The organism is Actinomycetes bacterium (genome assembly GCA_022396035.1).
In the GTDB taxonomy this organism is placed as follows: Bacteria; Actinomycetota; Humimicrobiia; order Humimicrobiales; family Humimicrobiaceae; genus Halolacustris.
The window spans coordinates 57,672-115,342 of the sequence record JAIOXO010000002.1 but is presented as its reverse complement, the minus strand read 5'-3'; the positions used below and the strand labels follow the sequence as shown (position 1 = coordinate 115,342).

General features: G+C 40.9%; 48 protein-coding genes, 3 rRNA genes and 1 other RNA gene (2 of these 52 cut by a window edge). 7 read left to right on the top strand and 45 right to left on the bottom strand.

Going from position 1 to position 57,671, the window contains the following annotated elements; translation table 11 throughout:
- From alaS to K9H14_01480, 29 genes are all read right to left on the bottom strand, one after another.
- Positions 1–1,115, bottom strand: the start of a protein-coding gene (alaS, locus tag K9H14_01620; protein ID MCG9478889.1) for an alanine--tRNA ligase. It extends 1,564 nt beyond the left edge of the window; the window shows 1,115 of its 2,679 coding nt (coding positions 1–1,115); the start codon lies at positions 1,113–1,115; the stop codon falls past the left edge of the window.
- Positions 1,116–1,141: 26 nt separating this feature from the next.
- A non-coding RNA gene (gene ssrS / locus K9H14_01615) (6S RNA) lies at positions 1,142–1,325 on the bottom strand.
- A gap of 61 nt (positions 1,326–1,386) precedes the next feature.
- A complete protein-coding gene (locus K9H14_01610) occupies positions 1,387–1,650 on the bottom strand; it encodes a BMC domain-containing protein (protein ID MCG9478888.1) in 264 nt (87 codons plus the stop codon).
- A 15-nt stretch (positions 1,651–1,665) separates the two neighbouring features.
- Positions 1,666–2,853: a dihydrodipicolinate synthase family protein gene (locus tag K9H14_01605; GenBank protein ID MCG9478887.1), complete on the bottom strand. Its 1,188-nt coding sequence runs from the start codon at positions 2,851–2,853 to the stop codon at positions 1,666–1,668.
- Positions 2,854–2,874: 21 nt separating this feature from the next.
- On the bottom strand, positions 2,875–3,843 hold the full coding sequence (locus tag K9H14_01600) for a C-terminal binding protein (GenBank protein MCG9478886.1): 969 nt from the start codon (positions 3,841–3,843) through the stop codon (positions 2,875–2,877).
- 143 nt (positions 3,844–3,986) lie between these two features.
- Positions 3,987–5,459, bottom strand: a complete 1,473-nt coding sequence (locus tag K9H14_01595; GenBank protein ID MCG9478885.1) for an aldehyde dehydrogenase family protein — start codon at positions 5,457–5,459, stop codon at positions 3,987–3,989.
- 19 nt (positions 5,460–5,478) lie between these two features.
- The gene (locus tag K9H14_01590; GenBank protein MCG9478884.1) at positions 5,479–6,822 is read right to left on the bottom strand and encodes an L-fucose/L-arabinose isomerase family protein; all 1,344 of its coding nucleotides are present in this window, start codon (positions 6,820–6,822) and stop codon (positions 5,479–5,481) included.
- Positions 6,823–6,884: 62 nt separating this feature from the next.
- Positions 6,885–7,604 (bottom strand): FadR family transcriptional regulator, encoded by a 720-nt coding sequence (locus K9H14_01585; protein ID MCG9478883.1) that lies wholly within the window; start codon positions 7,602–7,604, stop codon positions 6,885–6,887.
- A 154-nt stretch (positions 7,605–7,758) separates the two neighbouring features.
- Positions 7,759–9,090 (bottom strand): hypothetical protein, encoded by a 1,332-nt coding sequence (locus tag K9H14_01580; protein ID MCG9478882.1) that lies wholly within the window; start codon positions 9,088–9,090, stop codon positions 7,759–7,761.
- A 7-nt stretch (positions 9,091–9,097) separates the two neighbouring features.
- On the bottom strand, positions 9,098–10,063 hold the full coding sequence (locus K9H14_01575; GenBank protein ID MCG9478881.1) for a hydroxyacid dehydrogenase: 966 nt from the start codon (positions 10,061–10,063) through the stop codon (positions 9,098–9,100).
- A gap of 1 nt (position 10,064) precedes the next feature.
- The gene (locus K9H14_01570) at positions 10,065–10,952 is read right to left on the bottom strand and encodes a dihydrodipicolinate synthase family protein (GenBank protein MCG9478880.1); all 888 of its coding nucleotides are present in this window, start codon (positions 10,950–10,952) and stop codon (positions 10,065–10,067) included.
- Between the two features lie 10 nt (positions 10,953–10,962).
- Positions 10,963–12,774: an aspartate--tRNA ligase gene (gene aspS / locus K9H14_01565; protein MCG9478879.1), complete on the bottom strand. Its 1,812-nt coding sequence runs from the start codon at positions 12,772–12,774 to the stop codon at positions 10,963–10,965.
- Positions 12,775–12,776: 2 nt separating this feature from the next.
- Positions 12,777–14,048, bottom strand: coding sequence for a histidine--tRNA ligase (hisS, locus tag K9H14_01560; GenBank protein MCG9478878.1), 1,272 nt, complete (start codon positions 14,046–14,048; stop codon positions 12,777–12,779).
- Positions 14,049–14,057: 9 nt separating this feature from the next.
- Positions 14,058–14,690 (bottom strand): MBL fold metallo-hydrolase, encoded by a 633-nt coding sequence (locus K9H14_01555; protein ID MCG9478877.1) that lies wholly within the window; start codon positions 14,688–14,690, stop codon positions 14,058–14,060.
- Entirely contained in the window at positions 14,687–16,918 is a 2,232-nt protein-coding gene (locus K9H14_01550) for a bifunctional (p)ppGpp synthetase/guanosine-3',5'-bis(diphosphate) 3'-pyrophosphohydrolase (protein MCG9478876.1), read from the bottom strand. Before K9H14_01550 ends, K9H14_01555 begins: the two co-directional genes overlap by 4 nt.
- 54 nt (positions 16,919–16,972) lie before the next feature.
- Positions 16,973–18,691: a single-stranded-DNA-specific exonuclease RecJ gene (gene recJ, locus K9H14_01545; GenBank protein ID MCG9478875.1), complete on the bottom strand. Its 1,719-nt coding sequence runs from the start codon at positions 18,689–18,691 to the stop codon at positions 16,973–16,975.
- 14 nt (positions 18,692–18,705) lie between these two features.
- Positions 18,706–19,590, bottom strand: a complete 885-nt coding sequence (secF, locus tag K9H14_01540) for a protein translocase subunit SecF (protein ID MCG9478874.1) — start codon at positions 19,588–19,590, stop codon at positions 18,706–18,708.
- Entirely contained in the window at positions 19,587–20,843 is a 1,257-nt protein-coding gene (gene secD / locus K9H14_01535; protein MCG9478873.1) for a protein translocase subunit SecD, read from the bottom strand. Before secD ends, secF begins: the two co-directional genes overlap by 4 nt.
- Positions 20,844–20,852: 9 nt before the next feature.
- A complete protein-coding gene (yajC, locus tag K9H14_01530) occupies positions 20,853–21,167 on the bottom strand; it encodes a preprotein translocase subunit YajC (GenBank protein ID MCG9478872.1) in 315 nt (104 codons plus the stop codon).
- 180 nt (positions 21,168–21,347) lie between these two features.
- Positions 21,348–22,460 carry a tRNA guanosine(34) transglycosylase Tgt gene (gene tgt, locus K9H14_01525; protein ID MCG9478871.1) on the bottom strand — a complete coding sequence of 371 codons (1,113 nt, stop codon included), beginning with the start codon at positions 22,458–22,460 and terminating at the stop codon, positions 21,348–21,350.
- Between the two features lie 7 nt (positions 22,461–22,467).
- Positions 22,468–23,481, bottom strand: coding sequence for a tRNA preQ1(34) S-adenosylmethionine ribosyltransferase-isomerase QueA (queA, locus tag K9H14_01520; protein MCG9478870.1), 1,014 nt, complete (start codon positions 23,479–23,481; stop codon positions 22,468–22,470).
- Positions 23,482–23,485: 4 nt separating this feature from the next.
- Complete coding sequence (gene ruvB / locus K9H14_01515) at positions 23,486–24,484, bottom strand: Holliday junction branch migration DNA helicase RuvB (GenBank protein ID MCG9478869.1); 999 nt, start codon at positions 24,482–24,484, stop codon at positions 23,486–23,488.
- A 30-nt stretch (positions 24,485–24,514) separates the two neighbouring features.
- Positions 24,515–25,096 carry a Holliday junction branch migration protein RuvA gene (gene ruvA, locus K9H14_01510; protein MCG9478868.1) on the bottom strand — a complete coding sequence of 194 codons (582 nt, stop codon included), beginning with the start codon at positions 25,094–25,096 and terminating at the stop codon, positions 24,515–24,517.
- Positions 25,096–25,599 (bottom strand): crossover junction endodeoxyribonuclease RuvC, encoded by a 504-nt coding sequence (gene ruvC, locus K9H14_01505; protein MCG9478867.1) that lies wholly within the window; start codon positions 25,597–25,599, stop codon positions 25,096–25,098. The genes ruvA and ruvC overlap by 1 nt, the downstream gene beginning before the upstream one ends.
- A 15-nt stretch (positions 25,600–25,614) precedes the next feature.
- Entirely contained in the window at positions 25,615–26,373 is a 759-nt protein-coding gene (locus K9H14_01500; protein ID MCG9478866.1) for a YebC/PmpR family DNA-binding transcriptional regulator, read from the bottom strand.
- A 1-nt stretch (position 26,374) separates the two neighbouring features.
- Positions 26,375–26,971 (bottom strand): pyridoxal 5'-phosphate synthase glutaminase subunit PdxT, encoded by a 597-nt coding sequence (gene pdxT / locus K9H14_01495; GenBank protein ID MCG9478865.1) that lies wholly within the window; start codon positions 26,969–26,971, stop codon positions 26,375–26,377.
- Position 26,972: 1 nt separating this feature from the next.
- The gene (gene pdxS / locus K9H14_01490) at positions 26,973–27,854 is read right to left on the bottom strand and encodes a pyridoxal 5'-phosphate synthase lyase subunit PdxS (GenBank protein ID MCG9478864.1); all 882 of its coding nucleotides are present in this window, start codon (positions 27,852–27,854) and stop codon (positions 26,973–26,975) included.
- Between the two features lie 21 nt (positions 27,855–27,875).
- On the bottom strand, positions 27,876–28,808 hold the full coding sequence (locus K9H14_01485) for a M48 family metallopeptidase (GenBank protein ID MCG9478863.1): 933 nt from the start codon (positions 28,806–28,808) through the stop codon (positions 27,876–27,878).
- Positions 28,809–28,825: 17 nt separating this feature from the next.
- Complete coding sequence (locus tag K9H14_01480) at positions 28,826–29,395, bottom strand: LemA family protein (GenBank protein ID MCG9478862.1); 570 nt, start codon at positions 29,393–29,395, stop codon at positions 28,826–28,828.
- A 195-nt stretch (positions 29,396–29,590) separates the two neighbouring features.
- On the opposite strand from K9H14_01480, the gene fusA reads away from it, so the two are divergent.
- Together fusA and K9H14_01470 are read left to right on the top strand one after the other, a co-directional pair.
- Positions 29,591–31,675: an elongation factor G gene (fusA, locus tag K9H14_01475; protein ID MCG9478861.1), complete on the top strand. Its 2,085-nt coding sequence runs from the start codon at positions 29,591–29,593 to the stop codon at positions 31,673–31,675.
- Positions 31,665–32,897 carry a hypothetical protein gene (locus K9H14_01470; GenBank protein MCG9478860.1) on the top strand — a complete coding sequence of 411 codons (1,233 nt, stop codon included), beginning with the start codon at positions 31,665–31,667 and terminating at the stop codon, positions 32,895–32,897. Before fusA ends, K9H14_01470 begins: the two co-directional genes overlap by 11 nt.
- Before the next feature lie 137 nt (positions 32,898–33,034).
- Here the strand turns inward: K9H14_01470 and K9H14_01465 are convergent, their stop codons facing one another.
- On the bottom strand, positions 33,035–33,226 hold the full coding sequence (locus K9H14_01465; GenBank protein ID MCG9478859.1) for a hypothetical protein: 192 nt from the start codon (positions 33,224–33,226) through the stop codon (positions 33,035–33,037).
- A 134-nt stretch (positions 33,227–33,360) separates the two neighbouring features.
- Here K9H14_01465 and hypF point away from each other — a divergent pair, with 134 nt between their 5' ends.
- Genes hypF through hypE form a run of 4 tightly spaced genes read left to right on the top strand, consistent with a single transcriptional unit; the run spans position 33,361 to position 38,009 of the window.
- Positions 33,361–35,691: a carbamoyltransferase HypF gene (gene hypF, locus K9H14_01460; protein MCG9478858.1), complete on the top strand. Its 2,331-nt coding sequence runs from the start codon at positions 33,361–33,363 to the stop codon at positions 35,689–35,691.
- Positions 35,692–35,907: a HypC/HybG/HupF family hydrogenase formation chaperone gene (locus tag K9H14_01455; protein ID MCG9478857.1), complete on the top strand. Its 216-nt coding sequence runs from the start codon at positions 35,692–35,694 to the stop codon at positions 35,905–35,907. It begins immediately after the preceding gene.
- Positions 35,900–36,979, top strand: coding sequence for a hydrogenase formation protein HypD (hypD, locus tag K9H14_01450; GenBank protein MCG9478856.1), 1,080 nt, complete (start codon positions 35,900–35,902; stop codon positions 36,977–36,979). The genes K9H14_01455 and hypD overlap by 8 nt, the downstream gene beginning before the upstream one ends.
- A 1-nt stretch (position 36,980) precedes the next feature.
- Entirely contained in the window at positions 36,981–38,009 is a 1,029-nt protein-coding gene (hypE, locus tag K9H14_01445) for a hydrogenase expression/formation protein HypE (protein MCG9478855.1), read from the top strand.
- Positions 38,010–38,336: 327 nt separating this feature from the next.
- On the opposite strand, the gene K9H14_01440 is transcribed toward hypE, so the two are convergent.
- The 6 genes from K9H14_01440 to hypB form a co-directional block, all read right to left on the bottom strand.
- A complete protein-coding gene (locus tag K9H14_01440) occupies positions 38,337–38,807 on the bottom strand; it encodes a hydrogenase maturation protease (GenBank protein MCG9478854.1) in 471 nt (156 codons plus the stop codon).
- 16 nt (positions 38,808–38,823) lie between these two features.
- Complete coding sequence (locus tag K9H14_01435) at positions 38,824–40,125, bottom strand: Ni/Fe hydrogenase subunit alpha (protein MCG9478853.1); 1,302 nt, start codon at positions 40,123–40,125, stop codon at positions 38,824–38,826.
- Positions 40,126–40,140: 15 nt separating this feature from the next.
- A complete protein-coding gene (locus tag K9H14_01430; GenBank protein ID MCG9478852.1) occupies positions 40,141–40,884 on the bottom strand; it encodes an NADH:ubiquinone oxidoreductase in 744 nt (247 codons plus the stop codon).
- Positions 40,884–41,753, bottom strand: a complete 870-nt coding sequence (locus K9H14_01425) for an FAD/NAD(P)-binding protein (protein ID MCG9478851.1) — start codon at positions 41,751–41,753, stop codon at positions 40,884–40,886. Before K9H14_01425 ends, K9H14_01430 begins: the two co-directional genes overlap by 1 nt.
- Positions 41,754–42,785 (bottom strand): 4Fe-4S dicluster domain-containing protein, encoded by a 1,032-nt coding sequence (locus K9H14_01420; GenBank protein ID MCG9478850.1) that lies wholly within the window; start codon positions 42,783–42,785, stop codon positions 41,754–41,756. It abuts the gene before it with no gap.
- A gap of 129 nt (positions 42,786–42,914) precedes the next feature.
- On the bottom strand, positions 42,915–43,565 hold the full coding sequence (gene hypB, locus K9H14_01415) for a hydrogenase nickel incorporation protein HypB (protein ID MCG9478849.1): 651 nt from the start codon (positions 43,563–43,565) through the stop codon (positions 42,915–42,917).
- Between the two features lie 148 nt (positions 43,566–43,713).
- Between hypB and K9H14_01410 the strand changes: the two genes are divergently transcribed.
- Positions 43,714–44,964 carry a DUF1015 domain-containing protein gene (locus K9H14_01410; GenBank protein ID MCG9478848.1) on the top strand — a complete coding sequence of 417 codons (1,251 nt, stop codon included), beginning with the start codon at positions 43,714–43,716 and terminating at the stop codon, positions 44,962–44,964.
- Here the strand turns inward: K9H14_01410 and K9H14_01405 are convergent.
- The 9 genes from K9H14_01405 to K9H14_01365 all read right to left on the bottom strand — a co-directional run.
- Positions 44,961–46,835 carry a phosphoenolpyruvate carboxykinase (GTP) gene (locus K9H14_01405; GenBank protein MCG9478847.1) on the bottom strand — a complete coding sequence of 625 codons (1,875 nt, stop codon included), beginning with the start codon at positions 46,833–46,835 and terminating at the stop codon, positions 44,961–44,963. The two genes, K9H14_01410 and K9H14_01405, sit on opposite strands and share 4 nt — an antisense overlap.
- Before the next feature lie 289 nt (positions 46,836–47,124).
- A 5S ribosomal RNA gene (rrf, locus tag K9H14_01400) occupies positions 47,125–47,241 on the bottom strand.
- Positions 47,242–47,295: 54 nt separating this feature from the next.
- Positions 47,296–50,273, bottom strand: a 23S ribosomal RNA gene (locus K9H14_01395).
- A 97-nt stretch (positions 50,274–50,370) separates the two neighbouring features.
- A 16S ribosomal RNA gene (locus K9H14_01390) occupies positions 50,371–51,932 on the bottom strand.
- The 16S, 23S and 5S rRNA genes sit together here, the layout of an rRNA operon.
- Positions 51,933–52,286: 354 nt before the next feature.
- A complete protein-coding gene (gene recA / locus K9H14_01385) occupies positions 52,287–53,312 on the bottom strand; it encodes a recombinase RecA (protein MCG9478846.1) in 1,026 nt (341 codons plus the stop codon).
- Positions 53,313–53,380: 68 nt separating this feature from the next.
- A complete protein-coding gene (gene thpR / locus K9H14_01380) occupies positions 53,381–53,956 on the bottom strand; it encodes an RNA 2',3'-cyclic phosphodiesterase (protein ID MCG9478845.1) in 576 nt (191 codons plus the stop codon).
- Positions 53,949–55,193 carry a CinA family nicotinamide mononucleotide deamidase-related protein gene (locus tag K9H14_01375; GenBank protein ID MCG9478844.1) on the bottom strand — a complete coding sequence of 415 codons (1,245 nt, stop codon included), beginning with the start codon at positions 55,191–55,193 and terminating at the stop codon, positions 53,949–53,951. The genes thpR and K9H14_01375 overlap by 8 nt, the downstream gene beginning before the upstream one ends.
- 3 nt (positions 55,194–55,196) lie before the next feature.
- On the bottom strand, positions 55,197–57,392 hold the full coding sequence (locus tag K9H14_01370) for a DNA translocase FtsK (GenBank protein ID MCG9478843.1): 2,196 nt from the start codon (positions 57,390–57,392) through the stop codon (positions 55,197–55,199).
- A gap of 1 nt (position 57,393) precedes the next feature.
- Positions 57,394–57,671 carry the end of a ribonuclease J gene (locus tag K9H14_01365; protein ID MCG9478842.1) on the bottom strand. 1,381 nt of this gene lie beyond the right edge of the window, so the window shows 278 of its 1,659 coding nt (coding positions 1,382–1,659); its start codon lies off the right edge, out of view — the gene reads right to left on this strand; the stop codon is at positions 57,394–57,396.

The window sequence follows — 57,671 nt, the reverse complement described above, 5'->3', positions numbered from 1 at the left end:
AGCACTTTACTTCCCTGTTTTAAGGTTTTGGAAAACCTTTCCTCCTCGTCATTAACCATTTTGAAAGCAAACTCTTTTTTTTCTGTCAGCCGGGGATAGGATTTTCCGTATTCGCTTATAAGTATCTCTCCCAGCTGGTTTAAAAAATGTTTTTTTATACCCAGAAGTTTACCAAACCTTACTGCCCTTCTGATTATCCTTCGAAGGATATAACCCCGGCTCTCGTTGGCAGGAATTACTCCGTCAGATATTAAAAAATAAATGGCCCTTGAATGATCGGCTATAACCCTTATAGCCCTTTTGTATTCCACTTCAGACAGGTCGTGGTTACCTTTTTCTGCCAGCTCTTCTGTCCTGGTTATTATTTTTTTAAATAATTTTGTATCAAAAACTGAAGATTTGCCCTCCAGAACTGCTGCTATTCTTTCCAGGCCCATTCCGGTATCAATATTTTTCGAGGGTAATTCCACATAATCGGTACCATTAAAATTATATTGGGTAAATACCAGATTCCATATTTCCAGAAACCTTCCACAATCACATGAAGGATTGCATTGTTTGCTCTTACAGCCGTAATCGGGCCCATAATCATAATAAATTTCGGTACAGGGGCCACAGGGTCCGGTTTCACCGGCCGGTCCCCAAAAGTTTTCAGATTTTCCCAGTTCTACAATTCTTTCCCTGGGGATGCCTTCATCCACCCAGTATCTTAATGCTTCCTCATCCCTGGGAAGGGCTGCTCCGCCTTTGAAAACCGCTACCCATAAATTCTCAATATCCAATCCCAGATGATTGACTACAAAATCCAGGGCATAGTGGATAGCTTCTTTTTTAAAATAATCTCCAAAAGAAAAATTCCCCAGCATTTCAAAAAAAGTAAGATGTCTTTCGGTATAACCAACACTATCTATATCGCTGGTCCTGAAGCACTTTTGAACTGTGGCTATTCTAGTTTTTGGAGGTTTTTTAACCCCCAGATAATAAGGCTTGAAGGGCTGCATTCCAGCAGTGGTAAGCAACACACTGGGATCATCCTCTGGAACCAGGCTGGCCGAGCGTAATATTAAATGTTCTCTATCCTCAAAATACTTTAAAAACTTTTCCCTTATATCCATTAAAGTGTTACCTTGCTTAATAAAATGGATACCCCATTTGGCCGTAATCGTTGGAAGTTTTTTATGCCCTGCCTCAGCAGGTGGATGCCCTCCTAGCTGTTTTGTAAGTCCCGTTTGATACGGGCATTTACGCCGCAGATGAAGTTTGGGCTTCCAAAGTTAATTTGTTGGCACAAAAATTAACTCTAATTACGCACCAAACAGCGTATCCATTTTGATATTATCATAATTAAGGCCTTAATTCAATAAACGCCGATACTGCGAAAAACCGTTATATTATCTTTGAAGTTTCCTCATGCGGCCTGGGTATAACATGTACTGATATCAGTTCTCCAACCCTCTTGGCAGCAGCAGAACCTGCATCAACAGCAGCCTTTACCGCCCCTACATCGCCTTCAACTATAACTGTGACCAGGCCTCCGCCTACATAAGCCTTGGAAACCAAAGTAACATTTGCTGACTTTACCATAGCATCAGCAGCCTCTATAGACCCTACCAGGCCTCTGGTTTCAATTAAACCTAATGCTTTATTCATGTTCTATCCCTTCCCTTATTGTTGGCCCATAACTTTTTTGATGGTCTGCGCTATTATTTCCTGAAGCTGGGCCTCATCAATATTATTTTTATTCTCTATTGGAGTTGCCTGCTGTGAACTGCTGGCAGTCACAGTGTCGCAGGGCACAACCTTGCAGTCTATATCACCGTCACACATCCCGCAAACCACACAATCTCCATACTTTTTATCGCCAGCAGTATCTTCACTGGTCATAGCAGCCGGATATGAAAATTTTGCAGTAGCCAGGCTTCCTTCCCTGTATTTTAGGGAAACACCGGGGAAATATTTATCCAAAAGGCTTTGCATCTCCAGCTCCAGCCTGGTTTTGAGATCGGAGATTTTAGCCAGCTCATTCTGGGGATAATTCATCATGGGGGGACCGGTTTTAATGCCTCTTAAATCCAATGCTTCTTTAAAACCCTGTGGAAAATTGACTGATTTCATTTCCCTGATTAATGGTAAAATGGCAAACTGCAGATTATAGGCATTCTGAGTGTTTTTATTTATGAAACTATTATACATGCCTACCATGAATTCAGGCATTATTCCTGCAGTAGCAGTCATACAGCCCTTACCGCCCATCATGAGCGCAGGCAACAAGATTTCTTCAGCACCAACCAGAACTTTAAAATCTGGATTAACTTTCCTGGTCATTTCAATCAGATTCATTACATTAACCATGTTCCCTGAAGAATCCTTTATGCCTACCACATTGGGCATATTACATAGATTTTCAGCCATCTGGGGGGTTACCTCATTGGCAAAAAATGGAATATTGTATAGATATATTGGTATATCTACAGACTCTGCTACCTTTCTCAGATGACCTTCAACCACCTCTTTGGTATTCTGGAAAAAATAAGGGCCGTGCAGAACCACACCTGAGCAGCCTTTTTCCTTGGCATAATTTGCTATCTCAATAGATTTGTGATAACAGGTTGCACCAGAACCAGGTATTACATCTACCCTACCCCTGGCTTCGTCCACCACCACGTCTATTAAGAATTTCCTTTCACCCATATCCATATGAGTGTACTCACCACAGGAAGCAACGGGAAACAACCCATCGACTCCTTTGTCAATTAAGAAATTAACGAATCTTCTTACCTCCACTTCGTTTATCTTGCCCTTCTCATCAAAGGGGGTAAGCATTGCTACTATTACACCTTCAGGTATATCCATAAACTATTCTCCTTTCCTAAATTATCTGTTAACCACGTTTTGCGGGCTATTATCTTTTAAAACTTTAACAATATTTTGGGCAGTTTTATATTTTAAATCCTCAATAGAGGATTCGGAATAAAAAGCTGAATGAGGGGTGACTATAACATTATCCAGTTTAACAAGTTCATTGTCCATACCTGGCGGTTCCTGTTCCAAAACATCCAGCCCGGCTCCTGCTATATGGCCATGTATTAAGGCAAGATATAATGACTGGGTATTAATAATGCCTCCCCGGGAGGTATTGACAATATAAGATGTTGGTTTCATCAATTGGAATTCTCTCTGGTCAAACATATGAAAAGTTGAGTCATTCAAAGGGCAGTATATAGATATAAAATCTGAGTTATGCAATATTTCATAAAAACTTGCCATTTCCAACCCAAACTGGTCTTTAACTTCCTGGCTTACATAAGGGTCATAAACAAGTATTTTGCCAAACAGGGCATTTACTTTAGGATAAAGATTCTGGGGAATTTTGCCAAAACCAATTATTCCCAGCACCTGCCGTTTAAAATTAAAAACTGGCTTAGCAGTACCAACCGCATCCCATACCCCTGATTTTACAGCTTTGGTCAGGTCCACTACTTTCCTGCCCAATGCCATCATCATGGCTAAACTATGGTCAGCCACCTCGTCAAGACAGTAATCGGGAACATTGCAAACTTTGATACCCTTTTTGGTGGCAGCAGATAAATCAATAGTATCCACACCGATACCGTACCTGGAAATAACCTTGCATTTCTGCATGGCATCTATAACCTTTTCTGTAACCGGGGCATACTGTACAATCAATCCATCAGCATCTGCACATTCTGCAGCAAGCTTGCTTTCATCTTTGCTCTGCAGCTCTACTATGTCACAATCCATCTGCTTTAATACTTCTTTTTCAATGCTTACATCATCAAAATCATAATCGGTAAACACTACCTTAAAAAGTTTATTATTCATTTAGACCAGCCCTTACTAAAGCATACATAATTATACTGTCGGTTTATAAAAATTAGTTAATACTATTATAATTTCAACTTATTTGCAAACAATACCCGGCCGGGGAGGAGCTGCTTATAAGCCCCTCCCAGCCTATTACTAATTTAGAAATTGTAATAATTACCTTCATCACCCAAGAACAGTACATTATTCTTGCATTTCAGGTATTCCATAAGGCCAACTACCCCGCCTTCTCTACCAATTCCACTTAATTTGTTTCCGCCATAAGAAGCTTCAATCTTGGACATTACATTAGTGTTCATCCAAACGATTCCGGCATCAAAAGTACGGGTAGCTTTAATCAGTTTCCTTACGTTCTCGCTCCAGACAGTAGCACCAAGACCGTAAACCGTATCGTTAGCCAGTTCCAGTGCCTGGTCAAAATCCTTATACTTCATTACGGTTACTACCGGACCAAATATTTCTTCCTGCACGCATTCCATACTATTATCATCAACTTCAAGCACAGTAGGAGGATAAAAATACCCTTTATCAAATGGACCACCGGTAAGCCTCTCTCCGCCGCACAGAAGCTTTGCCCCATCTTTTACTGCTCTCTGCACATAACCATCAATGGTTTTAAATTGATTTTCATCAATCAAAGCGCCCATCTTGGTCTCAGGATCCATTATCTCTCCAATTTTCATTGAATTGCATCTCTTAACCAGCAGATCCACAAACTCATCATAAATGTCCTCATGAGCATAAAGTCTGGTAGAAGCACAGCATACTTCGCCCTGCATGAAGCAGAAACCAAGAATAAGTGAATTCACCGCATCGCTTAACTTACAGTCGGCTTCAGCAATAAAAGGACCTTTACCGCCAAGTTCCAGAATTACCTTCTTAAGGTTGGATTCAGCGGCGGCCTGCATGCATCTTCTGCCTACAGCAGTTGAACCGGTAAAAGATATCATATCAATATCCGGATGCACCAGCATAGCTTCACCGGTTACGCTGCCTGATCCTGAAACAATGTTTAGAACACCTTCCGGGAATCCGGCTTCCAGAAATATTTCACCCAGTATCTGGCAGGTAATAGGAGCCATTGAAGAAGCTTTAAGCACTACTGTATTGCCCGCTGATAATGCAGGACATATGGTCCTGGTAGCAATATGAATAGGAAAATTCCAGGGAATAATAGAACCTACCACCCCGTAAGGTTCCCAGGTCTCATAACAAAGGGTTTCCCCGCCTGCAATTGGCACCTCATCGCCCCTGATTTGCCTTGCTTTATTGGAAAAGTATTCCATAGCCATAAAAGCATAGGGCAAGTCAGTGTTTACCGCTTCACTTATGGGTTTGCCCACATCTTTGGCTTCCCATTCAGCCAGCTCCTGATGCCTTTTTTTCATTATTTCCAGGGCTTTCATCATTAGGTCAGCTCTCTGGTCTCCGCTCATGGCAGCCCATTTAGGGGCAGCTGCCTTGGCTGCTGCTACTGCTTTATTTACATCATTTTCAGAAGCTGCCGCCAGTTTGGCCAGCTCCTCTCCGGTTGCAGGACAACGGGAGACAAAGGTTTTGCCATTTTCAGCATCAACCCATTGATTATTGATAAACAGCTTAAATTCTTTCATCTTTCCTCCTTATTTTTAATTACTTTTGTACAATAAAAGGTATCTGCATCAATTTTGCAAATTCCTCTAATTCATCCAGTATATCTCCGTAAACCAGAGCATTATGATGCGGTATTCCGTTTCTAAGAAGCGATTCAACAAATTCCATATTACCGCCTCTCATTTTTATAAACAGATTACTTCCCTTGAGGTGTTTTTCGGTCTCCACCACTTCACCTATACCAGCATGCAGTGAAAACTCTCCCCTGATTGAATTTAATCTGCATACGGTGGCTACCCCACTCTTCAAACCGGCAGTCTGGGCCAGCCCACCAAAAACTTTCTCAATTTTTGGTTTGTCATTGGATAAATTATGGGGGGCATTGCCGCAATGCCAGAACAATAGAGCATCCGGATCTTCCATAATATTAACAAAATCTGCAAACCAGGGTGTAGAGCCAGCCAGTACATACTGCAGCATCAGGGTAAGAGAGCCATCTACGTCACATTCACAGGAAGCCATAACTCCTTCAGCATTGCATCTGCCATTTGCGGGACAAATTGGAGTCTGGTCGATATCCCTTAATTCCGGCCAGCAGTCTGGTGCATAGGATTTTAGATTTCTTTCCTTTGCCACTTTTTTAACTGCCAGGTAAACCTTGGATATGCCCCTTGATTCCTGTACATCCTTATCATCGATATTGAATATCTTTTTTTGAACTTCCATATCCTTATCAATTTCTTCATCGGTAATACTCTTGATAATATTGGAAAACTCATACATTGAAACTTTGGTAATAGTGGTACCAAATTTCTGTTTTATGGCTAATTCATCAAAATCTGAAATTTCAAAGCCATCAGGTCTCATACCTATAACACCAATAGCAGCTTCTTTCAGATAGGCTATTGCGGTTACGGCTTTTATAAATTTTTCAACATTTTTTTTAGGTTTTCCACTTTTTGCATTACCATAGGCAAAAGAAAAAGTCCTGCCAAAATTTTTGAATATAGTTCCTGCAGGCATAACCCCAACCATGGAACCGGTAAAATTATGCTTGCTTATAGCAAACTCCTCTATCCCCCATATTAAAAATGGGCAGTCCGTATTCCTTACCAGTTCTACGGTAATATCCCCAGTAGAGAAAGTGCCGTTGAATATTACTACACCGTCTACATTATCTGCCTTAAACTGTTTCCAGGCTTCAGTTGCCAGTGGTCGGGAGCTCATGGGTTTGGGATATTCAGAAATTTCAGCACCCATATCTTCCAGCATTTTCTTAGCATCTTCTGCATATCCTGCAGCAGTCTCCAGGTCCTCCCCTTCAAGAAAATCCAGGGCTAAATTTACAAACCCCAGCTTAACCTTCCTAAATTCTATTGCCATACTATCCTCCCGCTATTTTTTTTATAAATAATTCTTGAATTAATTAACCGATAATATTTTTTCTAATTTTTCAAACTTTCTGCCCTGTAAATATCCTCCCGTATTTGAATCAGGTGGCTTTTCAAGGCTCTTTCTGCTCCCTCCACATCTTTATTTTTAATCTTCTTATATATCTGTATATGCCATTTTAAACCACGGTCTTTGGACCCGGGTACCCGGGCTGTAGTTTTTATCCCTTCTACCAGTATTTCAAATATAAAATCAAATATATTAATCAGTACCTTGTTTCTGGTGCAGTTAAAAATGGTTTTATGAAATTCATAATCCTCAAAATAATAAAGGTCTATCCGGTTTTCCTTTATACATCTCTTGGTATTATTAATATGGTCTAAAAGTTTGCTGAGATCTTGCTGGGAAGCATTAACTACCGCATCCCTTACTGCCGCTGTCTCCAGTATTAGCCTTACATTTACCAGATCCAGAAGTTCTTGTTTTCCTACATTTAGATGTACCTTGGCAGGATTCATTATGGATTCTATGGAAAGTTCAGACACAAAGGCACCCTTACAGGGTTTTATTTCAATAATATTAGACAGGCTAAGGGCTTGCAGTGCTTCCCTGACACAGCTCCTGCCCACATTTAATTGCCGGGCAAGCTCTCTCTGGGAATGGATTTTATCATTGGGTTTTAGATTGCCTTTTTTGATTTGGCTAATTATTTGATCAATTACCGTTTGTACTACGCTCTTGTTGTTAGCTGATTTTAAATCAGATTTGTTCATTATATTATTTATAACAAGCCGAATTCAAGTTTAGTTGTTCCTACCAATTTACTTAGCTGGTCTTACCAGTTTATTTTAATCTATTCAATAACTGTTTGTCAAAAACTTTTTGACCTTATGACAATATCACTGAACTACTACAAAACTTTTTGACCTAATCTCTATCCTGTCCCAGCTTAATTAATCTGGTGGCACCCACCAGGGTTATATTAGTTATAGTGGGCAACAGCCGGTAAGGGAAAAACTTGTCTTTTTTGACCTGCAGCAAAAAGCTGCTCCCTTTGCCGGTATACTTGATAATACCGGAAGTCCTGGTAATATTTTCAAACTGGGTTATGGCTCTGCCCATGGGGCTGATTATTCCATTAACCAGCGCCCTTAGCATATCTTCACGATCGGTATTTAGAGTAAGGTTGCTAAAAGAGCCCCTTTTCTGTTTAAAACTCAACCTGTCTCCTGCCAGATAAGGCCGGAACACTGAACTGGTACTCTTTTGTTTTAAAATCTGTGGAAGATAATGATCATAATAGTGCCTGGCATCCATTTCTCTGCAGAAATTCTTCCTGAACCATTCCACTGAAACACCCCCGGCACCAATAATATTCATAGTGAGCCATTTTTTTCTCAACGGGTGGGTTCTGAGCAGAAGCTTTTTATCTACTGCCGGATTATCCAGACTCATCACCATAAGTTCCACTGTACCGGTTGAATTTAAAATATGGCCATCCCGGCAAACATCAGCACCCAGTGCTGCGCAGGCGGTATCTGCAGCGCCTATGGTAACCGGCACCCCTTCAGGGACCCCGGTTAGCTTACTTATATGTCTGGTGGTTTTACCTATAACCTGGTCAGAATAATAAACAGGGGGTAACTTATTGTCATCTAGGTCCAGGGCTTTAATTATATCCTGGCTCCATCCGGAGTAATGGACAGTATCATATAATCCGGTAAAAGAAGCATTACTGGGATCTATGGCAAACCGGCCTGTAAACATTTTGGCCAGAAAAGTATTGGTATGTCCCAGCATATAAGCTTCTTTGTAAAGCTGGGACATATTCTGTTTAAGCCACAGCATGGATGTCAACGATATACCCCCGGGAAAGGGCAGGTTGCCTGCTACCGATAAGAACTTTTTTTCTCCAATTAAGGACAGGGCAGCTCTGGCCTGTTTAACACTGCGCCGGTCCAGGTGTATTATAGCATTATGCAGGGGCTCCCCTTCCCTATCCATGGGAACCAGTCCCGGGCATAATACTGAAAAACATATCCCTTTTACCCTGGAAAGTTCTTCTGTTAATGGTTTTAAAGCATCTAAAACCTTGGACCTTAAAAGCCTGAAGTCCAGCTCTACTCTATCTTTGCCCGGAGTGATAAAATTATATTTCTGGCTATTTTGCCTTATTATATTATATTCACCATCAACTATTCCTACCTTGATACTGGAAGTTCCCGCATCAATTGCAAGATAGGTCTCAGGTTTTACCATAGGTACCTTATAGCCTTATATCCTTGATGTTAAATACCCATGTGGGCTTCCGGTTATTTAAGACATCAATTACTCCCTGGGCTGCATGTACGGCCATCCTGGCAGAACTTTCCTTGGTCAGGGCAGCAGAATGAGGGCTTAAAATTACTTTGTCACTGGCCAAAACAGGATTATCTTCTTCTGGAGGCTCATCTTCGAATACGTCCAGGGCTGCTCCCGCTATAGTTCCATCAGATAGTGCCCGGGCCAAGGCTGATTCATCGACCAGTCCCCCTCTGGATGTATTTATCAGAAAAGCGCTTTTTTTCATCTTCTCTATTAACTTTTTGCCCACTATATGATGATTTTCCCTGGTATAGGGTATATGCAGTGATACAAAGTCAGCTTTAGAAAATAGTTCATCCAAAGTATCTACCATGTCGTAGGAGAAATCGACATCTACATCACTGCCAAGAAAGGGATCATAGGTGATAATATCCATACCAAAAGCCTGAACACACATTCGGGCAGTAGTTCTTCCAATTTTACCAAACCCTACCAGGCCCAGAGTTTTTTCTGAAATATCCACCGGGGTGTAATTATACCTTATCTTCCAGTTACCGGCCCTGACTGCCGCGTCCATGGATTTAAGATCTTTGGCCAGGGTAAGCATGAAGCATACTGCATGCTCGGCTACAGTAGAGGTATTAGCTTCAGGAGCATTACATACCGGGATATTATTATCAGAAGCTGCCTTTATATCTACATTATCAACTCCGGCACCGGTCCGGCCAATTACCTTCAATTTTTGGGCGGTTTGTATAGTTTCTCTGCTCAGTTTGGTAGCAGTTCTTACAATTATAGCGTCGGCATCAGCTATATGTTCCCTTACTACTTCATCTTCCGGAGATGGTGATATCTCTATTTTTAAGCCATTTTCCTTAAGCAGATTTATGGCCTGCTCATGAATATTTTGCCCTAGCAGTACTTTCATCTTATATCAATCCCTTTTGTTCAAAGAATTTATTCATTTGCTGTTTTTGTTCCTCGGTTAATGGAATTAAAGGCCTTCTGGGGTCTCCACCATTATAACCGCAAATAGTTGCTGCGCTTTTAACCCCGGCCACAGCATTGGCCCCTGATACACGGCCATTAATCTGGAACAGCTCCATATGCAAATCCTTTGCCTGGTCCAGCTTACCATCTATAAACAGCTGGTATAGCTGGCAGCAAACCTGGGGTATAGCATTGGCCAGAGATATAATTCCACCTACGGCGCCAAAAATCAAACCGGTTAAAAAGAAGCTCATTGAGCCGGCCAGCACATAAAAATCATCAACATCCCTGGTGGCACTCAGGTAACCCATAAGCCCTGCCTTGGAGCTGTCCTTCATCCCCACTATATTTGGATGATCAGACAGTTTTCTCACTGCTTTAGGGGAAATGGTTACTCCACCGGTAAACCCGGGAGCATTATAAATTAAAACAGGTATGTCTACATTATCAGCAATCTCAGTATAGTAATTTATTAGCACCTGGTCATTTATGATCTTTTTAAAATAACTGGGGGTAAGTACGCTTACAAAATCTGCTCCAATTTCCTGGGCCTGTTTGCTGAGCTCTACTGTCTCCCTGGTTGATTCACAGCCGGTACCGGCCATTATAATTTTATCCCCTTTATTTTTTACAAATATTTCCAGAACTTTCAGCTGTTCATCCCTGGTAAGACTCTTGTACTCACCATTTGAACCCAGAGCCAGATGTCCGGTAATAGGGGTACTGTTTAATTTTTTTAAATTTTCTTCCAGTTGTTCATACTGTATCTTATCATCTTCAAATGGGGTAATGGTTGGCACAAATACTCCGCTTAGCTTTTCTTTCATTTCTGTCTCCTTATTCATTCTTGGTTATGTCTATATGAGCTTCTTTTAACTGCTGTGGGGTAACCTCTGACGGCGAATCAGTTAACATGCAAACCGCCGATTGGGTCTTGGGAAAAGCAATAACATCCCTTATGCTTTCCATTTTTGCTATAATCGTAACCAGCCGGTCCAATCCAAGGGCTATTCCTCCATGAGGGGGTATACCATATTCCATAGCTTTTATAAAGAAACCAAAATTTTTTTCTATCATCTGTTCATCAAAACCCAGAATCTCAAAAATCTTCTTCTGCAGCTCCAGGTCATTGATTCTTATGGAGCCTCCACCAATTTCCTGTCCGTTGAGTACAATATCATAAGCCTGTGATTTTACTGACAGGGGATCTTGGTCAAGCAACTTTCGACTACCGGGTTCAGGCTGGGTAAAAGGATGATGCATTGGTGTTATGCTATTATCCCTGTTATCCCGTTCAAACAAAGGAAAGTCATAAACCCATACAAATTCAAAACCCTCTTTAACCAGGCCAAGTTTTTTGGCCAAATGCTTTCTGATTACCCCCAGACTGTTACAGGACACCAGAAAGGTGTCAGCAACAATAATTAAGAGATTGCCCGGTTTCAGGTTAAGTTTTTCTATCAGCATGGAAATTTCTGCCGGTGATAAAAATTTGGTTACCGGAGATCTCAATTCTTCATTTTCTTCAACTCTGGCCCAGACCAGCCCTCCGGCTCCACTATCTTTGGCTATATCTATGAGTTGATCCAGGTCCTTTCTGGTAAAGGCCCGGCCATCTTCCACCACCATGCTCTTTATGCAACCGTCTTTTTCTAAAACCTTCTTAAATACATTAAAGGATGTATCTGCAAAAATTGCAGATATATCCTTTAGGGGAAGATCAAGCCTTAAATCAGGCTTATCGCTGCCGTAGGTTTCCATGCTTTGTTTCCAGGTTATTCTTCTAAAAGGTGTTTTTAGCTCTTGACCCAGCACATTTTTAAAAATTGCGGCCATCATATTCTCAATATTTTCCAATACGTCATCCATCTGCACAAAAGTCATCTCCAGGTCAATCTGGGTGAATTCCGGTTGCCGGTCAGCCCTCAAGTCTTCATCTCTGAAACACCTGGCAATCTGGTAAACCCGGTCAAATCCGGAAAACATTAAAATCTGTTTAAATAACTGGGGCGACTGGGGCAATGCATAGAATTTGCCGCTATTCAGCCTGGAAGGTACCAAAAAATCTCTGGCTCCCTCTGGTGTACTTTTTGCCAGTATGGGGGTTTCTATCTCCAAAAATCCCTGCTGATTTAAATAATTTCTAGTCTGTGAGGTGATGGCATGCCTCATCCTTAAATTTCTCTGCATTTTATCTGTGCGCAGATCCATATAACGGTATTTAAGCCTGGACATCTCATCTACTTTGCCTGTTTCGCTTAACAAAAAGGGCGGGGTCTCTGATTTTCCCAGTATCTGGATATTCTCTACAGCCACCTCAATTTCCCCGGTCTTGATATCAGGGTTAATGGTATCACTGCTTCTTCTGTCTATAATGCCCTCAGCTTTCAGCACATATTCGCTCCTTATTTTTTTTGCAGTCATATATGCTTCCTGACTATGTGCCGGGTCAAATACCAGCTGTATAACTCCTGAAAAATCCCTCAGATCAATAAAGATAAGCTTTCCGTGGTCCCTCCTGCTGTTAACCCATCCACAAATATTTACCTTGTTTCCTATAGCTTTGCTGTCCAGCTCTCCACACAGATTTGTCCGGTATGAAGTTTTAAAATGGTGGTAATCAACACCAATATTTTTTTCCCAAGCCATGATTAATTTCCTCTCAATAATTCTATTATCTTATCCCTGTCATGTTTCCAGTCATAGCTATACTGCTTGAATTTCTTTAAATCCTTTATGGTAACCAATTTGCCCTGGAACTCACTCTCTCCCACAATAAGTACATAATCGAAACCTTTTTTCTCGGCCCATTTTAGTTCTTTGGATATATTTTTAATATCAAAATTAGTATCACAGACAAAATAATTTCTCAAACAACTTAATATTTCCAGTATATAGCCTGAAAATTTATCATCCATTGATGCCACATATATTTTACTCTGACCGGACTGGTAACCGGGTTCAATACCCAGCTGCTGCATAAGCAGCATAGTTCTGTCTACACCAATTGCAAACCCTAGAGCTGGTAACTGAGGGCCGCCCATCTGCTCTATCAGGTTATCATATCTTCCCCCGCCGCCTAATGCATTCTGGGCGCTGTCCAGCTGCCTGGAAGTAAGCTCAAAGATGGTACGGGTATAATAATCAAAACCCCTTACCAGTCCCGGCTCTAACTTAAAATTAATTCCCAGCTGCTGCAGATAACCAGTAACCCGTTTTAGATGATCACTGCATTGATCACATAAATGATCAGATATTTTGGGGCTGTCTTCTAGCCGGGCAATACATCGGGAATTCTTACAGTCAAATATCCTTAAAGGATTTGTTTTAAATCTCTGCTTACAATCATTACACAAATTCTCCAGCCTGGGCTCCACAAAAGATCTAAAGATTTTCATATACTCCTGCCGGCAGCTGCTGCAGCCAATACTGTTTATAAGTAGATTTAAATCTTTAAACCCCAGCTGCTTAAATAAAGTATTTGCCAACCATATGACTTCCGCATCAATAAGGGGGTTATTGCTGCCTACAGCCTCTACCCCCAGCTGGCAAAACTCCCTCATTCTGCCTTTCTGGGGCCTTTCATACCTGAACATATTTCCCACATAAAATAGCTTTAGGGGCAGATTCTGGGCATACATCTTATTCTCTATTACTGCCCTTACTACGCTTGCCGTACCTTCCGGCCTCAGGGTTAAAGATCTCCCTTTTTTATCCTGGAAGGTATACATTTCCTTTTGCACTATATCAGTAGACTGCCCTATACTCCTGGAAAACACTTCCGAATGTTCAAAAGCAGGAGTTATTATCTGTTCATAATTGAAAAATAAAAACTGCTGTTTGGACTTATCTATTATATAATTACGGTAATCCAGATGCTTACCATATATATCTGTTGTCCCCCGGGGAGAATTTAAAACCAATTTAAATCACTATTCCTTACCTAAAAAATCATGGCTTAAGTAATAATTATTATCCAATTCCCAGCCCAAACTTGTTTTCTGGCCATGTCCTGGATATATTACCAGATTTCTATCCATTTTTCTTATTTTTTTTAGGGAATTTTTAAGCTCCCTGCTGTCTCCCCCAGGCAAATCTGTCCTGCCCGCTGCCTGTTTAAACAAAAGATCCCCGCAGAACAACCATCCATTACCGATAATAGATATACTGCCGGGGGTATGCCCGGGAGTATGCAGTATTTCCAGTCCCAACCCGGCAAAAAATTTTACCGCCTTGCTGTCAATAATTTTATAATCGTTTACCCTGTAGGCCTTTTGGGCTACCATCAATGATAGATTAAAATCACAATCTTTTAAGTATCTTTCTTCTTGCTGATGAATATAGAAGTCTATTTCATATTTTTCGAGCAGCTGATTTACAGCGCCTATATGGTCATAATGACCATGAGTGTTGATTATGGTTAAAGGATTAAGTCCTTTGCTGCTTAAATATTTCTCTATTTCTTCAAATCCTGATCCTGGATCAATTATGATAGCATTATTATCAACATCTACTATATAGCAGTTTACAGCAAAAGATCCCAGGGTGAGTTTATCTACTTTCAATTCTTCTTTTTTCTAGGTAATATTCTAAAAACATCATATACTGAATCAATAAGCTTTAGGTTTCTAATAATATCTTTCAGTATATATTTATTGCTTATTTCTATTAGAAATCTAAATCTTGCATGCCCTATCTTATCTACATTAAGGGTGCTGGCACTCACTATATTAATATCATACTCCCCTATCACATTGGTAATATCCCTTAAAAGCTTGGTCCGGTCCAATGCATCAATCTGGATTTCGGCATTAAACTTATGTGGCGCTGATTTATCCCATTCAACCTCTATAAACCTCTGCTCATCCATCTTGGAAAGATTATTTATATTAGTGCAATCTTTTCTATGTACGGTAATACCTTTTCCGCGAGTAATATATCCAATAAGCTTATCTCCCGGTACAGGATTGCAGCACTTGGCAATAGTTACCAGGACCCCATCCATACCCTTTACCTTTATGCCTGTTTCAGGTTTTTGCTTCCTCTCTTTTTGCGCAATATCGTCAGTGGTTATCTCTTTTTTGGGTTCAGACTGGTTTAATTTTTTAATAATCTTGGTGAACACCTGATGAGGTGAAACCTTATGTGAACCAATGGAGCTAAACAACTTTTCACTTTTATCAAAATTCATTTCCCTGGTTACTTCATCCATGGTTTCGGCAGGTATATTTTTAAAAGACAGTTTGTTTTTTCGCAGTATTTTAGCCAGTATTTCCCTGCCGGCATTATAGGTTTCCTGCCTTTGTTCCCGGTTAAACCAGTGCTTTATTTTATTTCGTGCGCTCGAGGTTTTAACTACATTCAGCCAGTCCCTGCTGGGACCCTTGGGTGACTTGGAAACAATAATCTCTACTATATCCCCATTATCAAGCAAAGTCTCTATGGGTACCATTTGTCCATTTATCTTGGCGCCAATACAGTTATGCCCTATATCGGTATGTATCTGATAGGCAAAATCTATGGGAGTTGAGCCTCGGGGCAGATTAATTACCTTGCCCTTGGGAGTAAATACAAAAACCTCTTCTTCAAACAGATCCAGTTTAAGCGACTCCATATAGTCTTCAGGATCTTTAAGCTCTTTTTGCCAGTCCAGTATTTGCCTTATCCAGGTAATTCTTTTATCAAATTCACTTAATTCAAGACTTCCTTCTTTATACTTATAATGGGCAGCTATGCCGTACTCTGCAAGTTTATGCATTTCATAGGTCCTGATCTGAATTTCTATTGGTTTGCCCTTATAGCCAATTACAGTAGTGTGCAATGATTGGTACATATTGAATTTTGGATTGGCAATATAATCCTTAAACCTTCCGGGAACCGGTTTCCACAAAGAATGAATAGTTCCCAGAACACCATAACAGGTCTTTAGGTCATCAACCAGTACCCGGATAGCCATGAGATCATAAATATCATCAAACTTCCGGTGCTGTTTAGTGATTTTATTATAAATGCTGTAATAATTTTTATTCCTTCCGCTGATTTCTGCACTTACCCCCAGTTGTTTTAATTTCAGGCTTACCTCTTCAATAGCTTTATCCATTAAGTCTTTTCTCTGGGATACCTTCTCTTTGGTCATATCCGATACAAGCTTGTATTGTTTGGGGTACAGCCATTTAAAGCTGAGGTCTTCCAGCTCTGATTTTATCTGAAATATACCCAATCTATGAGCAATAGGTGCATAAATCTCCATAGTTTCTATGGCTTTCAGCTTTATCTTTTCCTTGCTCATGCTGGAAATGGTCCTCATATTGTGTAAACGGTCTGCCAGTTTAATCAGTATTATTCTCACGTCCTCAGACATGGCAATAATCATCTTTCTTAAGTTTTCTACCTGTCTTTCTTCCTTGCTGTGGAAGACTATTTTGTCCAGCTTGGTTAAACCGTTAATTATGTTTGCAGTTTTTTTGCCAAATTCTTTTTCTATTTTCTGCAAACTTATATCCGTATCCTCAACCAGGTCATGCAGCAGCGCAGCAGTAATAGAAGTCTGATCCATCTCCATATCCGCCAATATAAAGCTTACTTCCAGGGGATGAATAATAAACGGCTCCCCTGATTTCCTAAGCTGGTCCCTGTGGTTACGCTTGGCTATCTGATAAGCTTTTTTTAAAAGCGTTTCATCCACCCTGGGATTATAGCCTTTAATTTTTTCTAACAGGCGTTTGAATATAGAATCAGTGTCTATTTCCTTTAAATTTTGCTTATCTATTGTTTTTTCTTTTAATTTTTTCATGTTTTTTAAATGTCTGCCTGTTTATGCTATATTATAGAACATTTTAACCATAACCTAAAATATATCCAATATAACCAGCTGCAGCGCCTTATTACCATTCCATTCATTTTCCTGAAGGCAATACAGCATATCTATTTTCTTTTTTTTGCTTAAAGTATCTTTGACCCGGTCTGAAATTCTGAAAAATATAGCCTCCTTTGGAGTACCTTCCTGGCTGACCTTTAATTTTACATGTTTGCCTTGTTTTAAATACCTTATATCCTCAATCATACACTCCTTGCTTCTAAACACAGGTTTGGGATTGCCCGGGCCATATGGTTCCAGCAATATCAACTGCGACATCAGCTGGCCGTTTATCTGACTCAAACTTATTTCCACATCATACTTCAAACTCTTCTGCAGTTGTTTTTCCGATATCAGGCTGGAAGCAAGTTTTACTAAATCCCGGCTGAAGGCAGGGTATTTGTCTTTATGCATGGTAATTCCGCAGGCCAGCTGATGGCCTCCGAATTTTTCAAAATAATGATTTAAAGAAGACAGGATCTCATACAGATTAAAGTGGTCTATACTCCTGCCCGAGCCTTTTAATTTATCCCCCTTTTCCTTAAAAAGTATAACCGGTACGTTAAACTGTTTTACCAGGGATGAAGCCACTATGCCCAGTACACCTTCATTCCAGTGACTGGATTTATCCACAAATATTTTCTGTTCCACAATCTTTTTTTCAATATCTTTTTGGCCCAGTATCTGTTCCAGTATTTCTTCCTGTACTTTTTTCCTTTTCCGGTTAAACCCTTCCAGACTCTGTACCTTGCTCTCTACCCCGGAGCAGTCATTCTTTAGTATATCCAAACTGTTTGTAGCCGTTTCCAGCCTGCCTGCAGAATTTAACCTGGGCGCTATCACAAAACCTATATCATAGGTATTTAAATTACTTTTCTTCCCCAGAGCCTCATTCAGTAACACCGCCAGACCCCTATTTACAGTCTTCTCCATGACCTGTAGGCCTCTCTTTACCATTATCCTGTTTTCATCTACAAGGGGCATGACATCAGCTACAGTAGATATAGCTACCAGATCAAGAAGCTGGGTAAGATAACCGGGCCCAAACCGGTTTCTAACCGGTGTATCTGCCCTCCTGAGCATATTAACTATGAATTTAAAGGTAACCCCGGCACCACTTAGCTGCCGGAAGGGGTACTTGCTTGGAGACAGTTTGGGATTGATAATCAAATACCGGTCTGATTGTATATGGTCTGATTCTTCTGTGGGCTCATGATGGTCACATACGATTACATCAAAAGAACTACTTCCTTTTTCTACAAAATCTATAACCTGCCGGCTGTTGGTCCCGCAATCAACACAGATTAGCAGGTTGTATTTTTTTTGCTTATCTAAACTTTTTACAAATTTCAGGCTTATATCATATCCCTCATCAAATCTGCTGGGAATATAGGTATCTACATCCAGCCCCAATTGTTTTAAAAAATTATAGATAAGACCAACACTAACCACGCCATCAGCATCGTAATCGCCAAATATCAGTATCTTTTCTTTATTATTTATGGCTTCAAGCATCCTCTTTGTAGCTTTATCTATGTGGGGAAGTTTTTCTGGATTATGTAAATTTTTAAGGGAGGGTTTTAAAAAAGATTGGATTTGTTTATGGCTTGAAATACCCCTGTTGGCCAGAATCTGATATATTACAGGGCTGTATTGACTAATCTTATTTTCAGGTTTCTTTTCGCTTTCTCTTTGTACCCAGTTAGGCAATCTTTAATCCACGCCTATTTCTTAAATTTAGGAAATCTATTATTCCAGGTAACCAGAAACTGGCTGGCAATAAAAATTGAGGAATAGGTCCCGGTTATTATTCCCACGGTTAAAGCCAGGGCAAAATCTTTTAGGGCAGTGCTTCCTATACTCAACAATATTACAACCGGAATAAGGGTGGTAAAAGAAGTATTTAGCGACCTGGAAAGGGTTTTATTGATTGACTCATTAACCATCTGACCATAGCCTATTTTATTAGCATCAATTTTATTTTCACGAATCCTGTCAAAAACCACTATGGTATCATTTAAGGAATAGCCGATAATAGTCAGCAAAGCAGCTATGGTAGATGTATTTATTTCCCGGTGCAGGATGGCATAGACACCAAGGGTGATAAGGACATCATGAAAAAGAGCAAGTATGGCCGCGGCCCCAAATCTGAACTCAAACCTTATCCATACATATATAAGTATGCCCAGAATACTTATACCCATGGCAATAAGGGCCATTCTGGTAATCAGCTTTCCAAATCCAGGCATTACATTCCTGTCCTGCAGGGGCGGCCTCTCTACCCCAATCTCTTCATCCAGAGCATCCAGTATCTCATTTTTGGTCTCTATGTCCCTGATAGTGGTTCTTATTATAAACTGGTCACTTTCCGTTCTCTGCAAAATGGCATTACTGTGACCTATATCGGTCATAACTTCCCTAATCTGCTCTACTTCTACTTCCTGGTTGAATTTAACTTCCATCAGAGAGCCTCCCAGGAAATCAATACCCAGATTAAAACCTCCTCTGGCCAGTAACCCGATAATACCGGCAACAATTATGGCCATAGATATAAAATACCATATTCTTCTTTTACCTACGAAATTTATGTTGGTATCCCTCAGAATCAAGACTCACCCCGTTTTTTCCACATTCCCAAAAATTTAGGCGATGCTACCGGCCTGAACCCTGCCAGCATATAAATTATGGATCTGCTGAATACCAGGCTGGTAAGCATACTTATAACCACACCGATGCTTAATGTAACCGCAAAACCCCTTACCGGCCCGGTTCCAAACCTGTACAGAGCCGCAGCAGTTATAAGGGTGGTAATATTGGCATCTACAATAGTTCTAAGGCCGTGCCTGAAGCCTTCGTTTATAGACATTCGGGCAGACTTCTCCTTTTTTAACTCTTCCTTGATTCGCTCAAATATAATTACATTGGCATCAACCGCCATACCTATAGTAAGGATTATTCCGGCTATGCCCGGCAGAGTTAAAGCCGCCCCGATACCGGCCAGTATACCCCAGAATATTATTATATAAACTGCCAGATTGATTACCGATATCAAACCCAGACCCCGGTAATAGACAATCATAAAGATTACAATTAGAATAAGTCCGATAAATCCGGCATACAGCCCCTTGGTTAGAGCATCCCTGCCCAGAGTAGGGCCTACTGTTTTGTTTTCTTCTATTTCCAGGTTAACTGGAAGTGCTCCGGTTTGAAGCACCAATGCTATATCATTGGCCTCTTCCAGGCTGGTTATCCCTTCAATAACCGCATCCGAGGTTATGGCCGTATTTATAACCGGTGCTGATTTTATCTCTCCATCCAATACTATGGCCAGCTGCTTTCCTATGTTTTCGGCAGTTATCTCTGAAAACTGCTCCTGGCCTTCACTGGTAAAGCTCATGGATACTACAATCTGTCCATTGGAATTATATCCGGCCTGGGAACTGGCCAGCTTGTCACCGGTCATAAGTACCGGGCCCAGCTGCACCTCTCCTGTTTCAGCTACTGATTCTACTATCCTGAATTCCAGCTGCGCAGTTTTCCCGATAACTTCTATAGCCCGATCAGGGTCGCTTACCCCTGGCAATTGTACCACAATATTCTCCGAATAATCCCTGGTGATTAAAGGCTCGGAAATACCCAGGGCATCTATTCTGTCTCTGATTATAAACATAGCCTGGTTCAGGGATTCTTCGGTAACTTCCTCCGAACCCTGCTGAACCGGCTTAAGTATTAACTGGGTTCCACCTTTCAGGTCCAGCCCCAGCTGAATAGAAGATTGAAAAGGATAAGCATAATAAAGGCTAGCGCCTAATATTATCGCCAATATTACTATTATGGTGATATGGACCTTTTTGTTGCGCATAATTTATATTTAGCTTACTTTCTTGGATACTGCACTTTTACTAACTTTTACATCCACGCCGCTGGATAAAGTGATTATAAAGCTATCTTCCCTTACATCCTTTATCTTGCCGTAAAAACCGCCTACGGTTAATATCTCGTCTCCTCTTTTTACACTGGAAAGAAGATCCTGCGCTTTCTTGCTTCTTTGCCTTTGAGGCCTGATAAGCAGAAAATAAAAAGCTACTACCAGTACAATAAGCCAAATCCAGGTTCCATATTGAGCCAGAAAACCGCCAGCACCTTCTGCCGGTTCAGCTTCACCTTCAGTACCAGTGGTTCCCATAGGAATACATCCCACAGATACAGCACCAATAACCACAGCAATTGCTGCTATTAATAATATAGAGATAATTCTTCTTGATAATTTCATATACACCCCTTAACCATTTGTATAATTTTTTAAGCAAACATTAATATTATTAACATTTTTGCCAAATTTGCAAATACATATGTGTTATTTTTACTATTTTTTATAATTATGACTGAAATCCTGGTAAAAAGAGCTAAATTTCCCTCCCCTTATAGCCTGTTTAGCCTCATTTACCATATCAAACAGAAAATATACATTATGAATGCTTAACAGGATACTGGCAAGTATTTCTCCACTTTTATGTAAATGCCGGATATAAGCTCTGGAATAATTCTTGCAGGTATAACAACCACATTGCTTATCTAAAGGGTTCATGTCCTGTCTGTAGCAGCTATTTTTTATATTTATCTTCCCCAGCCTGGTAAAGGCACTTCCATTTCTGCTTATTCTGGTAGGAAGTACGCAATCAAACATATCCACACCCAGGCTTATGGCTTCCAGAAGTCCCAGAGGATCCCCCAGCCCCATAAAATATAGAGGTTTGTCCTTTCTTACATATTCAACGGTATAGGCCAGCATATCCATGGTAAGGTTTCTGTCTTCACCTACGCTTAAACCTCCCACAGCTATCCCATCAAAACCCATATCTGATATTGCTTCAGCACTGAAACGCCTTAGATCTTTGATAAAACCTCCCTGTACTACCCCAAATATTGCAGAATGGCTGTCTACACTCCTTCTCTTCTTCAGAGATTTTTGGGCCCAGTCAAGGGTCCTTTCAGCAGCCTCCCTGGTATAACTATAGTCTTCGGTAAATGGAATGCATTCATCTAAAACCATCATGATATCTGAGCCCAGGTCCAATTGGATCTCCACAACTTTATCGGGAGTGAAAAAATGAAAGGACCCATCAATAATGGATTTAAACTCCACCCCTTCATCCTGTACTTTTCTGATATCTCCCAGACTGAACACCTGAAATCCTCCACTGTCAGTTAAGATATTCTGTTTCCAGTTCATAAAATTGTGCAACCCGCCTGCTTTTTTTATAATTTCTATCCCTGGCTGAAGATACAGATGGTAAACATTGCCCAGTATCAGCTTACAGCCCATCTCATAAAGCTGTTCCACGGTCATTGCCTTTACTGTAGCTTTAGTGCCAACCGGCATGAAAACCGGAGTATCTACACTACCCTTATCCAGTTTCAGCAGACCGGTTCGTGCCTGGGTGTGAATATCTTTTTTTATTGTTTTAAAAATTTCCATTATCTGCCTAGTTTATCAGCATACAGTCCCCAAAACTAAAGAACCTGTAATCTTTTCTTTTAGCTTCCCGGTATGACCGAAGAATATAGTCTGTCCCCGCAAAAGCACTGACCATTACCAGCAGGCTGGATTGGGGAAGATGGAAATTGGTTATCATGCCATCAATTGCCTTAAACTGGTAACCGGGGTAAATATAAAGGGAAGTCTGTCCTTTATCTGCGGTTATTCTCTGGTGTTTTTCCATCACTGTTTCCAGTACTCTGGTAGTGGTGGTTCCCACTGCTATAATTTTTCCTCCCTTGTTTCTGGCCCCATTAATAATTCCAGCCTGATCCTGGTTTAGATAATAGTGTTCACTATGTATCTGGTGGTCTTCTATGTTGGATTCCCTTATAGGCCTGAAGGTATCTATTCCAATATCCAACCCAACATAAGCAAAAATAATTCCCTTAGCTCTCAGTCTGTCCATAAGTGAACCGGTAAAGTGCAGGCCGGCAGTAGGAGCCGCTGCCGAGCCTTCAATCCTGGCATAAACCGTCTGGTAATCCTTCTCTTCAATATGGCTGTTTTTAATATAGGGAGGCAATGGAACCAGTCCGTACTTTTCAAACAGAACCGGAACATCAGTATCAAACTCAACTACTGCTTTACCCTTATCCTTCTTATCCTTAACTACAAACCAGTGCTCACCTATATATACCCTGGTGCCCTCCTCCAGCCTTTTTGAAGGCTTAAGCAATACCAGGTAACTGTTTTTTTTTATTTTTTCTAAAACAAAACACTCTATTTTGGCCCCCGTGTTCTCTTTGGTGCCCATAAGCCGGCATTTCTGCACCTTGCTTTCATTTAACACCAGACAATCATTTGGTTTTAGATAATGACCAAGATTAAAAAAATAATCATGCCTGATATCTTTTTTTGATCTGTCCAGAACCATAAGTTTGGCCTTGTCTCTCTGGGCCAATGGTTTCTGGGCAATAAAGCGGGGTGGAAGGTTATAGGAAAACTTACTTATATCCATGGCTCTAAAACAGGCTGGGGTTTTCTTTTTTATCTATGCCGAAATGCTTGTAAGCCAGTCTGGTGGCTACTCTGCCCTTAGCAGTTCTCTTTATAAAACCAAGCTGAAGCAGATATGGTTCATAAACATCTTCAACCGTATTTACTTCTTCCCCGATGGAAGCAGCAATGGTGCCCACCCCTACCGGTCCGCCGCTAAACTTAAAAATTATGGTATCCAGAATCTTTTTATCTATAAGATCCAGCCCTAATTTATCTATTTCTAATTTTATCAGTGCTTTTTTAGCCAGCTCCTTATCAATTTTCTCCTGTCCGTACACCAGAGCATAATCCCGTACCCTTTTAAGTAAGCGGTTGGCAATCCTGGGAGTTCCCCTGCTTCTGCCGGCTATGGCTTCTGCACCCGAATCGCTTATTTGAAGCCCCAGTATTTTTGCAGATCTTTTGATTATGTTTACCAGGCTTTCATGTTCATAGTAGTCCAGCCTCAGGTTTACGCCAAACCTGTCTCTTAAAGGCGAAGCTACCAACCCAATCCGGGTAGTAGCGCCAATTATGGTAAAGGGGGCAATATCTATCCTGATTGACCGGGCTGAAGGTCCTTTTCCTATAATTATATCCAGTTTGTAATCTTCCATAGCCGGATACAAAATTTCTTCGACTGAACGGTTTAAACGATGAATCTCATCAATAAACAGCACATCAAAGTTTTCCAGATTAGTTAAAATAGCAGCCAGGTCTCCGGGCCTGTCTATTGCCGGGCCAGATGTAACCCTGAAATTAACATTCAGTTCATTTGCAATAATTTCTGCCAGACAGGTCTTGCCCAGTCCCGGAGGTCCGGACAATATTACATGATCCAGCGGCCTCTGCCTTTTCTTTGCAGAACTAATAAACACCATAAGGTTTTCAACAATCTTTTTTTGCCCTATAAAATCAGAAGTTAATCTGGGCCTTAGACTCTTATCCAGCTCCACATCTTCACTGGCATGTTTAGGATTTATGTCGCTTTCCTGTTTATCCTGGTCGATAATTTAAACCTCCTTTAAGGCTAATCTCAAGATGTCTTCCGTTTTCTGGTTTCCAATTTTATCCAAATTAATTTTTTTAAGAGCTTTTTCTATCTCCCCTGTATTGTAACCAAGGGATTTTAAGGCCTGCCTTACTTCCTCTACCCGGTTATCTCCAGCAACTTTGACCGTCAGGCCCTCATCTGCCCCGAATTTTTCACTCAGCTCCAGCAATATTCTCTCAGCAAGTTTTTTCCCTATGCCTGGTACCCTTTTTAACAAATCTACATCTTTGCTGGTTATTATATTCCTGATTTCCTGGGACCCGTATATGGAAAAAGCGCTTAATGCTATTTTTATTGATACCCCGCTTACCTCCAATAATTTCAAGAATACCTTTTTTTCATCCATTGAGCTGAAACCCACCAGATTAATAGCATCTTCTCTTACGTGGGTATATATATCCAGGGTTACCTCTTCTCCGGCCGGAGGTAGTTTTTCGAAGGTCCTGGCAGAAATTAAAACCTCAAACCCTATATCCCCTGCCTTCAGTATGATGCTTGAAGGGTCCTTATCTATAATTGTTCCATAAAGTTTTGATATCATCAGTTTTCTATTTTTGTTTTTTGTTTAAATTTATAGCTGTTGGCATGGCATATGCATAATGCCATAGCGTCCCAGGCATCATCCTTTTTGGGGAAAAAATCATCACTTTTGCCCAATATATTTTTTAACATAAATTTAATCTGTTTTTTAGTAGCCCGGCCATAACCAACAATGGCCTGCTTAACTTCCAATGGAGTATATTCAAAAATTTCCAAGTCATTAACACTGGCGGCCAGCAGGGAAACTCCCCTGGCCTGGCCTACTTTGATAGCGGATTTTGCATTTACGCTGAAGAAAATTTCTTCGATAGCCAGACAATGCGGCTGGTATTGTTTAATTACATCCACTATGGAAACAAATATTTTTTTTAACCTTTTATCTACTGTCTGGTTTCTTTTAGTAATAATATAGTCGCAATACAGTGGTTCCAGGTCATTGCTTTTGGCCTGCAACACACTTATTCCAGTAATTTCAAATCCCGGATCTATCCCTAAAATTATCAGTTTGCCTGCAGCCATTTATTGTGATTCTATTTCATTTAAAATATCATCTGGTATATCCAGATTAGAGGTAACATTCTGAACATCATCATGGTCATCAAGAGTATTAATTAACCTTAGAGCCTTAACCGCATCTTCTTTGCTCAATTCCACAGTATTTTTGGGAATCATATCCAGTTCGCTGGATTTTATATTAACACCGTTATCCTCCAGATAACTCTTTACTTTCATGAATTCCTGGGGATCAGCCTTTATAACCAAGCTATCGTCCTCTTCATCAATATCTTCGGCCCCTGCGTCTATAACATTTAGCATAAACTCTTCCTCATCCTTAATCGCAGACTTTTCTATCATGATAAGACCCATTCTTTCAAATTGCCAGCTAACACTACCACTTTCCCCCAGATTACCATTGTTTTTGCCGAAAATATTGCGTATGTCAGCCGCTGTCCGGTTCTTGTTCTCGGTCATTACTTCCACCAGCACAGCTATCCCTGCCGGGCCATAGCCTTCATAAACCACTGACTCGTAATTTACCCCCTCTATCTCACCTGTGCCCCGTTTTATTGCTCTTTCAATATTATCCTGGGGCATATTATATTCCTTGGCTTTAGCCAGTGCATTTGCTAAGGCAATATTATCCTTGGGGTCTCCGCTTGCTCCTTCTCTGGCTGCCACGGTAATCATACGGCTCAGTTTGCCGAACATATTGCCTCTTTTGGCGTCTTCTTTTGCTTTTTTATGTTTTATAGAATGCCATTTAGAATGACCTGACATGCTATGCCTCCCCTTTGCTATTTTTTACCATATCTACAAAATATTCATGAACTCTATTATCTGAACCCAGCTCTGGATGAAAAGAGCTTACCAGTACATTGTTTTTTCTGGCCAAAATTATATCATCACCATTTTTTGCCAGAACCTTAACCGAAGGACCCGCTTCCAAAATTCTAGGCGCCCTTATAAATATCGCCTTAAATTTCTTGCCGGCCGAAGGCTGGTTGAAATCAATATCCACATACTGCTCAAAGCTTTCAATCTGCCTTCCGTAAGCATTTCGTTTAACCACTATATCTATATAATTAAGGCCAAAAACTTCATCTACAACTTTTCTGGCAACCATTATCATTCCGGCACAGGTACCAAAAATGGGTTTCCCCTCCTGATAAAACCCGTCCAGTTTTTTCTTAAAATCATACCTGTAAAGCAGCTTATGTATAGTAGTGCTTTCCCCTCCGGGTATAATCAGGCCATCGGCCTTATCTAATTGCTCCGGCCATCTTATTTCAAAAGCTATTGCCCCGCTTTTATTTATTGCTTTAATATGCTCCCGGAAAGCTCCCTGCAGAGCCAGTACCCCCACAGCAGGCTTCATTTTACCATCCCCGGACTGACAGCATATCGTCTTTCTGGATAGATGCAGCAGCAATACCGTGCATAGCGCTTCCCAGGCCTCTGGACACCCTGGCCAGTACCTGGGGGTCATTGTAATGAGTAGTAGCTTCCACTATAGCCTGGGCCATCTTCATGGGATTTTCGGATTTAAATATTCCGGAACCTACAAACAGGCCGTCCATGCCCAGCTGCATGATCATAGCCGCATCCGCAGGAGTGGATATACCTCCTGCCGAGAAGTTTACTACCGGTAATTTACGGTTCTCGTGTACATACACTACCAGATCATAGGGCGCACCCATTTCTTTGGCCACGGTCATAAGTTCGTCCCTGGGCAATCCAGCTATCCTGTTGATTTCTCCAAATATTGCCCTCAGATGTTTTACTGCATGCAATACATCACCGGTCCCGGCTTCTCCCTTTGTCCTTATCATGGCTGCACCTTCCGCTATCCTTCTTAAAGCCTCTCCCAGATTATTTGCTCCGCAAACGAAAGGAACCTTGAAATTCCATTTATCTATGTGGTTACGGTCATCGGCGGGAGTAAGCACTTCACTTTCATCAATATAATCAATACCTATGGACTGAAGTATCTGTGCTTCCCCAAAATGTCCTATCCTTGCCTTAGCCATAACCGGTATGGATACTGCATCCATTATTTGCAGTATTATTTCAGGATCGGTCATTCTGGCCACACCGCCAGCAGCCCTGATATCTGCAGGTATTTTTTCTAAAGCCATAACCGATACTGCGCCTGCTTCTTCAGCAATCTTTGCCTGCTCTACAGTGGTGACATCCATGATGACTCCACCCTTGAGCATTTCAGCCAGTCCTGCTTTTACTCTTATTGTTCCCTTTTCCATATTTGAAAACACCTCCTATGTTTAGACCCCCACTCCCAAGGACATCTGCTCCAGCCTTTTTATCCTTTCTTCTACCGGGGGGTGAGTGTTAAATAAATTTTTAAAAAATCCAGCGGTCTTTTTTCCAACCGGGTTGGATATAAACAGATGGGCGGTTGCATTATTAGCTGTTTTTACCTTACTCTGCACACTTATTTTCCTTAAAGCACTGGCCAGCCCGGCCGGGTATCTGGTCAGCATAGCCCCGCTGGAATCGGCAAGGTATTCCCTGTTTCTGCTTACAGCCAGCCTTATAATAGTAGCAATTAACGGGGAAAGCAATATTAATATTACCCCCACTGCCACCAGCACCAGGGATAATACCCCTCCAGAACTTCTGCTGCTCCTCCTTCTTCCGCCAAAGAAAAAACTCCGGAGCAAAATATTGCTTATAATTGTAATCATCCCTACCAGCACTACTATTATAGTTCCCAGGAGTATATCATAATTTTTTATATGTGACAGCTCATGGGCGGCAACCCCCTTCAGCTCCTGGTCATCTAAATTTTCAATCAATCCGCGTGTAAATACAATCACGCTTTTCTCAGGATTTCTGCCGGTAGCAAAAGCATTCAAAGCAGAATCATCTATAACATAAATTTTGGGCCTGGGCATTCCGGCAGCAATAGACAAACCTTCAACTATATAATAAACCCTGGGATTTTCTTCTCTGGTTATGGGCTTTGCCCTAGTAAGGCCCAAAACAATTTTATCACTATTATAATAACTTGCAAAACTTATTATAACTGCAATAATTAGCGCAAACACCATAATAATTACCGAGTAGGTACTGCTAACCTGATAACGGTAATCAATATATATCCCTATAAAATAGCCTATGGCTGCAACAAAAGCCAGAAAGAAAGCAATTATGAAATAGGTTTTAACCCTGTTCTTACTTATTTCTTCATACAATTATGCCCACCCCTGAATCAGAACTCAACCTTTACCGGTCCTCTTGCGGATTCTTCTTCTATTTCAAAGTAATCCCTGTTTTTGAAATTAAAAATTCTTGCAAATATATTTCCCGGAAAAGTCTCTATCCTGGTATTAAATTTCATTACCGTGTCATTGTAAAATTGCCTGGCATAAGCAATATTGCTTTCTATGCCGTTAAGTTGCTCCATCAACCTGGAGAAATGCTGATCTGCTTTCAGGTCTGGATATCTTTCAGATAATGCAAACAATGATTTCAGGGTTCCGGTAATCTGATTTTCGGCATTTGACTGTTCCTTTACTGTACCGGCATTTATGGCTGTATTTCTGGCTTCTATCACTTTTTGCAGGGTTTCCTTCTCATGAGCAGCATAACCCTTTACCGTCTCTACCAGATTTGGTATTAAATCATACCTCTTTCTTAACTGTACATCAATTTGATGCCAGGCATTTTCTACCCTGTTTCTGATAGAAATAATGGAGTTATAGTAGCCCACTCCAACTCCTATCACTACCAAAGCTATAATTACCAATATAACAATCAGGATTATTATTCCCGGTAACATTTGTTCCTCCTATTTAGTTATTTTTTAAAAATTATAACATATTCAACCTATCATAAGTATAGAATGGAAGCCGGTATTAAAAGTTTTTAGGCCCGATTGTAATGTCTAAACTTTTTTACACAATAGTGTTTTTGTGGTATATTTTTTGCTATGATTTAAGCTATCTTACTGCAATGTTTATTTTGGAGGAATTTAATGAGCAATATAAGTGTGGACAAGAAGAAAGTAATAGGCCTGGTATCGGGAAATAACACTGGTAAAACCTCTCTGGCAGAATGTTTTTTATATAATTCCGGCGCAATAAACCGCCTGGGTAAAATAGAGAACAAGAACACTGTATCCGACTATGATCCTCTGGAAACCAATAAGGGGTTTAGCATACACTCCAGCATACTGAATTATGATTGGAACAACTTTCACATAAATGTATTAGATACCCCGGGTTATATTGATTTTATCGGCCAGGCTTTTGTCGCACTTAAAGTAATAGATGCAGCCCTGCTTTTAGTTGACCCCAAGTCAAGCGCCCAGGCTGCCACCGAAAGAATTATAAGAACCATTAAGCAGCAAGAAATACCTTCATTTTGCATAATAAACAAACTGGATCAGGAAAATGTGGATTTTCTAAAAACAGTAGAAGATATGAAAAAAAATTATGACATCAATCTGGTACCCATTACCATACCTTCCGGCGTAGGAGAAAATTTTTCAGGAATAATAGATCTTTTAAAAAATAAGGCTTTTGAGTATAAATCAGGCGATTTTAAAGGCCAGCCCGCAGATATTGATCAATCTTTAAAAAAGGATACTGAAGAGCATCACAGTGAACTGATTGAATCCATTATTGAAACCGATGACGAGCTTCTCAACAAGTATCTTGAGGGAGAAAAAATTGATGATAAAATAATTGCCCAGAATTTTAAAAAAGCGGTTGTGGAAGGAAAAGTAATACCGGTATTTGCAGTTTCTTCGGGAAAGAATTTTGGAGTGGACCTGGTTATGAACTATATTAACGAACTGTTACCTTCCCCCCTGGAGAGAAAGCCGGTAACCGCCAAAAAGATTGATGACCAATCTGAAATTGAGATTAAGGCCTCACCGGATGGGCCGGTATGCGGTTATGTATTTAAAACCATGGCAGACCCCTATATAGGTAAATTATCTGTTTTCAGGGTGTTTTCAGGCTCTATTGATGTAAACAACAGCTACTTTGTATCGGGGGCTAAGAAATCCTTTAAGTTTGGGAACCTTTTTTATCTGCAGGGAAAAGAGCAAACTGAAATTGAAAAGGCAGGCTGTGGAGATATCGCAGCTGTTTCCAAGGTTATGGAAATATCTAATGATGATACTATATCCACAGAGGAAAACCAGCTGCAGCTTACCCCGGTAGAATATCCCAAACCCACCCTTCCCAAGACAGTAGTTCCCCTGACCAAGGGGGATGAAGAAAAGATTAATAACGGCATAGGCAGATTAATAGAAGAAGACCCCACCCTCAGACAGGCGCTGGATACCGAAGTTCATCAGAATATAATCTGGGGTATGGGCGACATTCATCTGAATGTGGTAAAAGAAAGCCTTCAGAAAAAATTTGAGATAGGGGTAGAAATGCACACCCCGGAAGTGGCATACAAGGAAACCATAAAAAAAGGGGCAAAATCAGAATATAAATATAAGAAACAGTCTGGTGGAAGAGGACAATACGGCCATGTATTTATTGAAATAAAACCTTTGCCCCATGGCGAAGGATTTAAATTTGAAGATACCATATTCGGGGGAGCCATTCCCAAAGGCTATATTCCCGGAGTAGAAAAAGGCATAAGAGAAGCACTGCAAAACGGAATACTGGCCGGTTATCCGGTAGTAGATGTAAATGTAAACCTTTACGATGGTTCATACCACAGCGTAGACTCTTCGGAGATGGCATTTAAAATAGCTGCATCCATGGCTTTTAAAAAAGGAATGGAACAGGCATCACCCTGCATACTTGAACCTATAATGGAGCTTGAAATTACGGTACCCGAAGAATATATGGGAGATATTATTGGAGATATTAATTCCAGAAGGGGAAAAATTATTAACATGACTCCTAGTGAAAACCATACCCAGCTTATCAGGGCCTATGTTCCCCAGGCAGAAACCTTTAATTATGCAGTGGATCTTACATCAATATCACAGGGCAGGGGATTCTTTGGCCAGAAGTTTTCCCGATACGAAGAGCTTCCTTCACATATAGCAGAAAAATTAATAGAGGAACACAAACAAAAGGATGAAAAATAAATATAAAAAACTGGTACCATTTTTGGACCGATTTCCTTTCATAATATTTGTTCTGGTGGCCGGAATAGCCATAATTATCTTCCTGGTAGTAAATAGCAGCCTGAATTTAAGCCTGTTTAATGCCCAGCTTCCAGTAGAAGAAGAGGAACAAAGCTATGATGTATATATAACCTCTCCCAATGATGGAGATGTCTATGACTTTATTAATCAGAATGAAACTGTGCCTATAGAAATCAAGGCAAGACAGATTGAGAGCCAGAACTTCGAGGTTAATGTTTTGGTTAATGACCAGATAATTAAAACTTTTGCTTCTCCTCCTTACGAATTTAACTGGAACCCCCAGCAGGGTGGTGAATATCAATTGCTGATACAGGTGATAGATAAACAGGACCAGACAGTAGCGGTATCCAGCCAGATATCTTTCCTGGTAAACTATGAGCAAGCCCCCGATGAAGAGAAGATTATTAGTGAGGATATAGAGGAGAAAAAAACCAGGATACTTGCCAATAGCCAGTACCGTAAACAGAATGATGCCAGCGGAAAACCAATTTTTTCATATAAAGCCTATACCCCTCCTCTAATAGACGCAAGCATTGAAGAATGGGAATTATATGAAAAATTTTCCAATTTTGTACCAACTATAAAAAAAGAAAATTATACCAGCCATACCGACGTAAATGGAACTTTTTACAGCTGCTGGGATGAAGAAAACTTTTATTTTGCCATACAGATAATTGATGATGTTTTCAGCCAGAGTTATACTGGAGACCAATTAAATAATGGGGATAGCGTGGTTATTGTAATTGACACTAATCTGGTCGGGGATCTTCAGACTCAATTCTTAAACAATGATGACTACCAGATTGAGTTTTCTCCCGGCAACTTTGGCCAGATTCCTGCCGAAGCCTTTATGCGGTGGCCCACCAATGCTGCTCCACAGAGTACTGAAATTTCTTCTGCAAGATTGTCAAGTGGATACCTCATTGAAGCCAGTATTCCCTGGTATAATTTTACCAATTATACCCCTGCTGATGAGGATATATTGGGATTTACGGTTTCCATACTGGATACTGATAATCTGGAATCAACCGAACTGGTTATATCCTCCTCCAACCAATTTGATTTCAACAATGTGTTTACCCTGGGTAATCTGGTATTAATAGATGCCGGGGACCTTTTAGAAGAAGAACAGCAGGAAGATTCAGAACAGGTACAGCAATAACTTCTAAATCTTGTGCCAGTTTAAAATTGAATACTATTTAGATTAACTACCTCCAACAGAAGGATGCACCAATTAGATTGATTTCAACAATTGTGGTAAATATCAATAAAAAGGGCAATAAAATTCAGGCATTTCTATTAGGATTTTCTTTCCAGTCTCTCTATCCTGTTCTCCAGTTCTTCAATCTTGGACTTTCTTTCAAGTTTTTCAATAATAGACTGCCTTATAAACACAGAAGTAGCCATTGATTGATGCTTTGCTTCCGCTTTTGCTCTTTCTATTAGATCCTTTTCTATCTTGAATGAATGCATTACTTTTTTTTCTGTCATATTGATCACCAATTCTTATATTTATTTGCTTATAATTATATCATATAGATATTATCAATATAAAATACTCTAAAATTTGGGGTTAAAACTAATAGTTGCTAAAATAAATAAAATTTATTATCTTATAACCTTGCATGAATATTGAAACCAGAAAAACAATAAAAACCTACCGGATAGAAGTTACCGGAATAGTTCAGGGGGTTGGGTTCAGGCCCTTTATCTTTAATCTAGCTTCCAGACATAGGGTGCCGGGCAGCGTATCCAACACCTCTGAAGCAGTAATTATAGAAATAAATACCACTTCAGAAAAAAATGTAGTTAAATTTATAGAAGATATCAAAAAATACAAGCCCAGCCCAGCACTTATTGAAAATGTTGAATACAGTGAAATAAATTTTAAGGAATTTAAAAATTTTCAGATAAATAAAAGTAAAGGCAACCATTATAAATTTCAGCTGGTATCCCCAGATCTGGCTACCTGCAAAGACTGCGTCAGGGATATTAACAATCCCGGTGATAAGAGGAGATATGGTTACCCTTTTACTAATTGCACCAACTGCGGGCCAAGGTTCACCATTATTGAATCCCTGCCCTATGACCGGCCCCAGACCACCATGAAAAAATTTGATATGTGTCCCCAGTGTGAGCAGGAATACCTAGACCAGTTGGACCGAAGGTTTCATGCCCAACCTGTAGCCTGTTCTTTATGCGGTCCCAAGCTATGGTTAACTGATAACCATAACCGTACCATAGAATACAAAGATCCTATCCAAAAAGCGGTTCAGAAGTTAAAACAGGGCTGTATTGTGGCCATAAAAAGTTTGGGAGGGTTCCAGCTGGCAGTTGATGCTACCGATGCCTGCGCGGTAAAAAAACTCAGGTCCCGAAAAAACAGGCCCCATAAACCTCTAGCCGTAATGGTGGGTAATATCAAACAGGTTAAAGAAAACTTTAAACTTAGCCCCCGGGAAGAGGCCATAATCGATTCCCCCCGGGCACCTATTGTACTGCTGGAGAAGAAACATAAAAGCTGGCTGGCCCCGGAGGTTTCTTTCTATAACCGTCAGGAGGGGGTTATGCTGCCCTATACTCCCATCCACCACCTGCTGTTTAATACTATTGATTTCCCCCTTATTATGACCAGCGGAAACAATTCCGAGGAACCTATTGCCAGGGACAACCGGGAAGCTTTAGACCGGCTGTCTTCAATCTCTGATTTTTTCCTGCTGCATAACCGTGACATATACTCCCGTTATGATGATTCAGTGGTAAAAGTTATGGATAATAAGGAAATGGTACTGAGAAGGGCCAGAGGGTATTCCCCCTATCCGGTTAAAATCTCCCTGGATATAGGAAACAAAGCCATCCTGGCCCTGGGAGCCCAGGAAAAAAATACATTTTGTATTCTTTCCCAAAATTATGCTCTGGTCTCGCAGCATCTGGGCGAGCTTGATGATGTGGACAGTTTTAATTTTTTCAAGGAAACCCTGAAAGTTTACCAGCGGTTATTTAATATCCATCAATTTGATATGGTTGTCCATGATAAACACCCGGCATATACTTCTACCCGATATGCCCGGCAGTTTAAAAATATCCCCATCCTCGCCTTTCAGCACCATAAAGCCCACATAGCCAGCGTTATAGCTGAAAATCACCTTGAAGGGGACGTGCTTGGTTTTGCCTGGGATGGTACCGGGTATGGCGATGAAGGAAAAATTTGGGGCAGCGAGATCTTTATTTATCACCATCACAATTTTAAGCGCTGGGGACATCTTTCCGAAAAATTGATCCCGGGTGCAAAAGCAGCCATAAAAAATCCATATCGCATGGCCATAAGTTATCTTTATGAAATTTATAACCAGAAATCAGGAGCTTCTTCCTTTAGTGATTTCGTATTTAACTGCTGTCCCCATTTTAAAAACATGATTAAACAACACGAAATTGAAATCATGGCCAAACAGTTAAAAAAACAATTTAACAGCCCTGTAACCACCAGTATGGGTCGATTATTTGATGCGGTAAGCTCCATACTTAATTTAACCCATACCATAAGCTATGAGGGACAGGCGGCTATTCGTCTGGAATCAATAGCCGATGAGAGCATTGATAAAGAATATGATCTTCCCCTGTGCCATAATCAGCTGGATGATATAAGCCTGATAGAGCAGATACTTGAGGACATACAAAAGAAAATACCTGCATCAGTAATATCTGCTAAATTCCATAATTGCCTGGTAGGGGCAATTATAGATATTTGCAAAATGGCACAGGATAGATACAATATATGCCAGGTTGCATTAAGCGGAGGTGTTTTTCAGAATTCTTTTTTACTGAGTAAAACACTTGCCGGTTTAAAAGAAAATGGTTTTAAAGCCTATACCAACTTCAAGGTTCCCGTAAATGACGGAGGAATTTCACTGGGCCAGGCTTACCTTGCAGCCCTTAAATTAAAAAAGGAGAATTAAATGTGTTTAGCTATACCGGCAAAAGTCATAAAAATAGAGAATAACTCAGCAGAAGTAGAAACTCTGGGAGTTACCAAAACTGTAGATATAACTTTGATTCCAGAAGTAAGGCAGGACGATTATGTATTGGTACATGCAGGGTTTGCCATCCAGATAGTAGAAAAAGAAGACGCTCTGGCAGTACAGGGATACTGGAAGGAATTTGCTGATGATTGACACCCTTCAGCAGGCCAAATCATTTATCCAAAAATACAATACCCACCAGCCGGTCAATATAATGGAGGTTTGCGGTACCCATACCATGGCTATATCCAGACATGGCCTGAGACAGCTTTTGCCCCCAAACATTAACCTTATCAGCGGCCCCGGTTGTCCGGTTTGCGTTACTTCGGCTTATGATATCGACTGGATACTGGAGATTATAAAAAATCATGAACTCAAACTATTCAGTTTTGGGGATATGATCCGGGTCCCGGGAACAGAATCCAGCCTACTGGAACAAAAGTCCCAGGGTAAAGACATAACCATATGCTACTCCCCTACTGATGCCTTAAACTATGCGGTAAAAAATCCCCATAAAAAAGTCTTATTCGTGGCTATAGGTTTTGAAACCACAACCCCCCTGTCATCAGTAGTGATTAAAAGGGCTGCAGAATACGACCTCAATAATTTTTTCATATTTTCTACCCATAAACTGGTGCCCCCTGCTCTGAAATTATTGGTAGAAGATAAGCAGTTAAATATTAACGGGTTCCTCTGCCCTGGCCATGTATCAGCAATAATTGGTTCAGAACCCTACAATTTTATTCCTGAAAATTACGGCATTCCATGTGTGATCAGCGGTTTTGAGCCGGCAGACATCATGATTTCCATTGCTATGATATTGAGGCAGCTTAAGTTTAACCAGCCCGAAACACAGATACAGTATAAATCAGTAGTTAAACCAGAGGGAAACTTAGTAGCTGTTAAAAATATCTATGATGTATTTTTAAAAGCTGATTCCAGGTGGAGGGGCCTGGGACCGATTGCTGGCAGCGGACTGGAATTAAAACCAGATTATAACCGTTTTGATGCCAAATTAAATTTTCCCGTGAAAGATATAATGCCTAAACAGAACCCGGCCTGTGATTGCGGCAATGTTTTAAAAGGCTTAAAAAAACCACCTGAATGCAAACTATTTGCAAAACTCTGCACCCCCCAGAACCCGGTAGGGCCATGTATGGTTTCCAGCGAAGGATCCTGTGCAGCTTATTACCGTTACGAGAGATTCAATTTAGAAAGGACTTAAAATCAACAACCGTAAAAAATTCGAAGACCAGATAATACAATTATCCCACGGAGATGGCGGCTTAAAAACCAGCCAGCTGATTAATAATCTGATCCTTGATTATCTCGGCAACAGTACTCTCAACAAAATGGAAGACAGTGCCATAATTGAAACTGGAGGCTCAAGGCTTGCTTTTACCACTGACAGTTTCGTGGTTAACCCCATATTTTTCCCCGGGGGCGATATTGGCAAATTAAGTATATGCGGCACAGTGAATGACCTGGCTACTACCGGTTGCACTGCTTTAGGCTTAAGTTTTTCCCTTATTATGGAAGAAGGTTTTCCCACCAAACATCTTAAGAAAATCCTTGCTTCCATTAAAGCCACTTCCCTGGAAGCGGGAGTAAACATAATAACCGGAGATACCAAGGTGGTAGAAAAAGGAAGCGTGGATAAAATTTTTATCAACACTTCAGGCCTAGGCATAATCAAGCATGGCCTGAGCCTATCAACTGAAAAGATAAAAGCTGGAGATAAAATAATTATAAACGGTCCCATAGGAGACCATGGGATATCCATACTGAGCCAGAGAGAAGAGTTTAATTTCAAATCTAATATTATCAGCGACTGTGCACCCTTAAATTCAATGGTTGATGAAATAATATCCAGATCCAGAAGAATACATGCTTTAAGGGATGCTACCCGCGGCGGTTTGGCCACAGTACTTTTGGAAATGGCAGACACCTCCAACCACAGTATGAATGTATATAGTAAAAATATTAAGGTTACCAATGAGGTAAAGGGAATCTGTGATTTTCTGGGGCTGGACCCTCTCTACATTGCCAATGAAGGTAAAATGGTTATGTTTGTAGATGCCAGAGACGCTGATATTGTTCTAAAAACTATCAGACAAAACAAATACGGCCAGCAGGCAAGCATTATTGGAGAAGTAGGACCAAAAGGTAGCTGCTCGGTAATACTTAATACAGAAATAGGCACCAGAAGGATGCTGGATATGCAGTACGGGGAACAACTACCCCGGATATGTTAATCAATCCTGGTAATTATCCTTTCCTTGCTGCACTACTTAACAGTTAAAAATCCCGCCCATGAAAATAAACATAAGATTACCCCTGATATCAGGACTGGCTGCCATCCGATGCTGTAGTCCATATCAGTGAATGTGGTACCCAGAAATAAAGCCCGGATACCATCAGGTAAGTTAAAAATAGGCAATCCTGTTTTCCTTGATTCCCAGCACCGGCAGGACTATGGTTAAAATATTAAAAGTATAGGAAAACACATTCCCTTTTGAACCTGAAAACTTATACCATCCAAGATTACCTTAGGCCCAAAATTCTTGCTTCAGTTTAAGACTTCAATCAGGAATTTCTTCCAGCACCATACTTTTAATCTCCGGTATTTTCTTCTCTACTTCTTCAGACAGCTCTTCCCCGAAGCTAATATTTTTAGGCTTAATTCCTATTATAATTATCTCCGCCGGGATGTTAAGTTTTTCAATTAATGACAGGGCTTCAGCCAAGCCAAAGTCATGTAATGAATAGCTTTTTACTTTCTTAATAAAATGACCGATATCCGCCAGCCTAAACTTCAATACTTCCCCTGTGTCCTGGCCTGCATCTACCGCATCAATTATGATTAGCTTTTCACTCTCTTTAGCATAGGAAATCAAATCAGCAGCAGAGGTGCCTCCATCTATAACCTCTACTCCTGCAGGCAGAGGTCCCAATTTATCCAGTACTTTAATCCCTATTGCATCATCTGACATAAAAATATTCCCAAAACCAATCACTTTTATGCTGGTTTTGGGAATATTAGGTTTAAACATAGCTATTTAATTATACTTATTTATTTACCAACTTTACATTTAAGAAATGTGTTGAACATGAAATACATGGATCATATGCCCTTATGAGCATCTCACAGGCCAGCTTAATTTCATCTTCACTTTTATCTATTACCGCTGGTACTAAAGCCTCCAGGTCTTTTTCAACATTGGCATAGTTCATATTGGTAGGAATTATAAGGTTTGCTTTGGCAACCTTTCCATCGTCTCCATAGGTGTAATCATGAATCAGCAGTCCTCTGGGTGCCTCTACCACTCCTACTCCCCTGCCAGCCTTGGGCTGAATATCTACCATTGCTTCATCTTCAGTCATTCCCTGTTCCATCAGCTCGTCTATAAGCTTAATACTATCATCAACACTATGTACTATTTCTACAAACTGGGCAATATTGTTCATAAAGGTATTGTAATTAGGAGCTTTCAGGCCCAGTTCCTGGGCATATTCCTTTGCTCTGTCTGACAGCTGATCATAGTTGTTGTTAAACCTGGACAAAGCACCTACCATATAAGAATCTCTGGAAGCCCAGCAGTGTTTTCCGGTAGAATGCTGGACAACTTTTTCATTTATCTTACTCAGGTATTCCTGGTCATCTATGGTCCAGCCATCACTTGATTTTATGTCTCCATCATACAATGCATAATCAACCGGATCGGAAATAGAGATATATTCTGTTTCTCTTTCAAAATCTGGTAAGCTCAGGGTCTTTAAAACCTTTAAGGTTGTCTCCAGATCAGGATATGCTGATTTAAGCATTTCCTTCATCTTCAACATTTCCTCTTCAGTGGGCAATTTTGTAAAGCCGCCAACTACTGTTCTTATAGGATGAACTGCTCTTCCCCCTATAATCCTTACCATATCATTGGCCATTTTTTTAACCCTGAGGGCAATGTTTACCACTTCCGGATGGGTATCCACCAAAGATATGGCACTGCCTACCCCAAAGAAATCAGGTGCTGCCAGAAAATATACATGCAATACATTACTCTGAACACATTCATGGTGAAATATTAATTTTCTTAGCTTGGTTATCTTTTCTGTGGGAACAATACCAAAAGCAGCTTCAGTGGCCTTTATGGAAGCATAGGTGTGGGCTACCGAACAGATACCGCAAATCCTTGAAGTAATATGTGAGGGCTCATCCCATTTCCTGCCAACCAGCATAGCCTCAAAAAACCTTGGTGATTCAGGAATCCTGAACTGCAGCTGCTCAATCCTCTTATCTTTTACGTTAAGCACAAGGTCACCATGACCTTCTACCCTTGAAATGTTTTCTTCTTCTATACTAAAAGTATTAGCCATAATTTTTAACCTCCATTATTTTTGCTCAATCTTTTTACATGCATTATATAGATTAAAGCCTTCCATTATATCCTCAACAGTTAATCCGTATTCAGCCATAATATCTTTTTGAGCGTTTACATTAGGATCATCAATGGGACCTCTGCAACCGTCACATCCTGAACTGTTACTGGGGCATCTTGAGTCACAACCAGCCCTGGTAACCGGACCCATGCAAGTAAGCCCTAAATCATACAGGCAGGTGTTGCCATTTCGCTTACATTCTACACATACCGGATAATTTGGTATCTCCGGCTTTCTTCCCACCAGCAAAGACCTTACTACATCAACAATTTCAAACCTGTTTGGCGGGCACCCCCTAACCATATAGTCTACCTTAACATAAGCATCTATAGGTTTGGTTTCTATAGAATCAATCCAATCTTTTCTGTCGCCATACACCAGCTCTTTTGCCTTTTCCAGGCCATAAAGATTCTTCAAGCAGTTCAGGCCGCCGGTGCAGGCACAGGCGCCAACTGCCACAACTATCTTGGCGATACCGCCTATCTTTTCTATTCTCTCTACGCCATGCTTGGTGGTAATAGAGCCTTCAACCAGCGCAATGTCATAATTATCACTGTATTCAGTTATGGCTTCCCTGAAGTGCACAATGTCTACCGCACTTACCAAATCCAGTAACTGGTCTTCCAAATTCAATATTTCCAATTGGCATCCACCGCAACCAGTAAATCCAAAAACTCCTACTTTCGGCTTACTCATTATATAGCCTCCTTTAAATTCCTAATTTCCCATAAACTAAAAACTGGACCATCAACACATGCCAGCTTGTCACCTATATGGCAATGATTACATTTTCCCACTCCACATTCCATTCTTCTTTCTAAGGAAAGGAAAATATTTTCAGGCTTAAAGCATTTCTTGTCCAGTTCCTTTATAACGAATTTATACATTACCGGAGGTCCGCAAACCACTACATAAGAATCATCTACCGGGCAATCTATTCCAGGAATCAAATTGGTGCAAACTCCAACTTCTCCCGCCCAGGCTTCATCGGGATTATCTACAGTCAAACACAGCTCCATGTCATCCCTGTTTTTCCATTCTTCCATTTCTTCCTTATACAGAAGGTATTCGGGACTTACTGAACCATATACAATTACCAGTCTTTTGTAATCTGACCTGTTTTCCATTATGTACTTTATAAGGGATCTAACCGGCGCCATTCCCAATCCGCCTGCTATAATTATTACATTATGCCCCTTCATATCTTCATAGGGGAAATAACCCTTACCAAACGGCCCCCTTATTCCTACCTTATCTCCCTCTTTCATTCTGTGCAGGGCGCCGGATACATTTCCCGTATTCCTGACACACAACTCAAAATAATCTTTATCGCTGGGTGTAGAAGGTATTGAGAACGGGGCTTCCCCCAATCCAAAAACAGTCAATTCCACAAACTGCCCCGGCTGGAAATTAAAAGCTTCCCTGGCCTTGGGGTCATCTATATAGATATCAAACTGTTTTTCAGTAGGAGAAAGTTCCTTTATGTTTTTGACTGTAGCTATAAAAGGTTCATATAACTTTTGATGATGATCTAGTTTATCCATTTCTTTGGTTGGAGTAGTCATTTATACATTCACCTCTTTCTTAACTGAATTGATATCTTCAGCAATATTTATTTTTGCCAAACATGCTTCGATACATCTTCCGCAACCAACGCAGGAATACTGTCCAAATTTATCATAGAATGTTTTCAGCTTGCATCGGTATCTCTGTTTCAGACGATTTTCTTTATCCGGCCTAAAATTATGGCCACCTGCAACCAGACCGTATTCCGGTATCATACAGGAATCCCATTCCCTGGTCTTAGAACCATTTTTTAAATTAAGTTCCAGGTCATCCTTAACATTGAAGCAGAAACAGGTAGGACATACCAGATTACATGAGCCGCAGCTAAAGCAATCCTTGGCAGTTTTTTTCCAGAATTCTTCATTGTCATAAATAATTTCAAAGTTATCATAGAAACTCTTTATATCCACCTTATTGCTAAATTTTGCCCGATAAGCATCAATATAATCGTCATAGTCTTTAAAATCTTTTTGTCCTGCATCTTTAGCATCGGTGTATGCTTCCAGCAGCTGGCTTCCCTTTGGTGTAGCTACTCTGGCAAAATACCTGTCTCCCAGATCGGTTAAATAAATATCAAAACCTTCAGTTGCGTATTCTGCATCCATGCTTAAAGCAAAATTGGTTTCAGTAGGCTCGGTATCCATTCCTATTACAGTTAGTTTGTTCCTTTTTTCCCAGTAGTTTTCATCTACAAACTCGGTGGAAAAAAGCTTATCCAAAAAATTAAGGCCGTTAATGTCCCAGGCATTTATTCCCAGCAAAACAGCCTCTTCACTCTCTATAACCGGTTTTACCTTAATCTGGTTCCCCATCTCGTATTCAACCAACTTTTCTGTAGGAGGGAAAAGAATCTTTTTGGCAGGTGGTATGGTAGTTCGGGTATAATTGGTGTCCAGTTCAGCAATGTCCTTGATATGAACGAAATCATGCACGGCCTTGTCTCTTTTTTTGGGTCCGATTAATTTATAATCTTCAATTAATCCTTTTACCAGCCGGCTATAATCATCCTTGGTTAAGACCTTATATAGCATACAGTCTCCTTTCATTTGAGTTTAATTTCTTGTAAAAGGTTTGTAACATAGAAAAAATACCATCTATAACTGCTAATGTCAACCAAAGCATGTAAAAGGTTTGTAACAACAATTTCTTATTTAGTAGCACTAGGTATGGTTGATATTTTCTTTAAGCCATTTTATCCAATTATCCAGGTTTTCCCCGGTTTTACATGAAAAACCAATCACTTCAGCTTGAGGGTTTAATTGCTCAACTTTTTCCATAAAGAAATCCAGATTAAAATCACTGGTTTTTAGCATATCCATTTTATTAAGAAGTATCAAGCCACTTTTAATAAACACAGGAGGATATTTGACCGGCTTGTCATCACCTTCGTTTACTGAAGCAAGTACAGCCATGAGATTTTCTCCAAGATCAAAATTAACCGGGCAGATAAGGTTGCCGACATTTTCTATAAACACAATATCTAAATCTTCAAGATCCAGTTTTTCCATGGCTTGTTTCACCATGGAAGCATTAAGGTGGCAGCTGCCTCCGGTGTTAATCTGAACCACTGAATCAGTATACTGCTTTATTTTATCTGCATCATGGGTGGAAGATATGTCTCCTTCTATAACCCCAACCTTATATTCATCTTTTAACCTTTTTAAAGTTTCTATTATAAGGGAGGTCTTACCCGCTCCCGGTGAAGATAAGATATTTATTACAAATACACCGTTTTTCTCAAATAATTTTCGGTTTTGCTGCGCGTGTTCTTTATTGTAGGCCAGCACATTTTCCACTACTTTAACTTTCATAATATCTCCATAAAAAAATTTTTTAAAATACTCGATTTACAATGCTACCCTAATTTTTAACTATGTCAACCTGCAATTTATTATTGACATATCTACAATACAATTTTATATTTATTCACGTTTATATAGTAGATAGAAGGGGCATTTAGTGGTTGAAATACTTCCATTTAAAGGATTAGTTTATAATCAGTCCAAAGTAGATGATTTATCCAGGGTTATATCTCCACCCTATGATGTTATAACCCCGGACCTGGATAAAAAACTTAGAAAACTTTCACCATATAACATTATAAATCTTATAGTGCCTAGCGGTTCCGGTACTGTAGACAAATACCGGCAGGCAAATCTGATCATGCAGGAATGGATCAAGGAAAATATTTTAAAATTTGACCCCAATAGCTGTTTCTACCTAATTGAAGAAAGTTTTATGCTGGATGGCGTTCCTAAAAGCATTACCGGATTCATTGGTTTAACCAAAATTGAAGACTACAAAACACAAAAAGTATTGAGGCATGAAAATACACTGCCCAAACCCAAACAAGACCGGCTTAAACTTCTGGAAAATACCAGGACTAATTTTGGTTTGGTCTACACCGTTTATCGGGATTCTTCCCATTTAATAAGGGATATATCAAATAGTTTCGCCCCGGATATCAGCATTAATCCAGAATATGATAACAGCCTTGGTTTTAAAATGTGGAGGATCTGCCAGCCAGATATTATAGAAAATATAACCGGTCTGATGGCCCCCAAGTCTATCCTTATTGCCGATGGCCATCACCGTTATGAAACCTCCAGGATTTATTACAGACAATCAATTCAGAAGGGTCTTCCTGCTTGGGGACAGCAATATATACTAACCCTGTTTGTAAACAGCAACCAGAAAGATATAACCGTATATCCCACTTACCGTCTGGTTAAGATGGTTAAGGCTACAGACAGCGGCCATCTGGCACGGAGGGCAAAGCCCTTTTTTAATGTAAGTTTTGCTTCCTTAAAAGAATTGGATATTAAGAAGTTTATGTCCACCCACCGGAAGGAAAAAAATCCCGCCTTTATTATTTATCTGGGAAAAGATAAGGTTATGACTGCCACTTATAAAAAAAAGCTGCAGAAAAACGACCTGTGGCAGGATCTGGATGTTAACATACTCCATAACATATTTCTAAAAGAAGTGATTGAACCGGGCAATATAGAGAACATATCTTTTACCCATTCACTGGATCAACTGAAACATGAAATTGACCGTAATGTTTACCATATGGGTATCCTGTTAAATGCTCCTACTGTGGATGAAGTTGAAACCTTGTCCAGACAGGGCTTTTTAATGCCCCAGAAATCTACCTACTTCTATCCAAAACCCTGCACTGGACTGGTTATGTATAAATTTAAAAATTAAGCCAGCTGATCGGGCTTGATATAATCTCCGTACTTCTTTTGCATTTCTATCAGCTTAGCTCTTTGCTTTTTAAGCATTTCGAACATTATTGAAGGTATTTCTCCTTCAATATCTTCATATATTTTGGTTATCCTGTCAATTTTTGAAAGGTTCTCTACCACCCTTAGACTAAACTGCTTCTCATAGTCCTTTTTTGAGTATTCTGAATCCAGCACCTTCTCAAACAATCCTCTCAGATCTTCATAATATGGAATATAACCGGTGCCTATATCAATGGCGTCCACTTCACCGTGTACCCTTAATTCCATCCATTTCAGCCATACCCTTTTGTCCAGAATGGAACTTATATATTCACCATCCTTACCTTTCAGGAAGTAGTTTACCCCGAATATCTTGGGAGGATTATCCAGACCATCTCCAAAATTTATATTCATATCCAAATACTTGCCTATGGGAATGGACAAAAAGTCCATATTAGACATAGGGTTGAAAGTCCTGACTCCGGTTTTGCCCAGAGTTGCAGCTGTAGTCTCTGATTCCAGGGATGCACCAATAGTAACTATCCCATGTTTCCAGTTATAGGCTTCCAGCACCGGTACATTGGTATCCGAGTCCCTTCCCCCGTAAACTATGCCTCCTATGCTCACGCCATCAGGGTTATTGTAGTTGGGGTCAAGGTTTTCCAAACTCCTTAAATTGGTTGTAAACCGGGCATTTTTATGGGAAGGTGTTATCTCGTTGCCCTGCTCATCTTTTTTGCCTGGCCACCATTTGCCGCTGTAGTTTATGCCTTTTTCAGGCATTTCGGTTGGTTTGCCGATCCAGTATGTATCCCCATCCTCTGTTACCAGTATATTGGAAAATATGGTTTCATTAGCAGAATGCAGTACATCCCAGATTATAGGATCATCTTCAGGGTTGATATCCTTAATTATACCGAACAGTCCTTCTTCTACATTTACTGCCTTAATAGTTCCATCCACTTTCCGTATATAAGCAATATCATCGCCAACAATGGTTTCGGTAGGTATCATAGCCGTAGAAGTCTTTCCACACATAGAAGGGAAAGCGCCCATAAAGTAGGTTACCCTTTCCTTGGGGCCGTGAATGCCGCTTATAAACATATGCTCGGTCAGCCAGCCTTCTTCGGAAGCCCTTCTTATGGCCAATCTCATGGCTAATTTTTTGAGGCCAATAGTATTTCCGCCGTACTGGGTATTTACCGAGTATACAATTTCGTCCCGGGTGTCAATATATACTCTTCTTTTATCCACATCAACACTTACCGCATTTTCCAATTTTCCTTCAGAGTGTACAAATTTAAAGAACCCGGACCCTTTATCCATGTTTAAAAATTCTTTATATCCAGGCCTGTATAATATAGATTCAGAGTGAGCTACATAACTGGAATCGGTCAGCTGGACTGCAGGTATGGTGAACAAAGAATTACTTGGACCCAGGCTGTAGAAGCTTACCAGCAGTTCTCTTCCCACCATGATGTCTTTAAAGAAACCGAAAACTTCTTCCTGGCCTTCCTGCTTATCAACGGTGTTAAACTCACTGGTCAGCTTACTATTACTATCAACCATAAACTTGGTTCTTTTTTTATCTCTGGCCTGATCATTTGTTCCATCAAAATGAACCGTGTGTCCTTCAATAGCCAGCTTCTTCTCCTCGCCATCCCTTAAAGCCTTATCCCTGATATACTGTATGTCCTGTGGTGAATCATCACTTACGAATATACTATCCGGATTTAGGAGCTTTACGTATTTGACTAAGAATTCATGAAAGTCAGGATTATTAATTTTAGCCAGTTTCTCATAATTCTTCTGATCTAATTTGTCTCTAATTTCTTCAATTTTTAATTTCATGTCCTATCCTCTACTATTTTTTACAATCTGGTAAATAACCTATGTTTATCTAATTTTGTTTAATTATACCCTAATATTTATAATAAAAATAGCAATAATTACCAATTATAAAATATTACAGTTTATTTCTAAATTTTTATAATTTATTCTAAATATTCCTTTATTTTGTAAATAATTATGGCGGATTTAATAATTTTGTTTATTTTGTAAGAAATTAATAACGATTTTTGACTTATTTTTATTAATAAGGGGGTATAGTAGAGAAAATAATTTATTTTTAGGCATAAAAAAACGGCGGCTACCTACTCTCCCACACCGTCGCCAGTGCAGTACCATCGGCGCTGAAAGGCTTAACTTCTGTGTTCGGGATGGGAACAGGTGTTGCCCTTTCGCTATTGCCACCGTAAACTAAAATAAATTTTTAAAGTGTTCTCTCAAAGCTTCATAGCATCTTATAGAAAATATTAAGTCCTCGACCTATTAGTACTGGTCAGCTAAACACATTGCTGTGCTTACACATCCAGCCTATCAACCATGTATTCTTCATGGGGTCTTACTCCAAATGGATGGGAAAACTGATCTTGGGAATGGCTTCGTACTTATATGCTTTCAGTACTTATCCATAACAAACTTGGCTAACCAGCCATGCCCTTGGCAGGACAACTGGCACACCAGAGGTTTGCTCATCCCGGTCCTCTCGTACTAGGGACGAATTCCCTCAATTTTCCTGCGCCCACAGAGGATAGGGACCGAACTGTCTCACGACGTTCTAAACCCAGCTCGCGTACCGCTTTAATTGGCGAACAGCCAAACCCTTGGGACCTGCTACAGCCCCAGGATGCGATGAGCCGACATCGAGGTGCCAAACCTCCCCGTCGATATGGACTCTTGGGGGAGATAAGCCTGTTATCCCCGGAGTACCTTTTATCCGTTGAGCGACGGCCATTCCACACTGAGCCGCCGGATCACTAGGCCCAACTTTCGTTCCTGCTTGACTTGTAAGTCTTGCAGTTAAGCTCCCTTTTGCCCTTATACTCTACGAGTGATTGCCAAACACTCTGAGGGAACCTTTGGACGCCTCCGTTACTCTTTAGGAGGCGACCGCCCCAGTCAAACTGCCTACCTGCCACTGTCCCACGCCCGGATTACGGAACGTGGTTAGAACTCCAGCATACCAAAGGTAGTATCTCACCGTTGGCTCCACCAGAGCTGGCGCCCTGATTTCAAAGCCTCCTACCTATCCTGCATAAGGTATACCAAAGTCCAATATCAAGCTACAGTAAAGGTTCACGGGGTCTTTCCGTCCTTCTGTGGGTAATTGGTATCTTTACCAATATTATAATTTCACCGAGTCCCTCGTTGAGACAGCGCTCAAATCGTTACGCCATTCGTGCAGGTCGGAACTTACCCGACAAGGAATTTCGCTACCTTAGGACCGTTATAGTTACGGCCGCCGTTTACTGGGGCTTAGAATCAGAGCTTTGGTTTCCGAAGAAACCTAACCCCTCCTCGTAACCTTCCAGCACCGGGCAGGCGTCAGCCCCTATACATCGTCTTACGACTTAGCAGAGACCTGTGTTTTTAGTAAACAGTCGCTTGAGCCTTTCTATTGCAACCACGTCGCGCTCCGAAAGCAAGTTTCTTCACGCTACTATGGCACCCCTTATCCCTAAGTTACGGGGCTATTTTGCCGAGTTCCTTAACGAGAGTTATCTCGATCGCCTTAGTATTCTCTACTTATCTACCTGTGTCGGTTTTGGTACGAGAACCAAATTACTTCCTAGAGGTTTTTCTTGGCAGCATAGGATTGATCACTTAACCATTTACTGGCTCGGCATCACGCCTCAGGCTTAATGCTAACCGGATTTGCCTGGTTAGCGCCCCACACGCTTACACGCAGTCAACCAAACCGCGATGACCTACCTTTCCGCGTCACCCCATTGGTGATAACGAAATTTGGTTGTACAGGAATATTAACCTGTTATCCATCGCCTACGCTTTTCAGCCTCGGCTTAGGTCTCGACTAACCCTGGGAGGATTAACCTTGCCCAGGAAACCTTAGATATTCGGCGGACAGGTTTCTCGCCTGTCTTTCGTTACTCATACCGGCATTCTCACTTCTGTAATGTCCACCCAACCTCACGGTTGAGCTTCAACCTTTACAGAACGCTCCTCTACCATCCTATAAATAGGATCCATGGTTTCGGTAATATGCTTTAGCCCCGTTGAATTATCGGCGCAGGACCACTTGACCAGTGAGCTGTTACGCACTCTTTAAATGATTGCTGCTTCTAAGCAAACATCCTGGTTGTCTGGGTAATTCCACTTCCTTTACCACTTAGCATATATTTAGGGACCTTAACCGATGGTCTGGGCTGTTTCCCTTTCGACTACGGAGCTTATCCTTCGCAGTCTGACTCCCGAGCTAAAAACTTTGGCATTCGGAGTTTGATTGGATTTGGTAACCTTGTAAGGTCCCTAGTCCATTCAGTGCTCTACCTCCAAAGTCAATCACTCGAGGCTAACCCTAAAGCTATTTCGAGGAGAACCAGATATTTCTGAGTTTGATTGGCCTTTCACCCCTATCCACAGCTCATCCCCTAAGTTTTCAGCCTTAGTGGGTTCGGGCCTCCACAAAGTTTTACCTTCGCTTCACCCTGGCCATGGATAGATCACTCAGCTTCGGGTCTACAGCATACAACTAAACGCCCTATTAAGACTCGCTTTCGCTTCGGCTACACTTAAAAGCTTAACCTTGCTGCATACTGTAACTCGCCGGTCCGTTCTACAAAAAGTAAGCAGTCAGCTAAAAAGCCTCCTACTACTTGTAGGCATATGGTTTCAGGTTCTATTTCACTCCCCTCCCGGGGGACTTTTCACCTTTCCCTCACGGTACTAGTTCACTATCGGTCGGTAAAAGTATTTAGCCTTACGAGTTGGTCCTCGCAGATTCCAACGGAATTTCTCGTGTACCGTTGTACTCAGGAAACTACAACAGAGATCACTTAATTTTACTTACAGGGCTATTACCTTCTATGGCTAATCTTTCCAGATTATTCAACTATTAAGTGATTTTTTGACTCTTTTACGCCTCTGCAACAGCATAATGCAGTTCCTACAACCCCTATTGAACAACGCTTGCAGGCTTTAACATCCAATAGGTTTAGGCTGTTACCCTTTCGCTCGCCGCTACTAAGGTAATCTCTAAATTGATTTCTGTTCCTCAGGTTACTTAGATGTTTCAGTTCACCTGGTTGACCTTACTATCCTATATATTCAGATAATAATACCATCCGATTAAAGATGGTGGGTTTCCCCATTCGGAAATCTCCGGATTAAAGCTTGTTTGACAACTACCCGAAGCTTATCGCAGACTACCACGTCCTTCTTCGTCTTTTACCGCCAAGGCATCCACCATACGCCCTTAATAACTTAATATTTTCTATACTAATGCTATGAAGTTTTCAAAGAACACTGATATATTCTATCAGAACTAAATAGTGCAAGCACCGACATTAACTAGGTTTCTCCCTAGAAAGGAGGTGATCCAGCCGCACCTTCCGGTACGGCTACCTTGTTACGACTTCACCCTAATCATCAGCTCCACCTTCGACAGCTGCCCCCTTTGCAGGTTGGCACGCTGGCTTCGGGTGTTTCCAACTTTCATGGTGTGACGGGCGGTGTGTACAAGGCCCGGGAACGTATTCACCGTGGCGTTCTGATCCACGATTACTAGCGACTCCGACTTCATGAAGGCGAATTTCAGCCTTCAATCCGGACTTAGACTCACTTTAAGAGATTCGCTCCACCTCGCGGTATCGCTGCTCTTTGTACGAGCCATTGTAGCACGTGTGCAGCCCAAGACATAAAGGGCATGATGACTTGACGTCATCCCCACCTTCCTCCAGTTTTACACCGGCAGTCTCCTAAGAGTGCCCAGCTTAACCTGCTGGCAACATAGGACAGGGGTTGCGCTCGTTGCGGGACTTAACCCAACATCTCACGACACGAGCTGACGACAGCCATGCACCACCTGTCATACTGCTCCGAAGAGAAGTTGTATTTCTAACAACCGTCAGTATGATGTCAAGCCTTGGTAAGGTTCTTCGCGTTGCGTCGAATTAAGCCACATGCTCCGCCGCTTGTGCGGGCCCCCGTCAATTCCTTTGAGTTTTAGCCTTGCGGCCGTACTCCCCAGGCGGGACACTTAATGCGTTAGCTTCGGCACAGAAAGCGTCGATAACTTCCCACACCTAGTGTCCATCGTTTACAGCTAGGACTACCAGGGTATCTAATCCTGTTTGCTCCCCTAGCTTTCGCGCCTCAGCGTCAGTAACGGCCTAGAAAGCCGCCTTCGCCACTGGTGTTCTTCCTGATATCTGCGCATTTCACCGCTACACCAGGAATTCCACTTTCCTCTGCCGTACTCTAGTTATCCAGTTTCACATGCAATCTTTAGGTTAAGCCTAAAGTTTTCACATATGACTTGGAAAACCGCCTACGCGCTCTTTACGCCCAATAATTCCGGACAACGCTTGCCTCCTCCGTCTTACCGCGGCTGCTGGCACGGAGTTAGCCGAGACTTCCTTATTGGGTACCGTCAGCATTGAGGCTATTAACCCTACTGCCTTCGTCCCCAATTGACAGAAGTTTACGATCCGAAGACCTTCATCCTTCACACGGTGTCGCTGCGTCAGACTTTCGTCCATTGCGCAATATTCCCTACTGCTGCCTCCCGTAGGAGTCTGGGCCGTATCTCAGTCCCAGTGTGGCCGTTCATCCTCTCAGACCGGCTACCCATCATCGCCTTGGTAGGCAGTTACCCTACCAACAAGCTAATAGGACGCAGGCTTATCTTAGAGCAGGAGCCTTGCGGCACCCTTTCCTATAAATTTCATGCGAAAAAAACAGGGCATTCGGTATTAGCCTCCCTTTCAAGAGGTTATTCCAATCTCTAAGGCAAATTGCCTACGCGTTACTCACCCGTTCGCCACTTGCTTTGCAAAAGTGTTGCCACTTTCGCATCGCCCGTTCGACTTGCATGTATTAAGCACACCGTTAGCGTTCGTCCTGAGCCAGGATCAAACTCTCATATAATTTTAAGCCAATCAAGCCCGAAAGCTCAATTAACCCAAAAAGTAATTAAAAGTAATATCCAAAGCTTACACTATTTAGTTCTCAAAGAACATACAGGCTCCAAACAGCCTGAAAAAAAATACCATATTAAACATACGATGTCAACAAAAATATCTGCTAATTTTTTATTGAAGCTAAAAAAAATAAAAGAGCAGTTTTGTTAAGCGAAGTAAATTATAACACCCACATACAAGAAGTCAATAATTTAATATTTAAAATAATAATTTTTTTTAAGATCATATTTACAGCTAAAAAGCTGCAACATTTGTGTATTCTAACCCAGCTCTGCTAATTTTTCAACCCTCTTTTTAAAACCTACTCTTTACTGTTGTTCTGCTTGTTTTTACTTTCTGATTCTACAAAGTTACACTGCTTTCTGATTTCCTTTTCAACCTTTTCGGCAATCTTTGGATTCTGCTGCAGGAATGCTTTGGCATTCTCTCTACCCTGACCGATTTTCTCATCACCATATGAATACCAGGAGCCACTTCGGTTTATTATATCCAGCTCTGCTCCCATATCCAGGATACTGCCCTCTCTGGATATGCCTTTTCCATACATTAAATCAAACTCGGCGCTCTTAAAAGGAGAGGCCATTTTATTTTTAACTACTTTTACCCTTATCCTGTTGCCTATAGCATTAGTACCGTCTTTAATACTGTCAATTCTTCTTATATCCAATCTTACCGAAGCATAAAATTTTAGTGCCCTGCCGCCGGGAGTAACCTCTGGATTTCCAAATAATATACCAATTTTTTCCCTTAACTGATTAATAAAAACAACAGAAGTCTTAGTTTTATTTACTACCCCTGTAAGCTTCCTCAAGGCTTTAGACATTAATCGGGCCTGTAACCCCACTTGAGTATCCCCCATCTCTCCCTCAAGCTCAGCTTTGGGCACTAAAGCAGCCACTGAATCTATTACAATTACATCCAGGGCTCCACTTTTTAAAAGTATTTCAGCAATTTCCAGCGCCTGCTCACCATTATCAGGCTGGGATAACAGAAGTTCGTCGGTGTTTACACCCAAATTCCTTGCATATATAGGGTCTAGCGCATGCTCAGCATCAATAAAAGCCGCTATCCCCCCTCCTTTCTGTGCATTAGCAATAACATGCAGGGCCAGAGTAGTTTTTCCACTCGCTTCCGGGCCAAATATTTCAGTAACTCTTCCCCGGGGTATTCCTCCTATTCCCAGAGCTAGATCAATCTCGATAGAGCCGGTGGAAATGGAAGGCACCGCGACCAAGGGCCCATGATTTCCCAGGCGCATGATGGTGCCCTTACCGTATTGCCTTTCTATCTGTGATAAGGTACTGTCTATAACTTTATCCCTGTCCATTTATAAAATCCCCCAGTTTTTATATTTACATATTTATGTATTTACATAATAATACTAAAATCACCAAATTAAAAGTATTTTAACCCAAATTCTCTTTTGATTCTATATTCCGCTCCTGTGGTCTTTAGCTCACTCTCCATTAACATGATTTTATCACATTTGAACACTGGAAACTGTTTAAAATTCAATTTTTCTGCAATCCTTCTTATATCCATCTTTTTCTTTATCCTGGCTATAGTGGCGTGAGGAACAAATTTTCTTTTTTCCGGTTTAAACCCCAAAACATCCAGATTGCGCTCCAGGCCGGTAAAAATCTTTTCCATATCTTCTGCCCCCTGCCTGACGCCAATAAATATAATCCCTGCTTTGTTTATGGCCGGAAAGGCATCAATTCTGTTGTCCAGCTCAATATTAAATGTTTTGATACCAGCCACCGAAGATGCTATAGCCTGCTCTACCTCATCTATCCGGGCAGCCTGCACATCTCCTAAAAACTTTAAGGTGATATGGACATTTTTTTGTGGTATTTGTTTTATAGCCCGGTGGTTAGAAAAATAATCTCTACCCTGACAGTAAACAGTCTCAGTTATATGGTCAGGCAGATTTATGGATACAAACAGCCTTTCCGCGGGGACTTTATTCATCCTCCAACACCCGGATTCTCAGCTGGTTAAGAGCATACTGGGCAGTCCTGAATTTTATATCTTCCCTGGTTCCAATAAATTTTCTTTCGCTTACACTATGTTTGTCTCCAGGACCATAAATAGCACAGTAAACTAAACCAACCTCTTTCCCCTCTGGTCCGGCATAACCGGTAACTGCTACACCGTAACTGCTGCCAAATATTTTCATTGAACTTTTGGCCATCTGGATACAAACCTCGCTGCTTACCGCACCTTTTTTAGCTATAAGGTCTTTATCCACCTGCAGTATTCGGATTTTAGCATCATTGCTGTAAGCAACCACCCCGCCAGCATAGTAGGCGGAGCTGCCGTCTATATCCGTAATCATGCTTCCAATAAGCCCTCCGGTTATAGATTCGGCGGTACTTATAGTTATGAGTCTGCCTTTTTGTTCAATTACTTTCTTTAAATGATATCCTATCCGGGTATCATTAAAACCGTAAACATTTAGGCCTATCCTGTCCTTCATTTTAGCTGCCATATCCTCTATATATTTGCCCCCGCGGTCAGACCCTACCAGTATTACTTTTATAAATCCCGGGTTGGCAGTAATTCCTACCCTTATTCCCTGTTCCCTGGCTTCAGGCATTAAATCCTTTATCCTGCCTTCTATCTCGGTTTCACTTATATCGGTAGTCATCAATACCAGTTTTTTAATGTTTCTATCTTCACTGCTTCCAATTATTTCTGAAATCATGGGAATTACATTACCCTCCAGCATATCGGACATCTCTCTGGGCACTCCGGGGATACTGAAAATCCACTTCTCCCTGTAATTAATGGCAAACCCGGAAGCACTTCCTATCCTGGGCTTAAAGGATATTGCACCTTTGGGCACATAAGACTGCCTTAGCAATCTCTCTCTCACTTCATCGGTTTTAATTTTTCTTATATATTTTAAACTGGCGGCATCAAGGGATTCATCCCTGACCAGCTCCAGACCCAGACTCCTGGCTATAGCTTGCCTGGTAACATCATCATCGGTAGGACCCAGTCCGCCATTTACTATTATGACATCGCTTAACTCAAGGCTCAGGTTAAGGATTCTACTTATTTCTTCAACATTATCCCGGACAATATGCATATAATTGCATTCAATGCCAATATGGGCCAGTTTATCCGCAATAAAGTGGGAATTAGTGTCCTGAACCAGACCCAGGCTTAATTCGGTACCTATGCTCAATATGGTACATTCCACTGTTTAATATCCCTTTCTATTATTCAATATTTTTTGCAGGTCATCTTTACTTATAAGCACTTCTCTGGCCTTGCTCCCGTCATAACCGCTTACAAGGCCTTTTTCCTCCAGCTGATCTATAATCCTGGCTGCCCTGGAATAGCCCAGTTTCAGCTTTCGTTGAAGCAAAGACGCTGAAGCATGCCCAAAATCAACCACTGCTTCCAGGGCATCATAAAGCAGCTCATCTTCTTCTATATCTACCTTTTTCTGGGTATGTATTTTTTCTGCCAGCTCTTTGCTGTAATCAGCCTTCTTGATATTTTTAATATAATCGGTAACTATCTCAATTTCCTTGGAGGTAACAAAAGCACCCTGCAACCTTAAAGGTGTGCTGGCAGTAGGAGATTTATACAACATATCCCCTTTGCCTATAAGTTTCTCCGCGCCGCTCTGGTCAAGTATAACCCGGGAATCCACATTCTTGGCTACATTAAAAGCAATCCTTGCCGGTATATTTCCCTGGATAAGCCCGGTTATAATTTTTACTACCGGTTTCTGGGTTGCTATTATAAGGTGGATACCCACTGCCCTTCCCTTCTGGGCAATCCTGATTATACTTTCCTCAACCTCTGAAGCTGAGACCATCATCAGGTCTGCCAGCTCATCAATCACTATAACTATATGGGGCAAGGGCTTTAGGTCTTCTATTGAATCAGACCTGATCCTGTAATTATATTCTTCCAGTGATTTAAAGTTATATTCTGAAAGAACCTTAAACCTGTTATCCATCTCTTCTGTGGCCCAGGAAAGCGCAGAAGCTGCTTTTCTGGGTTCAATAACCACCGGGGTAAGCAAATGAGGGATGCCGTTATAAATATTTAATTCAACCATCTTCGGATCAATCATTATAAATTTAACCTGGCTGGGTTTAACTTTTAACAGCAATGAAATTATGATGCTGTTTATACAGGAACTCTTGCCCGAATTGGTTGCTCCCCCTATAAGCACATGAGGCATGCCTCTGATATCCATGGATACAATATCGCCGGAGAGGTTTTTGCCCAGCGGAACCTCCAGCAGCGTAGAATCATCCAGCAATTTTTTTTCATCAAATATATCCCCCAGAGTAACCAGGCTCCTTATCTGATTGGGTACCTCTATTCCAATTGCTGATTTGCCGGGTATGGGGGTCAAAAACCTGATATCGGGAGAGCCCATGGCTACACAGAAATCGTCTTCCAGGCTTAACAGTCTCTGCACCTTTACACCTGGAGCAAGGCTGAGCTCGTACAGGGTAACCGAGGGACCCCTTACCACCCTGTTAACCTTAGCCGCCAGGTTAAAATCCTTAAATACCTGGTTGAGCGTAGCTGCCCTTTCTTTTACATTCTGTTTGTACAGCCGGGGGTGAACACTTTTTGATTTTTTCAACAGGCTTACCGGCGGCAGCCGGTAGTCAGTATCCTCTTCTTCACTTTCCACCAGGGGTATCTCCAGCTGGCCCTGGTTGTTTACTTTTATTACCTCTGTTTCTTCCTGTGCCGAGTAATCAATTACTTCCGGCGGTTTCTCCTCTACCTCAGTAACTGCTGCCCTGGGTTTTTCGGGTTTAATATTTTGCCGGGTAGTATTTGTCTTCATTTCTATGGGAGGTGGTTTTTCGTACCTTACCAGCTTAATTATTTTTCTAAACAGCTCTATTAAACTAATTTTAGTTATAATAAGTATGGATACCAGGACCAGAACAGCTAGAATAATTAATGAACCAATAGGCCCCACCAGCCTGGAAAGGCCGTAAAAGATGCCAGCCCCTACAATACCCCCTCTGGAATGCATTAGTACTGGATCAAATATGTTATCAACATTGCCTGTAGTGCTGAAAACCCCCAGCAGGGACAGAAACAGCAGTAAAAAACCCCATCCAAACCTTGAGGGCAGGCGTTTGATTCTTTTTATAAAAAAACTTGCCCCCCAGAATAATAGCAAAAAAGGGGAGATATACTTTCCCAGACCAAAAATATAAGCTAAAAAATTGTTAACCGAAGAAGTTGCTATACCTCTTGAGCCCAGGCCAAATAATCCGATAAACAGTAAAAGAGACAGGGCCATCACAATTATGCCATAAATTTCTGTTCTTTTTTTGACATAATTTACTGATTTTTTATTAACCTTCTTTTTGCTATTTACCTTTTTTTTCTTTTTGCTTTTGGCAGCCATTTTATACGCTAACTATTTTAGTGGTAACTATAGGTCTGATCCTTACTTTTTTATAAACATATTTTTCCAGCCTGTCGTTAACATAGCTTTCAACCATAGCCGCATTGGAAATATTCTGGTCAAAAGCATTCCTGATGGAATCGGTGACCACATTTTTACAATCATTTAAGATATCATCAAAATTTTCCAGATAAACCACGCCCTTTAATACAAATTCAGGCATATTTACCAGTTTTTTATTTTCTTCATCTATTCCGGCTATAGCAATTATTATTCCAT

Coding starts and splice junctions, on each gene's coding strand:
- K9H14_01610 (MCG9478888.1), bottom strand. CDS start 1,650: ATGAATAAAGCATTAGGTTTAATTGAAACCAGAGGCCTGGTAGGGTCT.
- K9H14_01605 (MCG9478887.1), bottom strand. CDS start 2,853: ATGGATATACCTGAAGGTGTAATAGTAGCAATGCTTACCCCCTTTGAT.
- K9H14_01600 (MCG9478886.1), bottom strand. CDS start 3,843: ATGAATAATAAACTTTTTAAGGTAGTGTTTACCGATTATGATTTTGAT.
- K9H14_01595 (MCG9478885.1), bottom strand. CDS start 5,459: ATGAAAGAATTTAAGCTGTTTATCAATAATCAATGGGTTGATGCTGAA.
- K9H14_01590 (MCG9478884.1), bottom strand. CDS start 6,822: ATGGCAATAGAATTTAGGAAGGTTAAGCTGGGGTTTGTAAATTTAGCC.
- K9H14_01585 (MCG9478883.1), bottom strand. CDS start 7,604: ATGAACAAATCTGATTTAAAATCAGCTAACAACAAGAGCGTAGTACAA.
- K9H14_01580 (MCG9478882.1), bottom strand. CDS start 9,090: ATGGTAAAACCTGAGACCTATCTTGCAATTGATGCGGGAACTTCCAGT.
- K9H14_01575 (MCG9478881.1), bottom strand. CDS start 10,063: ATGAAAGTACTGCTAGGGCAAAATATTCATGAGCAGGCCATAAATCTG.
- K9H14_01570 (MCG9478880.1), bottom strand. CDS start 10,952: ATGAAAGAAAAGCTAAGCGGAGTATTTGTGCCAACCATTACCCCATTT.
- aspS (MCG9478879.1), bottom strand. CDS start 12,774: ATGGCTTGGGAAAAAAATATTGGTGTTGATTACCACCATTTTAAAACT.
- K9H14_01550 (MCG9478876.1), bottom strand. CDS start 16,918: ATGAAAAAATTAAAAGAAAAAACAATAGATAAGCAAAATTTAAAGGAA.
- secD (MCG9478873.1), bottom strand. CDS start 20,843: ATGCGCAACAAAAAGGTCCATATCACCATAATAGTAATATTGGCGATA.
- yajC (MCG9478872.1), bottom strand. CDS start 21,167: ATGGGAACCACTGGTACTGAAGGTGAAGCTGAACCGGCAGAAGGTGCT.
- tgt (MCG9478871.1), bottom strand. CDS start 22,460: ATGGAAATTTTTAAAACAATAAAAAAAGATATTCACACCCAGGCACGA.
- queA (MCG9478870.1), bottom strand. CDS start 23,481: ATGGATATAAGTAAGTTTTCCTATAACCTTCCACCCCGCTTTATTGCC.
- ruvA (MCG9478868.1), bottom strand. CDS start 25,096: ATGATATCAAAACTTTATGGAACAATTATAGATAAGGACCCTTCAAGC.
- K9H14_01500 (MCG9478866.1), bottom strand. CDS start 26,373: ATGTCAGGTCATTCTAAATGGCATTCTATAAAACATAAAAAAGCAAAA.
- pdxT (MCG9478865.1), bottom strand. CDS start 26,971: ATGAAGCCTGCTGTGGGGGTACTGGCTCTGCAGGGAGCTTTCCGGGAG.
- pdxS (MCG9478864.1), bottom strand. CDS start 27,854: ATGGAAAAGGGAACAATAAGAGTAAAAGCAGGACTGGCTGAAATGCTC.
- K9H14_01480 (MCG9478862.1), bottom strand. CDS start 29,395: ATGTTACCGGGAATAATAATCCTGATTGTTATATTGGTAATTATAGCT.
- fusA (MCG9478861.1), top strand. CDS start 29,591: ATGAGCAATATAAGTGTGGACAAGAAGAAAGTAATAGGCCTGGTATCG.
- K9H14_01470 (MCG9478860.1), top strand. CDS start 31,665: ATGAAAAATAAATATAAAAAACTGGTACCATTTTTGGACCGATTTCCT.
- K9H14_01465 (MCG9478859.1), bottom strand. CDS start 33,226: ATGACAGAAAAAAAAGTAATGCATTCATTCAAGATAGAAAAGGATCTA.
- hypF (MCG9478858.1), top strand. CDS start 33,361: ATGAATATTGAAACCAGAAAAACAATAAAAACCTACCGGATAGAAGTT.
- K9H14_01455 (MCG9478857.1), top strand. CDS start 35,692: ATGTGTTTAGCTATACCGGCAAAAGTCATAAAAATAGAGAATAACTCA.
- hypD (MCG9478856.1), top strand. CDS start 35,900: ATGATTGACACCCTTCAGCAGGCCAAATCATTTATCCAAAAATACAAT.
- K9H14_01440 (MCG9478854.1), bottom strand. CDS start 38,807: ATGTTTAAACCTAATATTCCCAAAACCAGCATAAAAGTGATTGGTTTT.
- K9H14_01435 (MCG9478853.1), bottom strand. CDS start 40,125: ATGGCTAATACTTTTAGTATAGAAGAAGAAAACATTTCAAGGGTAGAA.
- K9H14_01430 (MCG9478852.1), bottom strand. CDS start 40,884: ATGAGTAAGCCGAAAGTAGGAGTTTTTGGATTTACTGGTTGCGGTGGA.
- K9H14_01425 (MCG9478851.1), bottom strand. CDS start 41,753: ATGACTACTCCAACCAAAGAAATGGATAAACTAGATCATCATCAAAAG.
- K9H14_01420 (MCG9478850.1), bottom strand. CDS start 42,785: ATGCTATATAAGGTCTTAACCAAGGATGATTATAGCCGGCTGGTAAAA.
- hypB (MCG9478849.1), bottom strand. CDS start 43,565: ATGAAAGTTAAAGTAGTGGAAAATGTGCTGGCCTACAATAAAGAACAC.
- K9H14_01405 (MCG9478847.1), bottom strand. CDS start 46,835: ATGAAATTAAAAATTGAAGAAATTAGAGACAAATTAGATCAGAAGAAT.
- recA (MCG9478846.1), bottom strand. CDS start 53,312: ATGGACAGGGATAAAGTTATAGACAGTACCTTATCACAGATAGAAAGG.
- thpR (MCG9478845.1), bottom strand. CDS start 53,956: ATGAATAAAGTCCCCGCGGAAAGGCTGTTTGTATCCATAAATCTGCCT.
- K9H14_01370 (MCG9478843.1), bottom strand. CDS start 57,392: ATGGCTGCCAAAAGCAAAAAGAAAAAAAAGGTAAATAGCAAAAAGAAG.